Genomic DNA, 57,671 nt, shown 5'->3' on the forward strand with positions numbered 1-57,671 from the left:
TACCACACTCGTCGCAGCGCCCTCACAAACCTATAACGCGGGGTGGAGCAGCCAGGTAGCTCGTCAGGCTCATAACCTGAAGGTCAGAGGTTCAAATCCTCTCCCCGCAACCAAACAATGCCAACGGCTTAGCGCCAAAAGCGCTAGGCCGTTCTTGCGTTTAGGCCTATGCGGCGCACCTTTCAAAAAGCGACGATTTATTCCGCGAAATTTTGTGCCGTCAGGTTTCGGCAAGGTTAGGAAGGCACGATTCAGGTCCGTAGCGGTTTTGGACTAGTCGATTGGTGCTCCTAATATGGTTCCCCGTACATTTAAAAATTGCTCGCGCGGTCTGGGCCGCCTTCTTTGGCTCGCTTTGGCGTTCCTGGGTATCTCGCTCCTGACCCGGATCGGGTTGGCCCTGTTTAGCGGGGAAAGCTATTCCGTCGGAAGTTGGCTCAGGTTTCTTGCCGTCGGAATGCTGTTCGATGCGGCTGTCCTACCGTGGCTTTTGCTCCCCTGGGCGGTTTATGACGCGATCGTTCCAGAGAAGATCGACCGTCCATTCCTCAAGTGTGCCGAGACGATCTGGGCCGGTATTTGGGCCATTGCATATTTTTCATTCTTTTCGGTCGTTGCTTTCGGCGAGTTTGCCTTCTGGGGAGAGTTTTCCAGCCGTTTCGATTTCATCGCGGTCGATTACCTTGTCTATACGCATGAAGTGATCGGCAATATCCAGGAAAGCTATCCCGTCGGCCTTTGGTCCGGGGCGATCGTTCTTTTCAGCGCGGGCGTTTGGGCGCTGACCTGGCCGCGGGACATGGCGCCGCCCGTTGCGGGATGGAAATTGCGGTTCTTGCGCATTCCTGTGCTGGGGCTCGCCGCGTTTGCGGGGGTGAGCGGCTTGACCATGGATACGGCGCTTCGGACCGAGAACGCCTATGTCGGTCAGTTATCGTTGAACGGTCTGTATTCTCTGTTCCACGCCTATCGTCACAACGAATTGGATTACGAACGATATTACCCGATCCTCCCGGCGGAACGGTTGAACGATCGGATTCGATCGCTCGTCGCACAGCCGGGTACATCCTTTATTTCGTCGAGCGGTATCGACAGGAATGTCACCGCCCGCGCCGATGCGGGGCGCCGTGACGTCAATGTCGTCCTCATTTCGGTCGAAAGCCTTTCCGGTGACTATCTCGGCATGTTCGGGAACACGCAAAACCTGACACCGGAACTGGATAAACTCGCCAACGACGGACTTCTCTTCACCAACCTTTATGCGACGGGGACGCGCACCGTGCGGGGGCTGGAGGCCTTGTCCATCGGCACGCCCCCGACCCCGGGGCAAAGCATCGTGCGCCGCCCGCAAAATGGCGGGCTTGAGAATGTCGGTGAAGAGTTGAAGGAGCAGGGTTGGACGCCTTACTGGGTCTATGGCGGCTACGGCTATTTCGACAACATGAATGCTTATTTCTGCGCCAACGAATACAAGGTTGTCGACCGCACCGATTTGGACGCGGAAGGGATCGCGGCGCATTCCGAGAATATCTGGGGGGTCGCGGACGAAGACCTTTATTCGCTGGCAATGCGCCAGTTCGACCGCGAATTCGAGTCGGGGAACCGGTTCTTTGCGCATATTATGACCACGTCCAACCACCGCCCGTATACTTTCCCGGAAGGGCGGGTCAATTTCCCCCAGCACCATCGTGAAGGGGGCGTGGCCTATACCGATTGGGCAATCGGCAATTTCATTCGCCGGGCCTCGGAAAAGCCGTGGTTCAAAAACACCCTTTTCATCATAACCGCCGACCATACGGCCAAGGCAGCCGGGAAGACGGATTTGCCGCCGTCTCGCTATCACATCCCGATGATTTGGTACGCGCCCGGCTTGATCGGGCCCGGGGTCGAAGGCCGCTTGATGAGCCAGGTCGACATCGCGCCGACGCTGATGGGGTGGCTCGGGCTGGACTATACGAGCCGGTTTTTCGGATACGACCTGTTCCGACTGGAACCGGGACGGGAACGCGCCTTTATCAGCACTTATCAGAAGCTGGGATATCTGAAAGGTGGGCGCCTTGTCATCCTGGACGTCAACAAACCGCCGGTCGTGGTCGATGGATTCGACGCGGAAACCGAAACGGCGGGAACGGAAGGCACGGCGGCTATAGCGGGCGACGACGCCCTGATCGAAGAGGCGATCGCCTGGTATCAATCCGCGAGTTCATTGTTTCGCGAGGGGTTGCTGAAAGACATCGCCGATGACGGTGACGAAGAGCAGAAAGCGCCTGCCTGCCGGTGATCTACCTGCGACCCGAATCCAAATCGTCGGGTAGAATCGCGGCTGCGTCGACGTTTCAATCCTACATTTTTGGCCTCCGAACCGGAACGCATCGCCGTTCCGGGACCGGGTATCTGTGCCTCGTTAACCTGTTCTTTCGGTTCATAATTCCCCTGTAAATCCGGCCATTGCAATTTCCTATGGCAATTAAAGGAAATTCGTATTGTGCGGAAATCCGGTAATCACGCGACACTTCGGCTCAATAAATAAGGTCCCTGGACTATCCGGGATTGTTGAGTTGGGGAGGTTGCGTTGTTTGGGAATTCCAAAAAATTCGGTCAGGAACAGATCGTTTTCGCCATCACGGTGGCCATGTTCATCCTGTTCTCCCTTTTCCTGGATAATTTCCTGGCGGCGGACAATATTTTCGCGCTGCTGCGCAGCGTCGCGGTGCTCGGCATTCTCGGTCTGGGGATGCTGATCGTCGTTTTGGGGCGCGGGATCGACCTGTCGCTCGTTGCCAATATGGCGATTTCTGTGGCCTGGACGTTGCAGCTTGTCGGTACGGGAACACCGTTGGGCTGGGCGATTGCCATCGGTTTGGGCTTCGCCCTGGTGATGAGCCTCGTTTCCGGTCTTTTGATCGCCTATGCCGAAATTCCGCCGCTCTTCGCTACCCTGGCCATGGGAACGTTCGTTTACGGCTTCGGGCGGGCGCATCTGATCACCGGTACCGACGTCGTCTATCTACCCGCCGAATTCGGTTGGGCGTCGCATATCGGGCAGGGTCGCCTATACGGGGTGCCGGTCCCGGTCATTCTGGCGATCGCCTTTGCCGCCGTCGTTTACCTGTTCCTGAAATATACGAAGCCGGGCCAGCAGATTTACGCCGTCGGCGACAATATGGCCGCCGCGCGCATCACCGGCATTCCGGTCCGCCCGATCCTGGTTCTGCAATATGCCATCGGCGGTATCGTCGCCTTCGCGGCGGGCCTGATTACCGCGACGGCGGTCCAGTCGATGAACACCCGCATCGTCAATTCGAACATGATCTATGACGTCATCCTGATCGTCGTGCTGGGCGGGGTCAGCCTGTCTGGCGGACGCGGGAATGTGCGCAATGTGATCGTCGGGACGCTGCTGATCGGCGTCTTGGTCAACGGCATGACCATCATGGACATCCAATACACGCTCCAGAACGTCATCAAGAGCTTGATCCTGCTGGCCGCCATCGTCGCGGACAGCTTCATCAACCCGCGTGACGAACAGACGGGGCAGCAGGGCGACATCTGACGGCGCCGCCGCACGAGAGATTACCCCCGGGAATTTATCCCCATCCAAACCAAACAAAAGAATATCAACAGGAGGAAGAAATGGACGTTAAGACAAAATTGAAAGGGGTCGCGGCTGCCGCGCTGACGTGCCTCGCCCTTGGTGCGACCCTGGGGGCGACAGTCGTGTCCGCCCAGGAACCGAACGATCCGTTCCGCGGACCGGCACTCGAAACGCTGGACGGCAAATGGGTCGCCTATTTGCCGATTTCCGCGGGCTTCGATCTCGCCCAGGCCTGGGGCGGCGTGGTGAAGACGGAAGCCGAACGCTACGGCATGAAATTCACGATCCAGGATCCGAACTGGAGCACGGACGCCATGGCGCAGGGCATGACCTCCCTGATCGCCGAAGGTCCGGATGTGATCGTGACGCAGAACCCGGATACGCAGTCCCTGGCGCGTTTGCTGATGCAGGCGAACAAGAAGGGCATCGTGGTCGTCCAGATGAACATGCAGGGCGCGGTGCAGACCGACGCTTTCGTCGGCCCGGACTATATCGCGCTCGGCCGTCAGATCGCGGGCATGATGGTCGACCGCTGCGGCGCGGGCACCGATACCTCGCATAAGGTTTCCATCGTGCAGGGCGTGCTGACCGGCGGCGTCAGCTACTTCCAGGTCCAGGGCATCATGGAAGTTCTGGGCGAGCACCCGGAAATCGAAATCGTGTCCAGCCAGGCCGCGGACTGGGATGCCAGCAAGGCGCGGGCGATTACGGAAACCGTCCTGCAGCAGCATCCGGATCTGTGCGGCGTCATCGACGTCTGGGACGGTCAGGGTATCGGTACCGGCGCCGCGATCAAGCAGGCGGGCCTTTCCGACAAGGTCTATATGGTGACCTCCGGCGGTGGCGCGCAGAGCGCGTGCGATCTTCTCAAGGACGGCACCTTCTCCGCCGTCGTCAACTATGACGCCCCCGGCATGGGCCGCGACGCGTGGAGCGCGATCATGATCGCGCTGCAGAACGGTCAAGGCGGCGGTGCCATCAAGACGATGCTGTATTCCCCGACCTTCGTGATGACGAAGGACGATGTGAAGGACGGCACTTGTTGGGATGCCGGTCAATACGCGGCGATGCTGCGTTAAGGCCGACCGACTGTCCGGACCCGGCGCACCAAGCTGCGCCGGGTCCCTCGTTCCCGCGTAAGATTCATTCACACGTACGTTCCGTCGCCCATTTCCGGCGACGTGCATGAACCCTGGGGAGGGTGGCCGCCGTGTCTGTTGCGAACACGATTACGAAGCTCCGCTATCGGTATCTGCCCGATCACATGATCGGCGAGATTCTGTCGAAGAACTGGATCGACAATGCCATTCCCTTCCTGGTGATGGTCGCTGTCGTCGGCGTCTTTGGGACGCTGCTGCCGAACTTCTTTTCCGGCAGCAACATGGAAATCCTGGGTCGGCAGTATGGGGAGTTCGCACTGGTCGTCATCGCGATGATGGTGGTGATCGTCGTCGGGGGGATCGACCTGTCGGTCGGGTCCAACTTCGCCCTCGGCAACTTCGCCATGCTATATTTCCTCAATCTTGCGGAACTGCCGACCGGGGTGTCGGCCCTGTTGGTGATCCTGATTTGCGGCGGTGTCGGTCTTATCAACGGTTTGCTGATCGGCTATATGCGGCTCCGCGCCTTCCTGACCACGCTGGTAACGCTGATCATCGTGCGGGCCGTGGTCGATATGCTGTTGCTGGAATATGCCCAGCAAATGTCGATGAGTTTCTATTCCTCCCCCCTATGGGACACGATGGGTATGGGCGGCTTCGGGCCCCTGCCGTTCAGCTTCGCCGTTTTGGTTGTCGTGGCGGTGCTTGGGCATATCGCGATCACGCGGTCGCGGCCCGGCTGGCGCGCACTGGCAATCGGCGGGTCGCGCCGGTCCGCATACAATATCGGCCTGCCGGTTCGGCGCATCGTCTGCTCTGCCTATGTTCTGTCCGGCATGTTGGTCGGGGCGGCGGGCGTTCTGTATGCCGCGCGGTTGAGCGGCGCCGGAACCGATACCGGCATGGGTATGGAAATCGCGGCGCTGACGGCGGCGATCCTGGGCGGCAACAGCCTGGGCGGCGGGCGTGGATCGGTGGCGAAGGCCCTGATCGGCGCGGTTACCGTGCTGGTCCTGACGAACGGCGTGCTGCGTCTCGGCTTGAATAGCGGGTCCGGTCCGATGGTCCTGGGCCTCACCCTGCTGGCGGCGGTGTTCATCGACGTCCGCTGGCTTAAGAACCGCGGGAAACTGCTGAGCAAGGTCTACGTTTCCCCGACCTTGATGGAAATGCCGCAGCCCCGGTCGACGGAAGACGGCCCGCTGGCGGTGAACGACCGGTTGAGCGATGTCGAGGTGATCGCCCTGGGCAAGGTCGAAAGTCCCGAAGACGTCATCCTGGATGAAAACGACTACCTCTATAGCGGCAGCCGCCACGGCGACATCATCCGCTATGCCCCACCGAACTATACGGAACATGAGGTTTATGCCCATATCGGCGGATCGCCGCTGGGCATGGCCTTTGACAAGGACGGCAACCTATTGGTCTGCGTCGGCGGCATGGGGCTGTATAGGGTCGACAAGGATCGGAACGTCACCAAGGTGACGGACGAAACCAACCGCTCCACCTTCTCCGTCGTCGATGACAGCCGACTGCGTCTCGCGGACGATTTGGATATCGCCCCGGACGGGAAGATCTATTTCTCCGAAGCGACGATCCGGTACGAAATGCATGACTGGCCGGTCGATGCCCTGGAAAGCCGGGGCAACGGGCGCATCATCTGCCACGACCCGAAGACCGGCAAAACGCATACGGAAATCCGCAACCTCGTCTTCCCGAACGGCGTCTGCACCAGCCATGACGGGCAGTCGATTCTGTTCGCCGAAAGCTGGGGCTGCCGGGTCAACCGCTATTGGATCGCGGGGCCGAACAAGGGCAAGCTGGAGGTGCTGATCGACCGTTTGCCGGGCTATCCCGACAATATCAACCGGGCGTCGGACGGGACCTATTGGGTCGCCATCATGGGGATGCGGTCCCCCGCGCTTGATCTGGCGTTGCGCATGCCGGGCTTCCGTCGCCGCATGGCGCGCCGGATCGCCCCGGATCAGTGGCTGTATCCGAACCTGAATATCGGTTGCGTCGTGCGGTTTAACGACAAGGGGGAGATTCTGGAATCGCTGTGGGACCGCAAGGCGGCCAACCATCCGATGATCACTTCCATGCGCGAACATAAGGGCTGGCTCTATCTGGGCGGCATCACCAACAACCGGATCGGGCGTGTCCGCCTGAAAGGGATGGATGACAGTTGGAGCGGCTGGTCCAGTTATTGGGGTAAGAAGACGGGAGGTCAGGCATGATCGGCGCGATCACGTCCATGCTGGACAACTTCCTGGGGCGCGGCAGCGCGGCGGTAACCGTGCCGCCGATGGACGGCGCCCTGAAGCCCAACAATAGCCTCGAAGGCCTGCCGCCGGGCATCGCCGCAAAGGCACCCGGCAATCTGGTCCAGATCGACGGTGCGCCGGCCTGGTCGGATGGGGCGGATGTCGTCTCGTCCTCCGGGACCGTCGTCCTGACCGTCGGCGCCCCGATCACCGCCCTGGCCGTCCGGAATGACGGTGTGATCGCCGTGGCGGCGCTGAATGGCGTTCTGTCGATTTTCGACAAGGACCGCAACGACATCACCCCAGCCTGGACCCGCAGGCCGGACCATGTCACCGCGATGTCTTTCGGGTCGAAGGGAGAGATCCTGTTCTGTGTCGGGTCGGAAACCAACGATCCGGAAAACTGGCCGAAGGACCTGATGGAAAAGAATGCCAGCGGTTGGGTCGGCGCGGCGTCGGTGGAGACGGGGGACATCTTCGTTCTGGCAACGGATATGGCCTATCCATCCGGGATCGTCCAATTGCCGGATGACACCGTTCTTGTCAGTGAGGCTTGGGTCAGTCATCTGATCGTGCTGGGACCCGGCGCGAAACGGACCATCGTTCTGGATGAAATTCCCGGCTATCCGGGGCATCTGAGCAAATCGAGCGGCGGCGGTTATTGGCTGTCGGTCTTCGCGCCCCGCAATCCGCTGATCGAATTCGTGCTGCGGGAACCGGGCTACCGATCCGCCATGATGCGCGAGGTGCCGCAGGAATTCTGGGTCGCCCCGGCCTATGCCAGCGGTGAGTCCTTCCTGGAACCGTTGCAGGGCGGGGCCTTGAAACAGATGGGCATTCTGAAACCCTGGGCGCCGTCGCGGTCCTACGGGCTTGTCGTCCAACTGGATGGCGATTTCATCCCGATGCGCAGTTTCCACAGCCGGACCGGCGGTCGCCGCCATGGCGTCACGTCTGCCCTGGATATCGGCGGAACGCTTTGGCTGACCAGCCGTGGGGCATCCGAAGTTCTGACCTTCCTGCCGGACGAGAAGGGGGAAAGCCGATGAGCACGCTCGTCGAACTGAAATCCGTCACCAAATCCTTCCACGGCGTGAATGCGGTGAAATCGGTCGATTTCGACCTGCGCGCCGGGGAAATCCATTCGCTTCTGGGCGAAAACGGCGCGGGCAAATCGACCCTGACCAAGATCATCGCGGGCGTGTATGAGCCGAATGAAGGCGAGGTTTTGTTCAAGGGGAAGAAGATCAACTTCTCCAACCCGCATGAAGCGCTGGAAAACGGAATTGCGATGGTGTTCCAGGAAACCAGTCTGGTGCCGTCGCTGACCGTCGCCCAAAACCTGTATCTGGGGCGGGAATCCTTCGTGAACCGGCTGCGCGGAATCTATATCGCCGCGCAGCAGTTCCTGCAGTCGCTGAATTTCGACGTCGACCCGACCATGTTGGTGTCTCAATTGGGGGCGGCGCAAAAGCAGATGGTCGAAATCGCCCGCGCGGTTCATCACAAGGCGGAAATCATCATTTTCGACGAGCCGACGGCGACCCTGACGCCGGAGGAGAAGCACCATTTCTTCGCCCTGGTCCGGCGGCTGAAGAAGGACGGCGTGTCCATCATCTTCATCAGCCACGCGCTGGAAGAGGCCTTGGACATCTCCGACCGGATCACCATCCTGCGGGACGGGCAGCATGTCGTGACCGACGATGCGAATACCTTCGATCGCGATAAAATCGTGGCGGCGATGGTCGGACGCAATCTGACCGACGAAATCTACGGCAGCGCCAGCCGCAACCGGAAGGCCCGTCCCATGGGCCGCCGGATTTTGAGCTGCCAGAACCTGTCCATGGGATCGATGGTCCGCAATACGTCCTTATCGATCTTCAGTGGCCAGATCACCGGGATTTTCGGCTTGATAGGGTCGGGACGGACGGAAACCTTCAAGATCATTTCCGGCGTCGTGAAACGCGATTTCTTCCATGGCGGGGAGGCGCGCCTGGAAGGGAAGCCGGTGCGCTACCGCGTGCCGCGTCCGGCGGTGAAGGACGGCATCGTCTATGTCACCGAAGACCGAAAGCTGGAAGGCTTCTTCGAAACCAAATCCATCGCCGAGAATATCTATTCCGGCCTGCTGGGCGCCGATCTGAACAAGTCGCTTACCGTCAGCTACAAGGAAATGATCGATCTGGCGGATGTCTGGTCGAAACGCCTGAACGTGAAGGCCATCGACAGCAATGCGAAGGTGATCGAACTGTCCGGCGGGAACCAGCAGAAGGTCGTGGTCGCCAAGGCATTGGTGCAGAAGCCGAAACTGATCATCTTCGACGAACCGACACGCGGCGTGGATGTCGGCGCGATCGCTGAAATTCACAAGGTCATCAACGAACTGGCCGATTCCGGCATGGCCGTGGTCGTGATTTCGTCCTATCTCCCGGAAATTCTAAATCTATCGGATCGCATATTGGTCTATCGTCTGGGCCGTGCCGTCGAAGAGTTTTCGATGGAAGAAGCGAGCGAAGAAAAAATCATGTACGCCGCGGTTCACTGATACGCGGGTCAGGGAGGAAAAGATGAAGATCAAAGCCGCCGTTCTGGAAGAGATTGGCCGTCCCGGCCCCTATGCGGAAACCAAACCCGTCACGGTTCAGGAGATCGATCTGGAAGCCCCGCGCAAGGGCGAGGTGCTGGTGAAGATGGTCGCGGCGGGGATTTGCCATTCGGACCTGTCGGTCGTGAACGGCGACCGCCCGCGTCAGACCCCCATGGTTCTGGGCCACGAAGGGGCGGGCGTCGTGCAGGCCGTCGGAGAGGATGTCACGGACCTGCATCCGGGCGATCATGTCGTCAGCGTCTTCGTGCCCAGTTGCGGCCATTGCGGCCCGTGTCAGAGCGGCCGCCCCGCCCTGTGCGAGCCGGGGGCGGCCGCCAATGGGCGCGGTGAATTGCTGTCCGGCGGCACGCGGTTGAGCCGGAACGGGGAACCCGTCTACCACATGACCGGGGTTTCCTGCTTCGCCGATCATGCGACAGTGTCGCGACGGTCCCTGATCAAGATCGATCCGCGCATCCCGCTGCATATCGCCGCCCTGATGGGCTGCGCGGTGCTGACCGGCGCAGGCGCGGTGTTCAATAGCGGCGATGTGAAACCGGGCGGCACCACGGCGGTCGTCGGTCTGGGCGGGGTCGGTCTCGCCGCCGTTATGGGGGCGTTGGTCGCCGGGGCGGAAAAGGTCATCGCCATCGACCGCCTGCCGGAAAAATTGGAACTGGCGTCGGAATTCGGGGCCACGCATACGGTAAATTCCAGCGACGCGGATGCCGTCGCGGCGGTGAAGGACCTGACCGGCGGCGGTGTCGACGTGGCGCTGGATTTCACCGGCAATGTCCATGCCCTGCGTTTCGCCTACGACATCACGCGGCGCGGCGGCACGACGATCACGGCAGGCCTGCCGAACCCGAAGGCGCAGTTGGAGTTGCCGGCGGTCACGCTGACGGCGGAAGAACGGGTTTTGAAAGGCAGCTACCTCGGTTCCGGGGTGCCCAGTCGCGATATCCCCAAATTCCTGGATTTGCACGCTTGCGGCCGCATGCCGGTCGAAAAACTGATGACGCACCGCATCCGGCTGGAAGACATCAACGAAGGGTTCGACCGGCTGCATGACGGGGCGGCGATCCGTCAGGTCATCGACTTCACGCTGTAAAGCACGTTTCAGATCAAGGGCCGTTCGTTATGAAGCGCATTACCGAAAACAAGACCTATCAATGCTATATCGGCGGGGAATGGGTCGATCCGCTGTCGGGCGATTATTTCGAAACCGACGATCCGTTTACGGGCAAGACCTGGGCGCGTATCCCTCGATGCAACGCGGATGACGCCGATCGCGCCGTTGCTGCCGCCAATCAGGCGCTGACCAAGGGCGCCTGGGCGGATATGCACCCGACGCAACGCGGTCAGTTGCTGAACCGTCTGGCGGACCTGCTGGCGCGGGATGCGGATCATCTGGCGGCGATCGAGGTCCAGGACAATGGCAAGCTCTATGCGGAAATGCGCGCGCAAACGGGCTATATCCCCCAATGGTATCGGTATTTCGGCGGTCTGGCGGACAAAATCGAGGGTTCCGTCCTGCCGATCGACAAGCCGAACATGTTCACCTATACGCGGCATGAGCCGGTCGGGGTCGTGGCCGCGATCACGCCCTGGAATTCGCCCCTGCTGCTGGCCACGTGGAAATTGGCCCCGGCCCTGGCGGCGGGATGCACAATCGTCCTGAAGCCGTCGGAATTTACCTCCGCCTCCGCGTTGGAATTCTGCAAACTGGTCGACGAAGCCGGGTTCCCGCCGGGCGTGTTCAACGTCATAACCGGCTTCGGCGCCGAAGTCGGCGAGCCGCTGACGACACACAAGGATGTGCACAAGATCGCCTTCACCGGCGGCGAGACCGGTGGCCGCCATGTTGCGAAAAGCGCGGCGGGCACCTTCAAGCGCCTGACGCTGGAACTGGGCGGTAAGTCCGCGCAACTGGTCTTCCCGGACGTGAACATCCAATCCGCCGTGCGCGGTGTTGTCTCCGGCATTTTTGCCGCGACGGGACAGACCTGCATCGCCGGATCGCGGGTCTTCGTGCATGAAAGCATCCACGACGCCTTCCTGGATCAGTTTCTGGAATTGGCCAAGACCGCGCGCATGGGCGACCCGATGGATTCCGCGACGCAGGTCGGGCCGGTAACGACGAAGCCACAATTCGACCGCATCCTATCCTGTATCGCGATGGCGAAGGACGAAGGGGCGGATTGCGTCCTGGGCGGTATCCCGTCGGAACGACCGGAATGCGGCAATGGCCGCTTCGTCGAACCGACTGTCTTCTCCAATGTCACCAACAGCATGCAGATCGCGCAGCAGGAAGTCTTCGGCCCCGTCCTGTCGGTTATCAAGTTCCGGGAGGAAGAGGACGCTTACGACATGGCGAACGATACGCCTTACGGCCTTGCCGCCGGGGTATGGACGACCGACCAGGGCCGCATGTTCCGGGCGGCGAAACGCCTGCGCGCCGGTAACGTCTGGACCAATTGCTATCGCGCGGTTTCCTACATGGTGCCGTTCGGCGGGTTCAAGGCGTCCGGCCTGGGCCGCGAGAGCGGCCAGGACGCGATATACGACTACCTGGAAACCAAATCCGTCTGGATGGATTACGGGGACGGCCCCGCCAATCCGTTCATCATCGGATAACGACTCCGTCTACTCGTTAGGGGCGCTGGTCGGGGCAAGCTTGCCCGGCGAAGAAGACGCGGTCCAATCCGTCCGGCAGGATCGCCACGCTGGATCGGGTCCGTCTGGATCGGTGTCGGCGTTTCGGGATAGGGCGGGATTTATTGTGGTTTCCGGGGGCAGGCGGTATGAACGGTGCGCCCGCCCTTCAGAATCAGGAAAATCGATATGGAAACGCTGCCGCCCTGCCCGCAATGCCAATCCGCCTTTGTTTATGAGGACGGCGCATTGTTGATCTGTCCCGAATGCGGGCATGAATGGGCCAAGGATGGGGCTGGCGGCTCGGGGGGCGATGCTGGCGATACAGGCCCGGCGGTGCGCGATTCCGTCGGCAACGTCCTGGCGGACGGCGACACGGTAACCGTCATCAAGGATTTGAAGGTCAAGGGATCGTCCTCCATCGTGAAGGTCGGCACCAAGGTCAAGAATATCCGACTGGTCGACGGCGACCACGACATCGACTGCACCATCCCCGGTATCGGGGCGATGGGGCTGAAGTCGGAATTCGTGAAGAAATCCAGCTAATCGGCGGAGTACGCGGGTTTAGGTCGATTGACGTATGCGCGGTTGGTCCGCGTCGACGGCGAGCGGCGTGCCGAACCGTCCGATATTCTCGTCGCCCCAAACCTTCAGCGCCGAGATAATCGGTGCGAGGCTGCGGCCCAATTCAGTCATGCTGTATTCCACCTTCGGCGGGACTTGGGCGTAGACCTTCCGGTGGACAAGGCCGTCATCTTCCAATTCCCTGAGTTGATTGGTCAGCATCCTTTGGGTGACGCTGGGAATGCGCCGGCGGATTTCGTTGAAACGCAGCGTCCCCTCATCGAGCAGATGATACAGGACGACGCATTTCCATTTCCCGTCGATCAACCGGATTGCCGCTTCGACGGAGCAGCCGGGGCTGCAGTCGAATCGTGTGTGTCGGACCTTTGCCATCAACAGTATCCTTTTTGACACTATATGCGATCTTTGTACGTATTAACTTATTCTAAAGGTATCGTAAGTTCAGGGGCGTATCAACGAACCGGAGCATGACAGATGAAAGCCGTTGCCTATAAAACACCGGGGCCGATCGATCGGCCCGATTCTCTGGTCGATACGAGTCTCGATAAGCCGAGCCCAGAAGGCCGGGATCTGTTGGTTGAGGTGAAGGCGGTTTCCGTCAATCCCGTCGACTACAAGGTTCGGCGGTCCGCCGCGCCGGACCCTGGTGAATGGAAGGTGCTGGGATGGGATGCCGTCGGTACCGTCGTTGCCGTGGGGGATGAGGTGCGGTCGTTCAAGCCGGGCGACGATGTCTGGTATGCGGGGTCGATCTCGCGGCCCGGCTCCAACAGCGAATTTCACTTGGTCGACGAACGGATCGTCGGCCCGAAACCGTCGACCGTGTCGGATGCGGAAGCGGCGGCGCTGCCGCTGACGGCGATTACCGCCTGGGAGATGCTGTTCGACCGGTTGGACGTCAGGAAACCGGTCCCCGGGGCGGCCCAGGCCGTCGTGATTATCGGGGCGGCGGGCGGCGTCGGATCGATTGCCATCCAGTTGCTTCGGGAGTTGACCGACGTGACCGTGATCGCGACCGCGTCCCGGCCGGAAACGCAGGCCTGGGCACGGTCGCTGGGCGCGCATTACACGGTCGACCACAGCCGCCCGATCGCCGATCAGATCGCCGCGTTGGGGATCGGCGCCCCGGCCTTTGTCTTCTCGACCAACCAGACGGCCAAACATTTGGAGGAGATCGTCGCCTGCATCGCCCCGCAAGGCCGGTTCGGCCTGATCGACGATCCGGGCGCGCTGGATGTCAGTGCGTTCAAGCGGAAATCGGTCTCGATCCATTGGGAACTGATGTTTACGCGGGCCTTGTTCGAGACGCCGGACATGGAAGAGCAAGGAAAACTCCTGACCGAACTGTCACGGCTCGTCGATGCCGGACGGGTCAAGACCACGGCGACGGAAGTCCTGCATCCGATCAATGCGCAAACCTTGAAAAAAGCCCATGCGATGCTGGAAAGCGGAACGGCGCGTGGGAAAATTGTGGTGGAAGGGTTCTGATCCGCGAGGGCCGATTGAGGCATCCGATGCGGCTAATTGTCATCGGATGATCCGCGCGACCGGCTTGCAATTGCACGGGATCGTCTGAATGCTGACCGCGAACCGCCGCCACTGCCGGTATCGCATTGTATCGGTGGAAGCCACGGCGGCGTAAAGGCGATCCGGTTCGTCCCTGGTTACACGTCCGGTAAACGCCTGTTGGCAAGTGGGATGGCCGGGTGACGATTCATGGGCAATAGCGACAGCGCACCGCCGAAACGCGGAACGCGGCGCAAAGAAATGCAAACGCGGATCGTGGGGCCGGTTGCCCGAACCTTGCGGGCCGCGGGGTTCTTGGCCGTTCTGTCCGCGCTAATCTGGCCGGTTCAGGCTGGCGCAATCGCGCTGGCCATTGACGGTTGGGTCGGGTCCGGCGCGGGGGGCCTGTCCGTTCCGGCCGCCGCCGCGACGGTATTGATCGGTGGGGCGATCCGCGCTTGGCTTGATTTCCGGGCGGGCGGATTGGCTTTCGACGCGGCGGACAGAACCATCGCACGCGAACGGGACGTCCTGTTGCGCCGGGAAGCGCGGGCGCGCAGCGGCGACGGCTCGGCCGCCATTGCGGCCCTGATCGTTCAAAAACTGCCGATGCTGCATCCCTGGATCACCCGGTATTATGTCGCGATGGTGCGGGTGTCGGTCGTGCCGCTGGTCCTGTTGATCGTCGTCTTCAGCATTTCCTGGATTGTCGGCTTGGTCCTGCTGGCCGCCGGGCCGTTGATCCCGATCTTCATGGCCTTGATCGGTATTGCGGCGGAAAAGGCGTCGCGGCGGCAATTGGCGGAAATCGGGACGATGAACGGCATGCTGATGGAACGCCTGTCGGCCTTGTTGGATATCCGATTGTTGGGCGCATCGGACCGCGTGACGCGGGATTTCGAGCGGCGTGCGGATGCCTTGCGCAACCAGACCATGGCGGTGCTGAGGATCGCCTTTCTGTCCTCCACCGTGCTGGAACTGGCTGCCGCGATCGGCGTTGCGATGGTCGCGGTTTTCGTCGGCTTTACCTTGCTGGGGGAAATCACTTACGGCACCTGGGGCGTGCCGCTGACCCTGGGACAGGGGATTTTCCTGCTGCTGTTGGCACCGGATTATTTCAACCCGTTGCGCGATTTGGCGGCGGCCTGGCATGACCGGGCGGCGGGCCTGTCCGTCGTCGCGGAACTGGAGGAGGCGGACCGTGCCGACCGGATCGCCTTCGTTGGGAACGGTGTTCCCGGCCAACCGCTTGACGGTCCGATCCGGGTGCGGGTTTCAGGCGCGACGGTCGACCTGTCCGGGCGGGTCTTGGCCTTGCCGGATTTCGATGTGTCGGCGGGAGAGGCCGTGGCGTTGCGCGGCCCCAGCGGTGCCGGGAAATCCACGACCCTGGCGGCGATTCTGGGGTTGGTGCCGCTCTCCGCTGGACAGATCGATGTTTGCGGCAGACGCCTTGATGCCGATACGGCGGACGATTGGCGGTCGCGGCTTTCCGTCGTACCGCAGAAACCGCATTTCGCCGACCGCAGTTTGCGGGACTATCTGACGCCGCGCCCGGATGCGGATGTCTCGATTGCGGACGCCCTCACCCTGGCCCAGGCCTGTCCTATCGTCGATCGCCTGCCGGATGGGCTGGAGACCCGGTTGTCGGAAAGCGGCGGCGGTGTGTCCGGCGGGGAGGCGCGGCGCTTGATGATCGCGCGTGCCGTCCGCATGGATGGCGATCTGCTGCTGGCCGACGAGCCGACGGCGGATCTGGATCCCCAAACCGCCGCGATGGTGATCGACGCCCTGAAAGGCTTGAAGGCGGCGGGCAAGACGATGCTGATCGCCACCCACGACCCGGCACTGATCGCGGCGATGGATCGTGTCGTCACGGTTTCCCCTCAAAACATGGATGGGGAGACCGGCGCATGACCGCGCTTCTGCGTATCCTGCGCCTGCTGATCGTGGCCTCTCCCTGGTCCATGGCGCGCGGCGCTATGCTGGCCGTCCTGGTGCTGCTGATGGGCGCGGCCCTGCTGGGCCTGTCCGGGTGGTTCATTACGGCGACCGGCCTGGCCGGTCTTGCGGGGATCGGGATCGCTTTCGACGTGTTTCGTCCGTCCGCCGGGGTGCGGTTGTTGGCGCTGGGCCGGGCGGCGGCGCGCTATGGCGAACGGCTGTTGACCCACGATGCCACCTTGCGCGCACTGGCGGCCCTGCGCGTGGACCTGTTGAAACGCGTCGCGCGCCGCGATGGGCGGCAATTGCAAAATCTGCGCGGCGAAGCGGCCCTGACCCGGATCGTCGCTGATGTGGATGCGCTGGACGGCGTGATCCTGCGCCTGTTTCTGCCGGTGCTGGCGGCGGTGGTGACCCATGCCGTCGCCTTCGCGGCCCTATGGTGGTTGGCCGGGGCGCCGGTCGCTCTGTCCGTTCTGGTCGGCTACGTCCCGGCCGGGCTGATCATCTTGATCGCGTTGGGATGGCGCAGCCTGTCGCCGTCCCGAACCGCGGAGGACGAGGCGCAACGGCTGCGGCGCGGCGTGATCGACCTGATTCGCGACCGGGAGGCGTCCATCCTGACCGGCAGTTTGGCGGCGGGGGAGGAAGCCCTGCTGCAAACCGACCGGACAGCCCGCGCCGCGATCCGGCGGCTGGATGTTCAGGAACGCCGCGCGGGATTGATCCTGGCGGTGGCCGGTTCGGTCGCGCTGGCCCTGGCCCTGTTGGCCGGGGATTGGGTCCTGTCGCGGGGCAGTGTCGACGCGGCAAGCGCGGCGATCGGTGTGTTCGTCGCCCTGGCGCTGGGGGAGGCGTTCATCCCCCTGCGGCGCGGCGTGACGGAAATCGGCCGCATTATCCCGGCGGCGGAACGGGTGTTGTCGGAGGCGGAACCGGCACCTGTCCCGTCCAAAGAGGGTCGGTGCGAAGACGCGACTGTCCTGTCCCTGCGCGTCGGGGACAAGCACCTCTCCCTTAACACGGGGCAGGCGGCTGTCCTGACCGGGGCCAGCGGGATCGGCAAGACGACCCTGTTGTTGCGCATTGCGGGGCTATCGACCCTGTCGGACGCCCGGATATCGATCCTGGGCCGCGACCCTTCCCATTGGGCGGAGGCCGATTTGCGCGATGCCGTCACCATGGTGCCACAGCGCAGCGTCCTGATCGCCGGAACCGTCCGCGACAATTTGGCGCTTACCGGGATCACGGACGAGCGGGCGATGTGGGCGGCGCTGGACGCGGTCGCCCTGGCCGAAACGATCCGGCACCGCGACGGGCTGGATACCCTGTTGGGGGAAGGCGGCTCCGGACTTTCGGGCGGGGAAACCCGCCGTATGGCGCTGGCCCGGGCGGTTCTGCGCCGTCCGAAACTGTTGTTGCTGGACGAACCGACGGAAGGGTTGGACACGGAAACCGCGGCTAAGGTCCTGGCCGGTATTCGCGCCGCGCTGCCGGACACGGCGATCCTGGCCGCGCTGCATCGCGATGTCGCACATCCCTTGTTCGGCGCTAGGGTGTCTCTAGAACTGTGATTAAGTCACAGACGCGGTCGAAAAACCCTCATACGGATGCGGCACTCTCGCGGCCTTAAGCGTCGCCGCTCATTTCCCGCCCGATACCGGGACTGCCCATTATTGGGACTGGAGGTATTCAAATGGAACTTGATGTCGTCGAACTGTCTCGCCTGCAATTCGCGATGACGGCCCTCTACCATTTCCTGTTCGTGCCGCTGACGCTGGGCCTGTCGGTCATCGTCGCGATCATGGAAACCGTCTATGTCATGACGGCCCGTCCGATCTGGCGGCAGATGACGAAATTCTGGGGCACACTATTCGGAATCAACTTCGTCCTGGGCGTCGCCACCGGCATCACGATGGAATTCCAGTTCGGCATGAACTGGTCCTATTACAGCCATTATGTCGGCGATATTTTCGGCGCGCCGCTGGCTATCGAAGGCCTCATGGCCTTCTTCCTGGAAGCGACCTTCGTCGGGTTGTTCTTCTTCGGCTGGGATAAGCTGACGCGGGTTCAACACTTGGTCGTCGCCTGGCTGGTCGCCATCGGCTCCAACTTCTCCGCCCTGTGGATTTTGATCGCGAATGGCTGGATGCAGAATCCGGTCGGCGCGGAATTCAATCCCGACACGATGCGCATGGAAATGACCTCCTTCTTCGAGGTCATGTTCAACGAGGTCGCCCAGGCGAAATTCGTCCACACGGTTTCCGCCGGATATGTCACGGCGGCGGTTTTCGTGTTGGGTGTGTCGGCTTGGTATATGCTGAAGGGGCGCCATATGGAATTGGCACGCCGGTCGGCGACGGTGGCGGCGTCCTTCGGTCTCGCCGCCGCCTTGTCGGTCGTGGTTCTGGGCGATGAATCCGGTTATTCGGCCAGCCATACCCAAAAGATGAAACTCGCGGCGATCGAGGCGATGTGGGAAACCCACGACGCCCCGGCCCCTTTCACGGCCATCGGCTTTCCGGATCAGGAAGCGCGCGAAACCCATTACGCCGTCGAAATCCCCTGGGTGATGGGGCTGATCGGCACGCGGTCGCTGACCCGTGAAATCCCCGGTATCAACGATCTTGTCGCGACGGCGGAAGACCGCATCCGGTCCGGCATCCAGGCTTATGACGCGCTGATGATGATCCGCGCGCTGCGCGATGCAACGCCGACCCCGGTTCGGGAGAAATTCGAAACCCACAGCGGCGATCTGGGCTTCGCCTTCCTGCTGAAACGCTATGTCGACGATCCGCGCAACGCGACGGAAGAACAGATCGAACAGACGGCCTGGGATACGGTGCCGACGGTCTGGCCGTTGTTCTGGGCCTTCCGGATCATGGTCGGTCTGGGCTTCGCCTTCATCGCGGTGATGGCCTATTTCTTCTGGCGGTCCAGCTTCCGGGGGCAGACCTATCCGCGCTGGGCATTGCGTCTGGCGGTAATGATTATCCCGGCGCCGTGGATCGCGGCGGAACTGGGCTGGTTCGTCGCCGAATACGGGCGCCAGCCCTGGACGGTGGACGGCGTGTTGCCGACGGTCCTGTCGGTCAGTCACCTGTCGGTGCAAGATCTGCTGCTGACCATCGCCGGGTTCGCCGCCTTCTATTCCACCCTGTTCGTCATCGAGATGGGCCTGATGTTGAAATACATCCGGAAAGGCCCGTTCCAGGATGTGGAAGAAACCGAAAAATGGAATGCGCGGCATGAACAGCGCCTGCGCGCCTCTATCGGCACCGGTAACGGCAATGGCTTTGCCGCCGCCGCGCCGCCTGCGGAGTAACGGATATGATCCTGCACGAACTGATCGACTATGAAATCCTGCGCGTGATCTGGTGGGCCTTGTTGGGCGTGCTGCTGATCGGGTTTGCCATGACGGACGGGTTCGATATGGGCGTCGGGGCGCTGCTGCCCTTCGTCGCCAAATCGGACACGGAACGTCGGGTCGCGATCAATACGGTGGGGCCGGTCTGGGAAGGAAACCAGGTCTGGTTCATCCTGGGCGGTGGGGCGATCTTCGCCGCATGGCCGCCGCTTTATGCCGTCAGCTTCTCCGGCTTCTATTTGGCGATGTTCGCCGTTCTGGCGGCGCTGATCCTGCGGCCCGTGGCGTTCAAGTATCGGTCCAAGCGAGACTCCGCCGCATGGCGCAGCGGCTGGGATTGGGCCTTGTTCGTCGGCGGCGCGGTACCGGCCCTGATCTTCGGCGTGGCGGTTGGCAATGTGCTGCAAGGCGTGCCGTTTCAGTTGAGCCCGGATCTGTTCTCCCGCTACGAAGGATCCTATTACGGTAAATTCGTCGGCCTGCTGAACCCGTTCGCGCTGTTGGTCGGTGTCGTTTCGCTGTCCATGCTGCTGACGCATGGGGCGGCCTGGCTGTCCCTGAAGACCGAGGGAATCGTCGCGAAACGGGCGCGAGCCATCGGCACGGTGACAGGCCTGCTGACGATCTTGGGATATGCGCTGGCCGGTGCCTGGCTGGCCTATGGCATCGACGGTTATGCGCTGTCGGGAGAGGTCGTCACGAACGGTCCGTCCAACCCGCTCTATTCCGAAGTCGCGCGGACCGGCAGCTGGTTGTCGGCCTATACCGACCGACCGTGGATCGCCATCGCGCCGGTGCTGGCCTTCATCGGCATGGCGCTGGCGGTGCTGGGCCTGCGGGCCGGGCGGGAAGTCTCGACGCTGCTGTGGTCCAAGCTCGGCATCTTCGGGGCGATTTCCTCCGTCGGCTTGACGATGTTCCCGTTCATCCTGCCGTCCTCCCTCGACCCGCGCAGTTCCCTGACCGTATGGGACAGTTCATCCTCGCATCAGACGCTTTTCGTGATGCTGGTCGTCACCGTGATCTTCATGCCGATCATCCTGGCCTATACCGCCTGGGTCTACAAAGTGCTTTGGGGCAAGGTCACGGAAAAGGACGTTACCGGTAATTCGGACACCGTCTACTAATCGGGAAAGGATAAGACGATGTGGTATTTCGCATGGCTTCTGGGCCTTCCCCTGGCCGCCATCTTCGCCGTTGCCAACGCCATGTGGCTTGAAATGCAACGCGACCGTCGTCTGACGGAAGAGAATGGCGCGGACAGCGCCGTCGCCGACTAACGGACGGATAACCGACGGAAGGGCTATCGATATGCATACCGAAAATCTGGCCGAAAATCTGGATGCAGGCGTGTTGGAGCATTGGACGGCGGATGAGGTCTATGCCGCCATGCTGGATCACAAGATCGTGGTAATCGATGTGCGCACACCGCAGGAATATTCCTTCGAACATGTCGAGGGAACGCTGTTGGCCCCGCTGGCAACCTTCGATCCGGCGATGATGCCGACCCAGGACGGCAAGCGGATCGTGTTCCATTGCGGGTCCGGGGTGCGGTCCCGCAAGGTGGCGGAAGCCTGCGCCGCGGCGGGCATGACGCCTGTCGCCCATATGGAGGGCGGGTTCGCGGCCTGGAAGACGGCGGGTCTACCCTATATCGCGACCGATCCGGCGACAGGCGGTATCCGCCATGTGGCGAAGGCCAGCTAGGGACCGTTTGCCGGGATGGCCCGCAACACAATCGGCCTCAGGCCATGCTGCCGATCGTGTTGCGGAACCGGATTTGGGCGAAGGCGAATAGGATCGACCCGATCCCGGCCAGTGCGACTAGTTGCGGCCAGACGACGTCCAGCCCTGCCCCGCGGAACAGCACGGCCTGCGCCAGCATGACGAAATGCGTGTTCGGTGCACCCAGCATGATGAACTGGACGAATTCCGGCATGCTTTCGCGGGGCGTCTGTCCGCCGGACAGCATTTCCAGGGGTAACAGCACCAGGATCACCAGCAGCCCGAATTGCGGCATGGACCGCGCTACGGTGCCCAGGAAAATTCCCATCGACGTCATGGCGAATAGCTGCAGGGCTGTGCCGACCAGGAACAGGCCGACGGACCCGGCGATAGGCACGTCGAGTATCTGCTGAACGACGACGGTCAGGGCGAAAGTCGACGCCGCAAGCACGACCAGTCCCATAGACCAAACCTTGCTGAGCATGATTTCAAACGGGGTTACCGGCATGACCAGAAGATGTTCGACGGTCCCGTGTTCCCGTTCGCGGATCAGCGCTGCGCCGGTCAGGACGATCGAAAGCATGGTGATGTTGCTGATCACTTCCATGATCGACCCGAACCAGGATTTGTTCAGTTCCGGATTGAACCGCGCCCGCAAGGTCAGTTCCACCGGCTGGGTCGGTTCCGCCCGATAGCGGCGGACGAAGGCGGCGACCTCCTGATCGATGATGGACTGGATATAGCCGCCGCCGGTGAAGGCTTGGCTCATCCGCGTCGCGTCGACATTCAATTGGATCATGGGGCGCCGGCCGGCCAGGACGTCGCGCTGGAAATCCGGCGGGATGTCGATGGCAAACGTATCCAACCCGGCATCCATCCGATCATCCATTTCCGACCGCTCTATGATCGCGGGCGGTATGAAGTAAGGGGGGTAGAAGGCCTCCTGGATACGCAGGGACAGGGGGGATCGATCCTCGTCGACGATGGCGATGGTCGATTTGTTCAGGGTTTCCGGCATCGCCGTCGACGCGGCATAGATGGCGAGCGAGAAGGCGTAAATGATCAGCCCCAACATGACCGGGTCACGCCCCAAGCTGCGGAATTCCTTGATACCGAGAGTCAGGATGTTCGATAGGCGCATGGTCTCACGCCTCCTGTTTCTTCAACAGAAGGACGGATAGGAAGATCAGGACGGGAACCGTCAACGCCAGTGCCAGGAAGGGGGCCGACAGGTCCGAAAATCCCAATGCCTTGGAAAACGTTCCGCGTGCGATGGTCAGGAAATGGGTGGTCGGATAGACCTCCCCGATTACTCGGCCCAGCCCGCTTAACGACGGCACCGGATCGGTCAGTCCGGAAAAACTGACGGCGGGCAACATCGTCATGATCGTGGTGCCGAACAGCGCGGCGATCTGACTGCGCATGAAGCTGGAGATCAACAGGCCGATTGCCGTCGTAGCGCTGATATAAAGAAGCGCGCCCAGGATCAACGCGAAGACGCTGCCCTTCATCGGCACCTCGAACAGGAACACCGCAAACAGGGTCAGAATCAAAAAACTGACCATGGACAAGGCGATATAGGGCACTTGTTTTCCCAACAGGAATTCGAGCTTCGTCGTCGGGGTCACATAGAAATTTGTGATGGACCCCAACTCCTTTTCCCGAACGACGCTCAACGACGCCAACATGGCCGGGATCATGACCAAAAGGATCGGAATGATCGCGGGGACCATGGCGATCAGGCTTTTTACATCGGGGTTGTAGCGGTAGCGGATCTCTATTCCCGATGGGGCGGTGAGGAGGTCCGCACGACCTGACTCGCGTGCCTTTACCGACAGCCATTGGGCGTGGATCGCCTGGACGTAGCCGACGATGGTATCCGCCCGCATCGGCATGGCCCCGTCGATCCAGGCGGCGACCTCAACCATGCGGCCACGGGCGATATCGCGGGCGAAGCCCGGCGGGATTTCCACCGCCAGCGATATGTCGCCGTCCCGCATGCGTCGGTCGAGATCCGCATGGCTGGCAAGGGGAGGTTGTTCCTCGAAGTACCGAGACCCGGCAAGGTTCAGGGTATAATCCCGGCTGACCGTTGTCTGATCCCGGTCCAACACCGCATAGGTCAGTCCTTCGACATCCATGGAGACCCCGTATCCCATAACGAATAGCAGGATCGTGCTACCCAGTATCGCCATGGTCAGCCGGATCGGATCGCGGATCAGTTCCAGCGTTTCGCGCCGGGCGTAGCTGAACATCCGCCGCGGATTGAAATGGCGTCGCCATCCGTCCAATCCATTTGCGGATTTTGTCGGGGGGGCTGCCGTTTCCGTCGAATGTGGAAGCGGTTGCGTGTCATCCGACAGGTCGCTTGTCGCCTCTTCCAGATACCCGATGAACGCGTCTTCCAATGTCTCCGCGCCGCGATCCGCCACCAGCGTCTTGGGCGGCGCGGTCGCCAGCACCCGCCCCGCATGCATCAGGGATATACGGTCGCAGCGTTCGGCCTCGTTCATAAAATGGGTGGAAATAAAGATCGTCACCCCATCCCGGCGGGACAGGTCGGCAATGATCCGCCAGAACGCGTCCCGTGCGACCGGGTCCACACCGGATGTCGGTTCATCCAGGATCAGGATTTCCGGCTTGTGGATCATCGCGACGGCCAAAGACAGGCGTTGACGATGGCCCAATGGCAGCTTGTCCGGCAGCGCGTCCAGATGGTCGGCCAGCCCGAACTGATCGACGACTTCCGCGACCCGATGTGCGATCTCTTCCGGCGGTACATGGAACAGTTTTGCATGCAGTTCCAGGTTCTGACGCACCGTCAATTCGGTATAGAGCGAAAAGAACTGCGACATGTATCCGACACGGCGCCGGGTCGCGATATCGGTCGGTTCAACAATTTGGCCGAACAGCTGTGCATCGCCCTCACTGGGTTCCAGCAACCCCGTCAGCATCTTCATTGTCGTCGTCTTGCCGCAGCCGTTGGACCCCAGGAAGCCGAAAATCTCCCCTCGGCGGATACGGAAACTGACCCGATCGACCGCCGTGAAATCGCCGAAGCGCATGGTCAGGCCGTCCGCCTCGATGGCGATGTCGCGGTCGGTGACTTTATCGGGTTGGGGCGGAATGGTCAGGGGGGCGTATTCGCGGCGCAAATCTTCTGGCAGCAACCGGACAAAGGCGGTTTCCAGCGATGTCGTGTCGGTCTTGGACAGCAGGGCTTGCGGCGTGTCGCTGTCCAGCACGCGCCCGGCATGCAGGGCGATCAACCGGTCGAAGCGCATGGCCTCTTCCATATAGGCGGTGGCGACGAGGATGCTCATCTCCGGCCGGTCGGCGCGGATGCCGTCGATCAAGTCCCAGAACTGTCGCCGGGCCAGCGGGTCCACCCCGGTCGTCGGTTCGTCGAGGATCAGCAAATCCGGGTCGTGAATCAGGGCGCAGCATAGGCCCAGTTTCTGCTTCATCCCGCCGGACAGTTTGCCCGCTGGGCGGTCCATGAAGGCGCTCAGCCCGGTGGCGCGGGCCAGCATCTGGATGCGTTGTTTCCGGTCCGCCGCGCCATAGCCGAAGAGGCGCCCGAAGAAATCGATGTTTTCGAACACCGATAGTGTCGCATAAAGGTTTCGGCCCAAACCCTGCGGCATATAGGCGATTTTCGGGCAAACCGCGCGACGGTGCGCGGCATCGGACATATCGCCGCCCAGGACCTCGATCCGGCCTGCCTGAATGGCGCGCGCCCCTGCGATCAGGGACAGCAGGCTGGACTTGCCCACGCCGTCCGGGCCGATCAGCCCCACGATCTGCCCTGTCGGAATATCCAGCGCGACATCAATCAGCGCATCCGTCTTCTTATACCGCAGGGATACGCCTTGCAGGCGGACGGCGGGTAGAAGGGGGGTGTCGGTCATTGCGGCAGGGTCGTCTGCAGGTCTTTCGGCCACTCGACGGAGGAATCCAGCCGGACATAGGCGACGCCGGGAAGCCCGGTTTTGACGTGTTGCAGGAAGCGTTGCAGAAGGTCGCGATCGACCTGCGCCTTGATGCGGAACATCAGCTTCTGGCGTTCGTCCGCCGTTTCGACGGTTTTCGGCGTGAATTGCGCGACATCGGCGACATAGGAAATGCTGGCCGGGAAGACGTATTCCGGGGCGGCGTCCAAAACGATCCGTGCTTCGGCGTCCAGCGCGATCCGGCCGGCCTGTTCGGTCGGCAGGAAGAAGGTCATATAGACGTCGGTCAGGTCCACGATGTTCAGCACGGTGCCGCCTGCGGCAACGACCTCGCCCGGCTGCGCGACTCGGTACTGGACCCGACCATCGCGCGGGGATTTCAGGGTGCTGTCGTCGATTTCGGCCTGGATGCGTTCGATGGCGGCGTGCAAGGCTTCGACCTGCGCTTCGGCGGATACGACCTGGGACCGGGCATAGCCACCGGCGGCTCGTGCCGCCGCGACCTGGGCTTGGGCGGCGCTGACGGCGGCTTTCGCACTTTCGAAACCGGCCCGGTCCTCGTCCAACTGGCTTTGGCTCGCATTGCCTTTCTTGGCCAATTCGTCCGTCCGTGCCAGTTGCTTGCGGGCCAGATCCAGTTCGGCGTTCCGTTGCAGCACGATCGCACGGGCGGCGTTCAATTCCTCGTCCCGCTGGTCGACCAGACTGCGGGTCGTGTCGATATCGATTTCCGCGCGCTTCAATTCCGCCTGCGCCTGGCGCAGTTCCGCTGACAGGACGGCAATGTCGATCTGCGCCAAATCCTGCCCGGCTGTGATGAAATCGCCTTCATCGACAAGCACGTCGGAAACGCGGCCTGCGGTCTTTGCGGCAATGTCGATTTCGACGGCTTCGATGCGGCCGTTGCTCTTGGCGAATCCGTCCGGAACGTCCGGTTCCTGGAGGCTGCTCCAATACAGGAAAGCAGCCCCGACAAAGGCCAGGAGGACCACAAATCGAACGGTGCGCCCGGCCAGCAGCTTCTTCATCATATCACCTGTTTTGGCATTGGCCCCACCAGCCGCTGCAACATTGGTGCGAACTGTCGCACAAGCACTTGAACGGGTCCACCGCGACCGATAGCCGCTGGTCGCGTTCCCATCCGTTATTGAACGATCCTGTGGGAATGGCTGAAGACCTCGAACCCGTCATCGCGGGCGAGGGCGACCAGGGTGATTCCGGCGGCGTCCGCCGTGCGGACGGCCAGCGCCGTCGGGGCCGACACCGCGACGATCGCGGCAGCGCCCAGAACCGCCGATTTCTGAACCATTTCCACCGATACGCGGCTGGTCAGCAACACGACGCCCCCTGCACCGCTTTCCCCGGCCCGGGCGGTCGCGCCGACCAGCTTGTCCAGGGCGTTGTGGCGGCCCACATCCTCCCGCACCCGGACGAGGCCCTGGTCCGGCCGCCACAGGCCCGCCGCATGGACGGCACGGGTTTCCGCATTCAGTTTCTGATGGTTGTACATGGCATGTTGCGCGGCGGTCAGGGCGGATGCCTGGAAGCGGCTGTCGTCTTCCGTGCGCCCTGTCGGCCGGTTCGCCTCGGTCAGGCTTTCGATCCCGCACAGGCCGCATCCGGTGGGACCGGCAATCCGCCGCCGTCGGTCGCGCAACATGGTTTCCGTTGCCTCGTCGACCCATAGGCGGATGTCGATGCCTTCGTCGAAAACCGCGATATCGATTTCCTGAATTTGGTCGACGGTCGACACTTGGCCTTCCGATAGGCTGAATCCGACGCCGTAATCTTCCAAGTCCAGGGGGGTCGCCATCATCACCGCCTGGGTGGTGCCGTTATAGCTCAAGGCGATCGCGACTTCTTCCGGGATGCGTCGCGAACCGGGGCCGGTGTTCCGGCCGTCGCGCCAAAGGGTCGTAGAGGTTTCGCGGGTCGCGTTGGGCATGGGGCGGTTTCCTTTCCGGCGGGAAGATAGGCCGCCGACCCGCATCCGTCGATAGGGGGCTTCCGATCCTGGCGCGAACCCGGCATTGTGCGGGGCGAATGCCGAACGAGGAAAACGGGAACACTCTCCATGGTCCAGGATCAGACAGCCGCGCCCCGCCTGCGGGTTCGGGTCACCTTCGCCGACGGTAGCTTCTTCGGTCCCGGCAAGGCGGACCTGTTGGACCTGATCGCGGAAACGGGGTCCATCGCGGCGGCGGGCCGTCGCATGAAGATGAGCTATAAGCGCGCCTGGTCCCTGGTCGAAACCATGAATGCCATGTTCGAGGAACCGTTGGTCGAAAGCAGTCGTGGCGGCGAACAGGGAGGCGGGGCTCGCCTAACGGAGCTTGGGCGGCGGGTGTTGGATCACTATCGCGGTTTCCTGGCGCGGGCTGCGGCGGCCGGGGCGGACGACCTTGCGGCGATAGACCGGTTGCGGCGAACGGAACCCTAATCGATATGTTTCACGGAAAATAACGCTTGCCACGCCGTTACGGGATTTGCGATATGTCGAATCGAACATATCGATATGCGGAGTTTGTGAAATGAAGGGCATTCTGAAGCAATGGACGTCGGCGGCCCGGACGACTGTAGGCGGCCTGTCGGTTGCGGTCGGCCTGCTGATGGGCATGGCGGCAATGTCGCCTGTTCTGGCGGACGACATCACCGTCTTCGCCGCCGCCAGCATGAAGAACGCGATGGATGAGGTCGCGGAAAGTTGGCAGGCGGAAACCGGACACACAGCAACGGTGTCCCTGGCCGGATCGTCGGCCTTGGCGCGGCAAATTCAACAGGGTGCGCCTGCGGATATCTTCATTTCCGCCAATGTGGGATGGATGGATATGCTGCAGAAAGAAGGACAGATCGACCCAGCGTCGCGGTTTGATCTGTTGAGCAACGCCCTCGTCCTGATCGCATATGGGGCGGATGCAAAACCGGTGACCATCGAATCCGGTTTTGATCTGGCGGGGATGTTGGGCGATGGCCGTCTCGCCATGGCTCTCGTCGATGCGGTTCCGGCGGGCAAGTACGGCAAGGCGGCGCTGGAAGCGCTCGGCATCTGGGACGCCGTCGCGCCGAAAGTGGCGCAGGCCGACAATGTGCGCGCCGCCCTGGCCTTGGTCGCGACGGGGGAGGCGCCGTTGGGCGTCGTCTATGCAACCGATGCCGTCGCCGCCGGGGACAGTGTGACCGTGATCGGCACATTTCCGGGCGACAGCCATCCGCCGATCGTCTATCCTGCGGCCCGTGTCGTGGCCAGCGAGAACCCCTTGGCCGGTGACTTTCTGACCTTCCTGAAAAGCGAAAAGGCGCGTGCCGCTTTTGAGCGACAGGGCTTCACCACCCTCGCGGATTGAGGATGATCTTGGACTGGCTGACACCGGAGGAATGGCAGGCCGTAGCCCTGTCGCTGCGGGTATCCTTCTGGGCCACGGTGTTCAGCCTGCCGCCCGGGATCGCCGTCGCCTATCTGCTGGCGCGTTGCGAGTTTCCGGGGAAGCAAATCCTGAACGGGATCGTGCATTTGCCGCTGATCCTGCCGCCCGTCGTCACCGGCTATCTGTTGCTGCTGACCATGGGGACGCAGGGGCCGGTCGGCGGTGTGTTGAAGGACCTGTTCGGGCTGGTCTTCGCCTTCCGGTGGACTGGGGCCGCCCTGGCGGCGGCGGTCATGGCCTTCCCGTTGATGGTTCGGGCGATCCGTCTGTCGATCGAATTGGTCGATCCGAAGCTTGAATTGGCCGGGGCCACCCTTGGGGCGGGCAGGTTGTGGGTATTCGCGACGGTGACGCTGCCCCTGATCCTGCCCGGCATTCTGGTCGGTGCGATCCTGGCCTTTGCCAAGGCGATGGGGGAATTCGGCGCGACCATCACCTTCGTTTCCAACATCCCGGGGCAGACCCAAACCCTGCCGTCCGCGATATATGCCTTTCTGCAAGTACCGGGTGGGGAAGGATCGGCCCTGCGGCTGGTCGCCGTATCGGTCGGGATCGCCATGGGCGCGTTGCTGCTGTCGGAAATCGCCGCGCGCTCTGTCAGCAAAAGGATCGGCCGGGCATGAGCATCGACATCGCCGTCCGGCACCGCTTCCCCGGAATAGAAATCGACGTGGCGTTCACCGCGCCGCAGGGTGTTACGGCCCTGTTCGGGCGGTCCGGCGCGGGCAAGACGACGGTGGTGAATGCCGTCGCAGGCTTGCTGCGACCTTCTTTCGGGCGCGCGGTGATCGACGGGCGCATCCTGTTCGATACCGAAAGCCGAACATGGTTGCCGCCGCATAAACGCCGGATCGGGTATGTTTTTCAGGACGGGCGTCTATTCCCGCATATGACGGTGCGCCAGAACCTCCTGTACGGACGGTGGTTTGCCAAATTGCCGAAGGACGAGGCGGGGTTACGGCATATCGTGGATCTTTTGGGGCTCGGGGAACTGCTGTCCCGTCGACCCGGCGCGTTGTCCGGCGGGGAAAAGCAACGTGTCGCCATCGGCCGGGCGCTCTTGTCCGGGCCCAGCCTGCTGCTCATGGACGAACCGCTGGCCGCCCTGGACGAAACCCGGAAGGAGGAAATCCTGCCCTATCTGGAGCGTATCCGGGACGAGGCGCAGGTGCCGATCCTTTATGTCAGCCATTCCATGCCGGAAATCGCGCGGCTGGCGACGACGCTGGTCGCCCTGCGGGACGGGCGGGTTGTGCGGTCCGGTCCGGTGGAGACGGTGACCGCCGACCCGGATGCGGTGACGGATCTGGGGGTACGCGATGCCGGGTCGGTGCTGACCGGGATCGTCTCGGCGCATCATCCGGACGCGCTGTCCGAAATCCGTCTTTCCAAAGGGTCGCTGTTTCTGCCCCGCATTCAGGCCCCGGTCGGAACATCGGTCCGTATCCGGATCGAGGCGCAGGACGTGATGCTGGCGCTGGACAAGCCGGACCGCATATCCGCGCTGAATATCCTGCCGGTCGATGTCGTCGCCGTTCGCCAGGGCGCGGGACCGGGTGTGATGGTGCAGCTTGCGCTGGGGGACGATCGCATCCTGGCGCGGGTCACGCGCCGGTCGGCGGACGGGTTGGGGCTGCGGTCGGGCCTCGCATGCTATGCCGTCGTGAAGTCGGTTTCCGTCGCGCGCGGCAATGTCGGGCCCAGTCCCGCAGTGTAAGAACGGAGTGTCGTCCAGGCGTTCCGGTTTCCTTTTCCTTTAAAACCATTCTAGTCTACCGGAGATATGCGGCGGCAGATCGCGTGCACGATATAGTCAGGGTAGGCCCAAAGTATGGACATTCGCCAGTTGCAGTATCTGGTCGCGCTGGCCCGCGAACGGCATTTCACCCGTGCGGCGGAGGCCTGTAGCGTCACGCAGCCGACCTTGTCGGGCCGGTTGCGGCAGTTGGAACAGGAACTGGGCGTTTCCATCGTTAAGCGCGGCCAACGGTTCGAGGGATTCACGCCCGAAGGCGATCGTATCCTGAAATGGGCGCATGCGATTCTGGAAGACCAGTCGTCTCTGATCCAGGATCTGGCGGCGATGAAGGGCGAACTGTCCGGTCGAGTCGTGCTTGGCGTGATTCCGTCGGCCTTGCCGTCGATTTCGGTGCTGACCCAGGCTGTGCGCCGCCGGTTTCCGGGGATTACCTTCCATATTCTGTCGCAGACGTCGCGCGAAATCCTGCGCAATATCGACGATTTCTCCATCGATGCCGGGGTCAGTTATATCGACAACGAACCCGTCGGCCATGTCCGCGTCGCGCCGCTGTATAAGGAACGGTATCGCCTGTTCATGCGCGACGACCATCCGCTTGCGCAGCGGGAGACGGTATCCTGGGGGGAGGCCGCGTCGCATCCCCTGGGCCTGCTGACGCCGAATATGCAAAACCGCCGCATCGTCGACGGTGTGTTCGAATCCCTGAACCGCAAGGTCGAACCGGAAGTCGAATCGAATTCCGTGATCAGCCTGGTATCGCATGTCCGCATCCACGGGCTGGCCTGCATCGTGCCAGAGCATATGCTGGTCGTGATGGGCGCGGCGGACGGCGTGCGGGCCGTGCCGCTGGTGGAACCCTTCGTAGAGCACGCGATCGGTCTGATCGTATACGACCGCGACCCGCCGCCGCCGGTCCTGGCGTCCCTTCTGGATGTGGCGGGCGAATTTGAGCTGCCTGCGGGACTGATTTGATCGTCGCGGTTTGGTGCGATGCACTATCTATGCTGCGCCGCCGTCATCAGGAATATCGATCACCCTATCGATACTATCGATTTGAACCGCAGCCCCTGTCGCCGGACAATGCAACGGTCGATGTCCTGCCTGCGTTGAGAACGGGCGGGCGGGTCGACTGTACCTGTATCGGAAGGGAGCATGATGAACGAGGAACGAGCCTCCGCGTCGGAAATCGAAGGCGCGGTCGAAACGGTTTGCGGGCGGCACGGCAATACGCCGTCGGAACTGATCGAAATTCTGCACGATTTGCAGGATATGCTGGGCTATGTGCCGGAATCGGCGCTTCCCGTTCTGGCAAAGAAGCTCAACCTGTCGCGGGCCGAAGTCCACGGCGTTGTTAGCTTCTATCACGACTTCCGACACAATCCGGCAGGCCGCGTAACGGTGAAGATCTGTAGCGCCGAAGCCTGTCAATCGATGGGGGCGCTGCCCCTGATCGAGGAATTCTGTCGCCGCAACGGCGTGACCATGGGCGAAACCAAAGGCGATGGCAGCCTGACGGTCGAACCAGTCTACTGTTTGGGCAACTGCGCCCTGTCGCCCGCTGCCGAGGTAAACGGCCGTCCGATGGCGCGGGTCGATGCCGCGAAACTGGACGCCGCCGTGAAGGAGGCGCTGGTATGACGACGACACTCTACATTCCCTGCGATTATGCTGCCCTTTCCCTTGGGGCGGACGATGTCGTTGCGGCGATCCGGGCCGAAGCGGATAAGCGAGGCGCGGATATCAAAATCATTCGCAATGGCACGCGCGGTATGCTGTGGCTGGAGCCGCTGGTCGAAGTCGATGTCGACGGTGTGCGCCACGGCTACGGTCCGGTCTCCGCTTCGGATGTGGCTGGGCTGTTCGATGCCGATTTTCTGACGGCCGGATCCCACGCCCTGTCCATCGGCGTGACGGAAGAACATGACTGGCTGGTCAATCAGGAACGCCTGACCTTCGCCCGTGTCGGCGTGATCGATCCGCTCGACCTGAAAGCCTATGACAAATTGGGCGGCTGGGACGGTCTGTATCGCGCGGCGAAGATGTCCCCGGCGGAAATCGTCTCCGAAGTGACGGAGTCCGGTCTGCGCGGCCGCGGTGGCGCGGGCTTCCCGGCGGGGATCAAATGGAAAACGGTGTCCGAACTGCCCGGCGACCAGAAATACATCTGTTGCAACGCCGACGAAGGCGACAGCGGCACCTTCGCCGACCGTATGCTGATGGAAGGCGACCCGTTCTGCCTGTTGGAAGGCATGGCGATCGCCGGTCTCGCTACCGGGGCGACCGAAGGCTACATCTATATTCGATCGGAATATCCGCATTCCATCGAAACGGTGGGCAAGGCCATTGCGGCGATGGAGGAAGCGGGCTTCCTGGGCGACAATGTCGCCGGGTCGGGCAAGGCCTTCCGCATCTTCATCCGGCGCGGTGCCGGTGCCTATATCTGCGGCGAGGAAAGCTCCATGCTGGAAAGCATGGAAGGCAAGCGCGGCACGGTCCGTTCCAAACCGCCGATCCCGGCGGTGAAGGGCCTGTTCGGCAAGCCGACCGTGGTGAACAACGTTCTGTCGCTGGCCACGGTTCCGGTGATCCTGGCCAAGGGCGCGGAATTCTATAAGTCCTTCGGCATGGGCCGATCCCATGGTACCCTGCCGTTCCAGATCGCCGGCAACGTGAAGCGCGGCGGTTTGGTCGAAAAGGCCTTCGGCGTCAGCATCCGCGACCTGATCGAAGGCTTCGGCGGCGGGACGGCGACGGGCCGTCCGTTCAAGGCCGCGCAGATCGGCGGACCGCTGGGTGCCTATGTCAACGAAGGGCAACTCGACCTGCCGATGGATTATGAGACCCTGGCCGCCGACGGCGCGATGGTCGGTCACGGCGGGATCGTCGTGTTCGACGATACGGCCGATATGGCCGGGATGGCGCGTTTCGCCTTCGAATTCTGCGCCATCGAAAGCTGCGGCAAGTGCACGCCGTGCCGGATCGGCGCGGTGCGCGGTAAGGAAGCCGTGGACAAGATCATGAACGGCGTGGATGTCGCGGCCAATATCGCCCTGGTCGAAGACCTCTGCGAGGTGATGACCGACGGGTCGCTATGCGCCATGGGCGGCTTGACGCCGATGCCGGTGCGCAGCGCGCTGCGGCATTTCCCGGAAGATTTTGACCGCGCGCCTGCCGCTGCGGCCGCTGAATAAAGGAAGGGATGGGAAAGATGGCTTCGCTTAAGGAAAAGGATTTCGGAACCCCGGCGCGGGAATCCGACAAGATGGTCACGCTGTTGATCGACGGCGTTGAAGTGACCGTTCCGGAAGGCACCTCGATCATGGCGGCCGCCGCCAAGATCGACCGTCAGATTCCGAAACTCTGTGCCACGGACAGCGTGGAACCCTGGGGTTCGTGCCGCATGTGTCTGGTGGAAATCGACGGTGTGAAGGGCACGCCCTCCTCCTGCACCACGCCGGTGCGCGACGGTCTGTCGGTCCATACCCAGACCGAACGCCTGGAACGAATCCGGCGCGGGGTGATGGAACTTTACATCTCCGACCACCCGCTGGACTGCCTGACCTGCGCCGCCAACGGCGATTGCGAATTGCAGGATGTCGCCGGTCAGGTCGGTCTGCGAGACGTTCGCTACGGGTTCGACGGCGAACGCCATTTCGGCGACAAGGCCGTGGCGAAGGACGTGTCCAACCCGTATTTCAGCTACGATCCGGCAAAATGCATCGTGTGTTCCCGCTGCGTGCGCGCCTGTGAGGAAGTGCAGGGCACCTTCGCCTTGACGATCCAGGGTCGCGGCTTCGATTCCCGCGTTTCCGCCGGGATCGGCAGCGACGATTTCTTCGGGTCCGATTGCGTTTCCTGCGGCGCCTGCGTTCAGGCCTGCCCGACCGCGACGCTGACGGAAAAGTCGGTTGAACAGCACGGCACCCCGACCCGCGCGGTGTCCACGACCTGCGCCTATTGCGGGGTCGGTTGTTCCTTCCGCGCCGAATTGCAGGGCGATCAGGTCGTGCGCATGGTGCCGGAAAAGACCGGCGGCGCGAATGAGGGCCATTCCTGCGTCAAGGGCCGCTTCGCCTGGGGCTATGCCACGCATAAGGACCGGATCACGACGCCGATGGTGCGGGAAAAGACCACCGATCCGTGGCGTAAGGTCGATTGGGACGAGGCGATCAATTTCGCCGCCGACCGTTTCAAGAAGATCCAGGAAAAATATGGCCAGAACGCCATCGGCGGGATCACGTCGTCGCGCTGCACGAACGAGGAAGTCTATGTCGTGCAGAAGATGATCCGCGCGGCCTTCCGCAACAACAACGTGGATACCTGCGCGCGCGTCTGCCACTCCCCGACGGGCTATGGATTGAAGAACACGTTCGGCACCTCCGCCGGGACGCAGAACTTCAAATCGGTCGAAAAGTCGGATGTCATCCTGGTCATCGGGGCGAACCCGACCGACGCGCATCCGGTCTTCGGGTCGCGCATGAAAAAGCGTCTGCGTCAGGGGGCGAAACTGATTGTCGCCGATCCGCGCCGCATCGAGCTGGTTGAAACGCCGCATATCAAGGCGTCGCATCACCTGCAACTGCGCCCCGGCACCAACGTGGCGCTGATGAACGCCCTGTCTCATGTCGTCGTGACCGAAGGCTTGGTCAACGAGGCGTTCGTCGCCGAACGCTGCGATCCGGTCGAATTCGACCGTTGGCGGACCTTCGTCGCGGAAGAACGCAACTCCCCGGAAGCGATGGCCGACAAGATCGGCGTCGACCCGCAAGAAATCCGCAAGGCTGCGCGCCTGTTCGCGACCGGCGGCAATGCCGCGATCTATTACGGTCTGGGCGTGACGGAACACAGCCAAGGGTCGACCATGGTGATGTGCCTTGCGAACCTGGCCATGGCGACCGGCAATATCGGGCGTGAAGGCGTCGGCGTGAACCCGCTGCGCGGTCAGAACAACGTGCAGGGTTCCTGCGATATGGGGTCCTTCCCGCACGAATTGCCGGGTTACCGCCATGTGTCCGACGATGCGGTGCGCGGCAGCTTTGAAGACGATTGGGGCGTGTCTCTGTCGTCCGATCCGGGCTTCCGTATCCCGAACATGTTCGCGGCGGCGGTCGACGGCACCTTCAAGGGCATGTTCGTCCAAGGTGAGGATATCGCCCAGTCCGATCCGAACACCCACCATGTGACGGCGGCGCTGGAAGCGTTGGAATGCCTTGTCGTGCAGGACTTGTTCCTGAACGAAACGGCGGCCTTCGCCCATGTTTTCCTGCCGGGCACGTCCTTCCTGGAAAAGGACGGCACCTTCACGAACGCGGAACGGCGTATCAACCGCGTCCGTCCGGTGATGGAAGAACGCAACGGTCTGTCGGAATGGGAGGCGGTGTGCCGTCTGGCCCAGGCCATGGGGTATGACATGACCTACAACGCGCCGTCGGAAATCATGGACGAAATCGCGCGCCTGACCCCGGCCTTCGCGGGCGTCAGCTTCGATCGCCTGGACCGGGAAGGGTCCCTGCAATGGCCGGTCAACGACAAGGCCCCGAACGGCACGCCGACCATGCATGTCGATGGCTTCGTGCGCGGCAAGGGCCGGTTCATGATCACCGAATATGTTCCGACGGACGAACGCACCAACCGCAGTTTCCCGCTGATCCTGACCACGGGCCGTATCCTCAGCCAGTACAATGTCGGGGCACAGACGCGGCGGACGGAAAATTCGCGCTGGCATGATCAGGACGTGTTGGAAATCCACCCCTTCGATGCGGAGGAACGGGGCATCGCCGACGGCGATATGGTGTCGATCCAAAGCCGCATGGGGGCGGTGACCCTGCCGGTGATGATTTCCGAACGGATGCCGCAGGGCGTGGTCTACACGACCTTCCACCATCCGGTATCGGGTGCGAATGTCATCACCACGGAATTCTCCGACTGGGCGACGAACTGCCCGGAATACAAGGTCACGGCGGTGCAGGTGGCGCGGTCCAACCAGCCGTCCGACTGGCAGAAGCAACATGGTGAAATGCGCCGGACCCATTACCTGCGCACGGTGGAGGCCGCAGAATGAGCGACGATACCAAAGACCTTGTCCGGATGGCGAACCAGATCGGCGCGTTTTTCGGGGCCTATCCGGAAGACGAGGCGAAAGCCGGGATCGCCGGTCATATCAAGGAATTCTGGACCGCCGCCATGCGGGCCAAATTCGACGCCCATATCGCGGCGGGCGGTGAGGGGGTGAGCCCCCTCGTCCTCGCGGCGCTCGCGGAGTCCAAGCAGGCGGCATAATCCGCTCGCGACGATGATCGGTATCGGCAAGTAATCGGGCGGCGCTCGCGAAAACGGGCGCCGCCCGTTCGTTTCCGGCTCCGGGACGCCCTGCGGCATGGTTTCGCAGGGCGGTGCCTAATCTGTTACAATGGCCGGAAGACCGCTGTTCTTCAGGCGTTACAGGCGACAGGCTTGCCTGTAACAGGTTGCCGCACCGTCATTGATGCGAACCGAGGCATACCTTAGGGTCCGGCGCTCTTTCGGGAAGCCGTTTCCATTGCCATGCAGAGTGTCGGAAGGAAGATATATGTTGAAGAAAGTCGGCGTTGCGCTGGTCGTGGCGGGGGGACTGGCGGCGGGACTGTTCGGGATGCTGGCGGCGCCGGTCGCAGCCCAGGCCCAGGACGTCACGCTGAAGCTTCACCAATTTCTACCCTTGCAGGCGACCATTCCGTCGGGCTTCCTGCAGCCTTGGATCGAAAAGGTGCAGGCGGAATCCGGTGGGCGGATTAAGATCGAACACTATCCGTCGATGCAACTGGGCGGCGCGCCCCCACAATTGATCCAGCAAGCGACGGACGGCGCGGTCGATATGATCTGGACCGTGCTGGGCTACACGCCGGGCCGATTCCCGCGGGCCGAGGCGTTTGAGCTGCCCTTCGTCCCGGCGGACGCGGTCGGGACGTCCGTCGCGTTCCAGGAATATGCCGAAAAGTATATGGCGGATGATTTTCCGGGTTTGAAGATTATTGCGGTGCACACCCATGGACCGGGGCTGATCCATTCTACGAAGCCGATCAACAAGCTGGAAGACATCAAGGGCGTGAAGCTGCGCGGGCCGACGCGCGTGACGGCGCAGACGCTGGAAACCCTCGGCGCGACGGCGATCAGCATGCCGGTTCCGTCGGTGCCGGAGGCCCTGTCGAAAGGCATTATCGACGGCGCGGTCATTCCCTGGGAAGTGACACTGCCGCGGGAGATGAGCGAACTGGCCGAAAGCCATACCGGCTTTTCCGGCAAGCATGGCCTTTATACCGCCACCTTTGTCTTCACCATGAACCAGACCCGCTATGACAATCTGCCGGACGATCTGAAAAAGGTGATCGACGACAATTCCGGCGTCATGGCCGCTGCCTGGGCGGGACGGGTGATGGAGGAAGGAGACGCCGCGGGCCTTAAGGCGGCGCGGGATGCGGGCAACACCATCATAACCCTGGACGAGGCGGAAACGCAGCGTTGGATCGATGCCTCCGCGCCTGTCATCGATGCGTGGATCGACGCAATGGATGATCGCGATATTGACGGTCAGGCGCTTGTGGACGCGGCACAGTCACTGATCGCCAAAAACACGGAATAAGGCGGTTCGGCGGATGCTCAAAAGCGGGTCCCGCTTGTCGCCGTCGCGACCGCGGGATCCTCTTCGAAATTCAAGGTTTTTCTCCCAGTCTCGTCGACAGACGGGGCCAGACCAACCGGTCCAGTGAGAGGGCCCCGGGCCCGCGCGCGATCAGATACAGCAACAAGGCCGCCCAGGTTCCATGCACTGCATAGGCGCCGGGATAGACGAAAACCTGGATGACCAGCGTCATTCCAAGCAACCCCAATGCCGACGCGCGCGTCGCCAATCCGACCAGCAACAGGATCGGCAGGACGTGTTCCGCCGTCGCCGCCATATACGCCGCCGGTTCCGCGGGGATCAGCGGCAGTTTGTATTCTTCCTCGAACAGGAAAACGGTCGACGGGCCCAAGCTGGGCCAGCCGAATTCGTACCGCCCGTCGATGATGTTTACTGCAAAGCCGGTGATCTTGGTCTGACCTGACAGCCAGAATGTGGCGGCCAGTGAAAACCGCGCCAGCAGGGCGATAAGGGATTCCGGAAAACTGCTGCAAAGCCCCCGCAGTTTTTCCAGGTTTGATACCAATGCCGCGTTCATGGTGTTTCCTCCGCTACTCTTCTTTTTCGACGATTCCGCCCCGAACAAGGCGCCCCAGTACGATTTCCAGGTCAGGCTCCCGCCCGGTTTCAACGGTGCGGGCAAAGGCTTCGTTCAGCGTCGCCCCTTCGGTCAGTGCGGACAGCACCAGATAGGTTGCCGGGTCCAGTGACTGAATGGAAACGTCCTGATCCGGTCGCGTGACCATTCCGAATTCCGGCCCGTCCGGTGAAACGCCGGACATGCCGTTTCCGTCGCGATGCGATTGCCAAATGCGGATCGCGGCGTACCGGAAGGACAGGAGTCGGCAGGATTGAACGAACCGAAATGTTCGGGCACCGAGACTGTCGCCCATCCTTGCGAAATCGTCAGGCGAAAGGACCGCTTCATCCGCTGCATGCAGGACCTGATGATAGGTCGATTCCAACCGCGCGACCTCGTGCAGATAGGGCACTTGATGCGCCGGTGGGAAGTGTTCCAGGAAATCGGGGAAAGTGTTGCCATATTCCGCGACGATGGGGGATAGGGGCGGTTCTTCGTCGATATAGGCATGTGCCGTCGCGTTGAAGAAATCGTCGCCGACCAATTGCCGGACGGTTGGAAATCGATCCGCCAGTGCCTGGCGCAGACCGACCACGAAATTGTTCCGATAAACGGCGAAGCGCTGCGGCAGCGTGCGGCAGTTTCCGGGGGCAAGGCTGGCCGGTATCGGCTGCGCCGCGTCCCGGATCGCGGCCGCGACGGGGCGGTGGTCCAGGTCCCGGGTCATGCCGCCGCTCCAGGATTGGCGCGCCGGGCGGACCGAACCGTTGCGGCACGCCTGCGGGCATCGTCCACTTCATGCAGAAGAATTTCCAGCGGCGGCGGGTCGGTATCCCATTCGATCAGGACCGGCACATCGGGACAGCGGGCAAGCGCGCGTTCATACAAGGACCACACGGCCTCGTCGACCGGGGCCCCATGGGTGTCTATCAGCAGGGGCGAGCCGTCGGGCAGTGTCTCCCGCGAAAAACCTGCTAAATGGATTTCGCCGGTGCTCTCCAGCGGCAGGCTGTCCAACAACCGTGCCGCGTCCAGCCCAAGATTGACGGCGCTGACAAAGACGTTGTTCACATCCAGCAGCAGCCCGCATCCGGTTTGCCGGACCAGGGCGGATAGGAAGTCGCCTTCCGAAATCGTGTTTTCCGCGTGGGTCAGATAGACGGACGGATTTTCGATCAGGACCGGTCGGCCGATATGATCCTGGAATTGGGAAACCCGGTCCGCGATATGGCGCAGGGATGCCATCGTATAGGGGACGGGCAGCAAGTCGTTCAGATAAATGCCGTCCTGCCGCGACCAGGCGAGATGTTCCGAAAACAGGGCGGGACGATAGGTTTCTTCCAACCGCTTTAATCGATCCAGATGGTCGATGTCGAGTGGATCGCCCCCGCCCAGGGAGAGGCCGACGCCATGGATGGACAGGTCGGTTCGATCCCCCAGGGCACGCAGCATGGCAGGCATGGAGCCGCCGTCGACCATGTAATTTTCGGCATGGACTTCCACGAAATCCAGCCGGTCCAGATGGTCGAAGACCGCCGGAAAATAGTGTGGCTTGAAACCGATTCCGGCCCGCAGCGATCCATCGGGTCGGGACGGGATCGTGCGGGCCGGTTTCGATACTGCCGTGGCCGGTCCGGTAGTGGGGCCCTGCACCATGGCGTCAGTCTCCTAGTCGGACTGGGGTCAGCTCTTCTCTTCGAAGGCTTCCAACTGGCCATGGCCGGTGGGGGAGGTCGGCGATTCCGTTTCCGTGCAGGTACCGGCGGGGACCAGTTTCCAGGCGTTGCCCTGATAGTCGCGCACGGCGGTTCCGGCGCAGGTTGTGCCCGGACCGGCGGCGCAATCGTTCGCCCCCTTCATGGAAACGCCGAAGCATTTTTCTTTATCGGCGGCGGCGGCCGGTGCGGCGACGCCCGCTGCCAGGACGGACCCCAAGGCCGTAGCGAGCGCGAGGGAGGTGACGAGGCCGGAACGGGTTTTTACAGACGCGGACATGGGATACTCCATCATTCGTTTTTCGATGTGGATTATCTAGCAACGAAAACTGTTTTTCGCAGTTCAAGTCGGTTCACGACTTCGCGACGGGTCTGTGACCGGAATTGTGATTGGGATCACGCGTCCTGCCCCGCCGCCCATCCGCTGGACCACGCCCATTGGAAATTGTAGCCGCCCAACCAGCCGGTGACATCCACGGCCTCCCCCACGGCATACAGACCGGGCACCGATTTCGCCGCCATGGTCTTGGACGACAGGGCGCCCGTATCGATGCCGCCGACCGTGACTTCCGCCTTGGCATAGCCTTCGTTGCCCGTCGGCACGATACGCCATGCGTTCAACGTGTTGCCCAGGACGGTCAGCGCCTTGTCGGCAACTTCACCCACGGGACGTTTCGGGACGAAGCGTTCGGCAAAGCCGGTCGCCAAACGGGCCGGTAGAAGTTCCGACAAAACCGTCTGGGTTTCGGCTTTCGCGCGTTCCCGCTTCCGTTCCAACAAAAAGTCCGCTGCGTCGCGATCGGGCAGCAGGTTCACCGAAATCGCGGCCCCGTCCGGCAGGTAGGACGATACTTGCAGGATCGCCGGGCCCGACAATCCGCGATGGGTGAACAGCACGGCCTCCCGAAACTGCGTCTTTCCGGTCGATACAACCGCGTCGAAGGACAGGCCGCTCAATCCCCGCATGAAATCCAGGTCCGCCTCGCTGAAGGTCAGCGGGACGAGACCCGCCCGCGTCTGCGCGATCGGTAAGCCGAAGCGGCGCGCTATGTCATAGGCGAAGCCGGTCGCCCCCATCTTGGGGATCGACAAGCCGCCGGTCGCGAGGACGAGCGAGTCCGATGTGAACGGTCCTTTCTGCGTCGAGACGGTAAAGCGATCCGGCTTTTCGATGGCGGTGACCGTATGGCCCAGGCGCAGGTCGACCCCGGCGTCGCGGCATTCGCCGACCAGCATATCGACGATCTGGCGCGCCGACCCGTCGCAGAACAACTGCCCCAGGGTCTTTTCGTGCCAGGCGATGCCGTGGCGGTTCACCAGATCGATGAAATCGTTCTGGGTATATCGGGCCAGGGCGGATTTACAGAAATGCGGATTGGCGGACAGGAAATTTCGCGGTGCCGCCGTCAGATTGGTGAAGTTACAGCGTCCGCCGCCGGAAATCAGGATTTTCTTTCCCGGTTCGTCGGCATGGTCGATCAACAGGACTCGCCGCCCCCGCAGACCCGCCTGCCAGGCACACATCATGCCCGCCGCGCCCGCGCCGATCACGATGACGTCGAATTCGCTTTCGCTATTTGGCGTGTCCGGCATGGGTCCCTTCCCGGCCCGTTGCGACCGGGATGGGGTTTACAGGCATGCCGGTGCCCCGGCAATCCCGACGGTCAGTGCAGGTATCGTAACCCCGACCAATAAAGCATCCCTGTTTCTTGGGAGCGCCAGAAGGCTTTCCCGCGACAGCAACTCCGGTTAGCGTCGTTTTCGAAAATGAATACAGTTTTTTGGGAGGTGCTTCACCATGGAATTCGATTACGTCATCGTCGGGGGCGGGTCCGCCGGATGCGTGCTGGCCAATCGGTTGAGTGCGGACGGCAAGACCACGGTATGCCTGATCGAGGCAGGTGGCGAAGACCGTAATCCCTGGATTCATATTCCCGCTGGTTACATCAAGACGATGGTCGATCCGTCGGTGAACTGGCTGTTCGAAACCGCACCCAACCCGAATACGGACAACCGGCCGCTGCCCGTGCCGCGCGGCAAGGTCCTGGGCGGGTCCAGTGCGATCAATGCCATGCTGTATGTGCGCGGGCAGGCGCGCGATTACGACGATTGGGCGCAGCGCGGCTGCACCGGCTGGTCCTATGACGACGTGCTGCCCTATTTCAAGAAATCGGAAAACCGGGAACAGGGCGGCGATGAATATCGGGGATCCGGCGGTCCGTTGAATGTCACGATGCCGACGGAAACCTATGATGTGCTGGACCGCGTGATCGATGCGGCGGGGGAATTGGGCTATCCGATGCGCCACGATTACAACGGCGCGTCGCAGACCGGGTTTTCCTACTTTCAAGTGACGCAGAAGGACGGGCGCCGCTTCAGTTCGAAAAAGGCCTATCTGGAACCCGCACGGTCGCGCCCGAACCTGACCGTTCTGACGAAGACGCGCGCGCTGAAGGTCCTGTTTGACGGCAAGCGGGCGACGGGTCTTTCGGTCCGTCGCAACGGTCGGGTCGAAACCGTCGCCGCGCGGGGGGAGGTAATCCTGTCGGCCGGTGGGGTTCAGTCGCCGCAACTGCTGGAGCTGTCGGGTGTCGGCGATGGCGAGCGGCTGCGTGGCCTGGGTATCGATACGGTCCATCATCTGCCCGATGTCGGGGAGAACCTGCAGGATCATTATGTCGCGCGGTTGGCCTATAAACTGACCGGCGTGGAAAGCCTGAACCGGATGACGCGCGGCCTTCCGCTGATGAAGGAATTGGTGCGGTTCCTGGTATCGCGGCGCGGGGCGTTGACCATGCCGGCGGGAATCGTCGTCGGCTTCGCGAAAAGCAGCCCCGACCTGGAAGAAGCGGATATCCAATATCACATCGCCAATGCGACCTTTGCCGATCCCAAGAAACGGGTATTCCATCCCTTCCCGGGTTTGACGTTGGCTCCGTGCCAGTTGCGGCCCGAAAGCAAGGGGCATGTTCATGCCTTGTCGCCCGATATCGGCAAGGCCCCGGAAATCCAACCGAATTTCCTGAGCACCCCGAAAGATCGCGAAATCCTGCTGGCCGGTATCCGGCTGGCGCGGAAACTGACCGGCATGCCCGCCTTGGCGCCGCATATCGTGTCGGAAATTGCTCCCGGCGCGGATATCGGCAGTGACGAAGCCTTGCTGGACTACGCCGCGAAGACGGGCGCGACCCTGTATCACCCGGTCAGCACCTGCCGCATGGGAGGGGACGAGGCCTCCGTCGTCGACCCGCGTCTGAAGGTGCGCGGCGTGGAAGGATTGCGGGTCGTCGATGCGTCGATCATGCCGTTCCTGATCAGCGGCAATACGAACGCGCCGACGATGATGATCGCGGAAAAGGCATCGGATATGATCCTGGAGGATGCACGGAATGCAGGTCAGCGCGCTGCATGACGATTTCGGGGTCGCCGTATCGGGCGTCGATCTGAACGACGTGACGGCGGATCGCCTGTATCCGGAAATAAGGGCGCTTTTCGAAACGCACTCGTTGCTGCTGTTCCGAAACCAAAGCCTGTCCGATGCGGCGCATCTGGCATTGGGCGAATTGTTCGGGCCGCTGGAAGACCGGCTGGACCGACCGAAGCCGGAAATTGCCCCGGTCGCGAATGTCGGAGAGGACGGCAGCATCATCGCCACCGAACGCGACATGCGCCTGTTGAACCTGAAGGCCAATTTCCTCTGGCATACGGATAGTACATTTCTGCCGGTTCCGGCGCTGGCCAATATCCTGCGGGCGCGGAGCCTGCCGGACCGGGACGGGAATACGGAATTCGCGTCCAGCCGGGCCGGGTTCGCGCGGCTGCCGAAATCCGTGCAGGGGCGGTTGCGCCGCACGGTCTTCAAACACCGCTATTCCCATTCCCGTCGAAAAATCGACCCGGAATTGGCACAGGGCGCTCAGTTCCACAAATGGCCGGATCAAGTCTGGCGCGCCGTATGGCGAAACCCGGTGACCGGTGCGGAATCTCTTTATGTCGCGTCCCATGTCTGCGCGGTCGATGGGGTGGAGGATGCGGCGGCGCAGGCATTCGTCGACGATCTCGTTACCGGTATGACCGGGCCCGACCATGTCTATTCCCATCAATGGAAACTGGGCGATGTCTTGATCTGGGACGAGCGCGCGATCCTGCATCGCGGGACGCCCTGGCCCTACGAACAGAAGCGGGACCTCGCCAGTATTTGCGTGTCCCTGCGCAATGTCGACGGTTTGGCGGAAATGCGGGCCTGACGATGCTTCCTGATTTCCGAACGGTACGTCTGTCGCTGCGCCCTCGGACCATGGCGGACTACGACGCCTGCCTAGAAATGGATCGCGATCCGGAGGTTCTGCGTTACGTCCATCCGCCGTGGACGAACGAGGCGGAGCATAAGCGTTTCTTGAAAGACCGGTTGTCGGTTTCGCTGGGAGAGGGTCTCGGCTATTGGTCGATCTTTCCCAACGACAATCCGGACCGTTTCCTGGGGTGGGTCATGTTGGTTCCCTATGACGGGGTCGGGCCGGACATCGAAATCGGGTGGCGGCTGAACCAAAATGCCTGGGGGAAGGGCTACGCGACGGAGGCCGCGCATCCTGTCGCGGTTTATGCGTTTCGGACTTTGGGGCTGCCGCGTTTGGTGACCAATATCGACACGGGCAATCTGGGTTCCCTGCGCGTCGCGGAAAAGATCGGCATGAAGGCGGGCGATACTTTTCCTTTCGACGGCGCGGTCTTTCGCCGATTCACGATGGTGGAAGACGACCTTACCTAACCGACCACAGGCGTGCCCAGCAGGTCGGCGACACGGGGGACTTGCTCCAGGGCCCATTTCAATTCCTGGCGCTCAATGCCCGACAAATCGCCGGGGGTGACCCTATTGGACAAGGCGACGCCTTGATCCAAGTCGCGCAATTGTTGCCGCAGGATGCGGTTCAACAGGATGCCATGGGCTTCGATCAGATTATCGATGGTCCGGTCCTTCGCGAGGCCCAGATCGCGTGCCGCCGACAGCCGTTCGGGGGTCCCGCGCAGGTCCAGTCCGTGTTGAAGCGCGACGACGCGCGCGGTGGAGATGATTGGCAGGATGCCGTTCAGCTTCAAATCGATGCGGCCGTCTTCGGTCTTCAGGCGGCCGAACCAGCCGATCTGACTGTTGAACCGCCCCGCGTTGAGCGCCAGGAAGCGTTGGAAGGGGCGCGCCGATCGGGCGGCGGAAAGGGCGTCCTTCCGTACCGCCTCCGACAGTGCTGAATTGCCGTGAACCGGCAGGGCGTCGAAAAAGATGTCGCAGTTCAAAAGGTCTTCCGGGCGGGATTTTCCGATCCAGCTTCCGATCGTTGCTCGCCATCCCGCGACGTCCTTGCGCCATGCCGCATTCATCGCCATGACGCCGCCCTTGCAATAAACGACGCCGACATCGTTCAGGATATCCGCGACCCGTTTGCCCAGGCTTTCGAACCACTCGTCGTGGGGTCGGTCGTTAGGGTCGTCGGCATAGACGACGGCGTTGTCCTGGTCCATGGCCAGCAGGCTTTCGCCGCGCCCGCCGGAGCCGAGGACCATCATCGCATAGGGAACCGGCGGGCCGCCGTGTCCCGATTTCCGCAATTCCGCTTCCGCTATTTCGCAGGCGCGCTGGGTCAGGGCGCGCAGTTCCCGTGAGATCAGCGTCGCAATCGACCGTGCATCGACATCCTCATAGACCAGGGCGGCGGCGACGGCGGTCAGTTTCGACCAGACCTGGGCGAGGTCATCGGGCGTATCCGCGCTTTCGATTCCGTCGTCGAGGGAGATCGCCTCGTCCGCCCGCTGCTGCAGCAGGTCACGAACGCTCAACACGCCGACCAGCGTGCCGTCCGAGGCCTCCACTCCCAAATGGCGGAAGCCCCCCGCGTTCATCCTGGCCATGGCGCGGTAGACGAATTCCCCCTGATGAATGGCGGCAAGCGGAAAGGTGCCGATTTCCCCGATCTGTCGGTCCAACAGTGATGGGCCCGATCCGTGCAGAGCTTTTAAAACGTCGCGTTCGGTGACGATGCCGTTTGTGTCGTGCCGCCCTGCCGGTGTCAGGATCACGGAACTGATCCCCCGTTCCACCATCAAGGAAAGAGCCGTCGTTAGGTCGGCGGATTCCGGCAAGGCGATGGGGGGCGATCGCATAAGGTCGCCCGCCGTGTGCCGATAAGGGAAGCTGTCGATGCGTGCGAAATCCGCAATGCTGCGCGACCGTCCGTCTGTTTCCGGATCGGGGCCCAGCCATCCGGCCTGGGCTTCCGCGTCCAATCGATTGCCCAGCGACCGGCAGGCCCGTTCCGCCTGCGCCAGGGTCAGGATTCCGTGATCCCGCAGCTTCGGTATCAGGGCATGGAACAGGCGTGCCGTGACCATCGCGTCGCCCAGGGCACGGTGGCGGTTGGTGACGTCGACCCCCAACCATTCCGCGGTGGTTTCGATCGACGGGTTGGGCAGATTCGGTGCCAGGACTTGAACCAGATGCCGGACGTCGAGGCTGCGCGGCGCGCGCCAGGGCAGGCCGTGCCGGTCGTGTTCCGCTTTCAGGATCGCGATATCGAAACCGATGGAATATCCGACGATGATCGACGGTCCCGCCCAATCGGTGAAGGCGCGCATCGCATCGCCGAAACCAAGTTCCCCTGCTGTGTCTTTGTCGGTGATGCCGTGGATGCGGGTCGATGCTTCGGGGATGGCAATACCGGGATCGACCAAGGCTGCGAAGACATCGTCTTCCGTCGCCGATTTTCCCGGTGTCGGACGGTAGGCTCCGATTTCGATCACCCGGTCCTTTACCGTGTCCAGCCCGGTCGTTTCGGTATCCAGAACGACGACCGGCAAGGCGGCCAGCAGCGTTCCGGATAACCTGTCGGGGGCGCGCGGAAAGGTCATGGCATCCTCGTCTGTCCCATCCCGGCAGGGGGCCCTAGCCCCGATCAAGCCACGCGCGGTACAAGGCGTCGGCATCCAGCCGCTTGTCCAATTGTTCGCGGGCGTCGCGCCAGCGCAGTCGGATCGAATTGCCCATGATTTCCCGATCGAGTTCCTTGAATTCGTCGGCGACCGGCGCATGCGCGATCAGGGCGGCTTCACTCGATGTGAATGCCGAACTGCCGCTTGCCATCGCAGTCCAATCCGTCCCTTCCAGCCGTTCGCCGAATGCCGACAAGGCGGTCGCCGGAATCATGTCGGCGGGTGTGTCTTCCAGTCCCGACTGCGCCGCGCGTTCGAAACACAGCATCGCCAGACGGGCCGCGTCCTCATCGGATAAGTTGTGGCCCTTCCGGACGCGCGCGACGGCGTAAACGGTCAGATCGCCCAGTCCGGCCAGGAAGATTTTTACCGCCGCGGCGCGAATGGTCTGGGAAAACACCGGGTCTTCGAACAATTGCCGATACCGAGTCCCCATCCGGGTTTTCAGATACCCGTAAAGAGCCGTCTGAGAGATATAGGACGATCGAGTGTGGACGAAGTCGGAAAGGCGGTCGATAGAATTGATGGGTGCACTGTCAAATCGAACGGTAAGACCTTTCAAAGGTCCCGGCAGCAATTCGGAAATACGCTGTAGTGAGAACATGTTCGTCACTTTTTGGGTCTCGAGTCGTCGCCAAGTCGCCGGGATTGGTTGCTTGACATAAATCGCGAATACTCTGTAACGTTTTATGTTAATCCGTCCATTACAAAGTCACTAAGGCAAAAGAAGACGGCAACAGAAACACATTAGTGGGGGAATGAAATGTCTCAAGATAAATCGGAGGCGCGTGCCCGCCATTGGGTGAAGACCAGGAACCTGACTTATGTTGTGTTGGTCCTGTGGTTCATCTTCTCCTTTGTGGTGCATTGGTTCGCGAAAGGTCTCAATGAAATGAATTTCATGGGCTTCCCGCTCGGCTACTACATGGCCGCGCAGGGGTCTCTCATCGTCTTCGTCGTCATCATCTTCGTGCAGAACTGGCTGCAGGATCGGATCGACGACGAATGCGGCTTTGGCGAGAATTAAGGGGAGGATGGAAAGATGAAAGGCGGTTTTATCGACAACCTTCCCAAAATCTACGGCATGTATACGGGCGGGTTCCTGTTATTCGTCGGCCTGATGGCCATTCTGGAACAATTCGGCGTGGATGCGGATACGATCGGCATTCTGTTCGTGGCCTTCACGATCTTCATCTATGCGGCCATCGGTTGGCTGTCGCGGACGATGCAGGTGGATGCCTATTACGTCGCCGGGCGTGAAGTGCCCCCGGTTTTCAACGGCATGGCAACGGCGGCGGACTGGATGTCCGGCGCGTCCTTTGTCGCCATGGCGGGCGGTATCTATTTCGGCGGTCACGGTTACCTGGCTTTCGTCGTCGGTTGGACCGGCGGCTATATCCTGGTGAACGCGCTGATGGCGCCTTACCTGCGGAAGTTCGGTTGCTATACGGTGCCGGATTTCATCGGGACCCGATACGGTGGTAACTTCGCCCGTCTGGCCGCGGTTGTCGTGCTGGTCGTTGCGTCCTTTACCTATGTGACGGCGCAGATCAATGCGACGGGGACGATCGCGGCGCGCGCGCTGCAAATCCCGTTTGAAGTCGGCGTCTGGTTCGGTCTCCTCGGTATTCTGCTCTGCTCCATGCTCGGCGGGATGCGAGCGGTGACATGGACGCAGGTCGCACAGTATATCGTGCTGATCATCGCCTATGTCGTGCCGGTTATCTGGATGTCCAACGCGCAGGGCTTCGGTGCGATTCCGCACTTCTCCTACGGGGATGCGCTGCACCGCATCGCGGAACTGGAACCGATGTTGGGTGTCGGAACGCCGGCGGCGGAAAAGATCGCGGGCGTCAGTGTGCTGACCAACCTGCACAATGCCCCCGGCGAAGGCATGGCGGCGTGGAAGTTCGTCACGCTGGTGGCTTGCATGATGTGCGGAACGGCCTCGCTGCCGCATATCCTGATGCGGTATTTCACCACGCCGACCGTTCGGGCGGCGCGGAAATCAGTGTCCTGGTCGTTGATGTTCATCTTCCTGCTGTACTTCACGGCACCGGCACTTGCCACGCTGACGAAACTGCAGCTTTTGGACCCGAACCTCGCGACCAGCATTATCGGCAGATCGATTGAGGAGGTGAACGCCCTGGCGTGGATCCAAAAATGGGGTTCCGTCGGGATGGTCGCCATTTCGGACAGCAACGGGGACGGCCTGTTGCAGATCAACGAATTCTTCCTGCGTCCGGACATCATCGTCCTGGCCACGCCGGAAATCGCGGGTCTGCCCTATGTCGTGTCCGGCCTTGTCGCCGCGGGCGGCATGGCGGCGGCGATGTCCACGGCGGACGGTCTGCTGCTGGCGATCGCCAACGCGCTCAGCCACGATCTGTATTACAAGATCATCGATCCGAAGGCGGATACCCGCCATCGCCTGATCGTCGCCCGCGTCCTGTTGATCGGGATCGGGGCGGCCGGTGCGGCGGTTGCGAGTTTGAAGCTGACGGGGATCTTGGGGGCCGTGGCCTGGGCGTTCTGCTTCGCTTGTTCGGGTCTATTCTTCCCCTTGGTTCTGGGCGTCTGGTGGAAACGGGCGAACCGGGCCGGGGCGCTTGCCGGTATGATCTGCGGGTTCGGTGCGGGTAGCCTCTACCTGTATTGGACCTACACGACCGGGCAAACCTGGATGGGCATTGATCACCTGCGCTTCGGCATCATCGGTATGCCGGTCAGTCTGGTGGCGATGGTCGTCGTCTCTCTCCTGACGCCCGCGCCCGACGCGGAAATTCAGGCGATGGTCGACGAAACCCGCGATCCAAGCGGCGGTACCGTTCTGGACGCGACCCACTAGGTCGATTTTCGGAACTTCGTTCGGGGCGGACTTCGGTCCGCCCCATTTTTTTCCCGGTATTCCGCAGACCGCGATTATGCTATGGCGCGCCGGTGTCAGTTTTGGAGCAGTTCATGTTGGAGTCCATGCCGCTTATCCTGATTATTTTCGATTACATCCTGGGCCTGATGATGTGGACCCTGATCGGTCGGACGGCGATGAACGTCTTCCTGCCGTCGGATTCGGATTTCTTCTTCATGAAGGCCTTCGTGAAGATGACCGACCCGGTCCTGCGGGTGTTCAAGCCGATCACGCCCGGCTTCCTGCTGGAACCGATCGTGCCGCTCTACGTCGCCTGGTTCTTCTTTCTGTTCCGATTCTATGTCATGCCGTGGCTGCTGGGCTACGATGCGATGGGCATGCTGTCCTTTCCGCTGGAAAGCGACATTTCCCATGCGCTGTACCAAATCTTCGGCGGGATGTTCTGATCGACCTTAGTAGGGCAGACCGACATAGTTCTCCGCCAGCACGGTCTGCGCCGCGCGGGAGGATAGAAGGTATTCGATTTCCGCCAATTGCATCTGTTCCTCGAAGGCCCGGTCGCCGCCCGGAAACTTGTGCAGCAGGCTGGTCATCCACCAGGAGAACCGCTCCGCCTTCCAGACGCGGGCGACGGCGGCGTCCGAATAGCGGGCCAGAGGTTCCGCGTCGTCCCTGTTGAAATAGGCGATCAGCCCTTCCGACAGATAATGGATGTCGGAGGCCGCGAGGTTCAACCCTTTCGCGCCCGTCGGCGGCACGATATGCGCGGCGTCGCCTGCTAGGAACAGGGCCCCGTGGCGCATCGGTTCCGCGACGAAACTGCGCATCGGCGTGATGCTTTTTTCGAAAACCGGGCCTTCCTTCACCAGATCGCCGCCGTCGGGACCCAGGCGTAGCGACAATTCTTCCCAGACCCGATCGTCCGACCAATTCGCAATATCTTCGTCCGGGCTGACCTGAACATAGTTTCGCGAGATTTTGTTGGATCGCATGCTGAACAACGCGAATCCGCGGTCGTGATGGGCATAGATCAATTCATCCGCCACCGGTGCGACACGGGCGAGGATTCCCAGCCAGGCGAAGGGGTAGACCTTTTCATACACATTGATCGCGCCTTGCGGCAGGCTGGCCCGGCAGACGCCGTGAAACCCGTCGCAGCCCGCGATATAGCGACAGTCCAACCGCTGGTCGACACCGTCCTTACGATAGGTCAGATACGGGGCGTCGGTATCGATGGCATGCGGGGTGACGCCGTCCGCGTCGAAGACGATTTCGCCGCCGGCGGCCAGACGGGCCGCGATCAGGTCTTTGGTGACCTCCGTCTGACCATAGACGGTGACGACCTTGCCGCCGGTCAGTTCGTCCATCGGAATACGCTGGCGCTTGCCGTTCCCGGCGATTTCGATGCCGCCATGGACCAGGCCTTCCCGGTCCAACCGGTCCGACACACCGGCCCGGCGCATCAGGTCGACCATGCCCTGCTCCAACACGCCCGCGCGGATGCGGCCTTCGACATAGGCGCGGTCCTTGCGCTCCAGGATCACGGAATCGATGCCGTTGACGTGAAGCAGTTGCGACAGCAGCAGACCGGAAGGGCCGCCGCCGACAATGGCGACTTGTGTTGAATGCCGCGTTTCCATCCCGAAACCTCTAACGTTTGTTGATCGGCGCCATCATAAATCCGTCGGTCCGGCGGCCCTATAGATCATGCCTCTTTTCGATCGAAAATTTTTGGGTCATACTAATTATCGAACATATGTTCGTATATCGAACAAGCTGGGAGATATGGGATGATCAGCGAAGAGATGAACCGCACCCTGACGCGCACCGGACCGGGCACAGAAGCCGGGGCTGTTTTGCGCCGCTACTGGCAACCCGTTGCCTTGACGGACGAATTCGACGGCGACCGCCCGGTGCGTCCGGTCACCCTGTTGGGGGAACGGCTGGTCGCCTTCCGCGACGAACAGGGGCGTTACGGCCTGATCGACCGGCATTGCCCGCATCGCGGCGCCGATCTCTGTTTCGGGCGGTTGGAAGACGGCGGGCTGCGCTGTCCCTTCCATGGCTGGAACTTCGACGTGTCCGGCCAATGTCTGGAAACCCCGGCGGAACCGGAAGACAGCACCTTCTTCCAGAAGATCAAAACGACGGCCTATCCCTGTGTCGAACGGAACGGCATCGTCTTCGCCTATATGGGCCCGCTGGAAGACGGTGAGGAACCGCCGGCCTTCCCGTCATTGGATTGCTTCGTTGCGCCGGACGCCTACACCTTTGCCTTCAAGGGGTTGATCGAATGTAACTGGCTACAGGCATTGGAGGTCGGCATCGACCCGGCACATGCGTCCTTCCTGCACCGCTATCTGGAAGACGACGATCCGAACCAGGGCTATGGCAAACAGTTCCGCGATTTCGTCGGCGGAACGGACATTCCGATGACGCGCATCCTGCGAGAATTCCCACGTCCGAAGATTCAGGTGGAAAACACCGATTTCGGCCTGCGCATCAAATCGCTGCGCGACCTGAACGGGGAAGCGATGCATGTTCGCGTCACCAACCAGATTTTCCCGCAGGCGATCACCATCCCGATGTCGCAGGAGATGACCATCACCCAATGGCATGTCCCGGTCGATGACGAGACCTGTTACTGGTATGCGATCTTCACGAGCTTCGGAAAGCCGGTGGACAAGGCCCTAATGAAAGCGCAGCGCCTCGACCTGTATGAAATGCCGGATTACATCCCGAAGATCGGGAAGCGGAACAACTACGCCTACGACCCGGCGCAACAGCAGTCGCGCACCTATACCGGCATGGGCGACGATATCAACGTGCATGACCAATGGGCGGTGGAATCCCTGGGCCCGATCCAGGATCGGACGAAGGAGCATCTGGCGACCAGCGATATCGCCATCGGCGCCTATCGCCGCCTGTTGCTGCGCGCGATCAAGACGATCAAGACCGGCGAGGGCAAGCTGCCGATCAACAGCGCGGAAGGCGGCCCGGCCAGCGTCTTCGGGCCGATCGCCGTCGATACGGTTGCGCCGCCCGACAATTGGACCGACAGTTGGATCGCGACGGACAAGGCCCGCCGGGACGCGGCGCCCTGGTCCAACGAAGCTGTGACGAGCGCCGCCGCCGAATAGGCGCGGACGAACAAGGGTTGGTAGATGCAATTGTCCGATAAGGTCGAGGCCGTCCTCGACCAGGCGGCACGGTCCGGTATTGAGATCGTGCGCCTGTCCTTTGCCGATCAGCATGGATTGCTGCGCGGCAAGACCTTACCCCTGTCCGGTTTGCGGGCGGTTTTCGAATCCGGCTGTCCGATGCCGTCCACCTTGTTGTTGAAGGACACGTCGCACAGAACGGTCTTTCCGGTTTGGACGAAATCCGGCGGTTACGATCTGCCCGGCCTGAAAGGGGCGGGGGATATCGTCATGTGGCCGGACCCGGATACGTTCCAGGTCCTGCCTTGGGCGGACAAGACCGGCTGGATGCTGTGCGATCTGACGCTGAAGGACGGAGGCGAAATTCCCTTCTGCACACGGTCCCAGTTGCGGCGCGCGACGAAGGCGCTGGCCGATGCAGGATACGAACACCGCAGCGGGCTGGAACTGGAATTCACGGTGCTGAAACTGGAAGACCCGCGTCTGGCGCATACGGATGCGGGCTTTCCGCCGGTACCGCCGGATACCAGCCTGACCACGCGTGGCTATCAATTCCTGACGGAAGCCCGCGAGGATGAGCTGGAACCCATCTTCACCATCGTTCGGCAGGTCTGCGACGGGCTGTCCCTGCCGCTGCGCAGTCTGGAGGTCGAATTCGGCCCCAGCCAGATCGAAGCGACCTTCGATCCGCAGGACAGCATGGCGACGGCGGATATGGCCGTCCTGTTTCGCAGCGGGGTCAAACAGGCCCTGCGTCGTGCCGGATACCATGCGACCTTCATGTGCCGCCCGGCCCTGCCGGAGATGTTTTCCAACGGCTGGCATGTGCATCAGTCGATGATCGACACGAAGACCGGCAAGAATGCGTTCAGCACGCCCGATGCGCCGCTGTCGGATGTCGGCCGGTATTTCGTTGCGGGCCTGTTGGACCATGCCTTGGAAAGCTGTCTTCTGACGACGCCGACGATCAACGGCTACAAACGCTATCGGCCTTTCGTTCTGGCGCCCGACCGTATCCTGTGGGGATTGGACAATAAGGGCGCGATGCTGCGCGTTGTCGGCGATCCGGGCGGCCCCGCCGTGCGCATCGAAAACCGCGCGCCGGAACCGGCGGCAAACCCGTATCTGTGTCTGGCGTCGCAAATCCTGTCCGGTCTGGACGGGATGCAGCGGAAACTGGAACCGCCGCCGCCGACGGAAGAACCCTATGGCGAAGGGGCCTTACTGCCGCGCACGATTCTGGACGCCATCGACGCCTTCTCCGGCAGCGCCTTTTATCGGAAAGTGTGGGGCGATGCTTTCGTCGATTATCTTGCTCAGCTAAAGAAAGCCGAACTGTCCCGTTTCTTTGCCGAAGTGACGGATTGGGAGCAACGCGAGTATTTCGAGATATTCTGATATGGCCGACGACGCGGACCCCGCCGAAAAGGATACGGAGATTGTCCAGACCTTAGCGAAGGGGCTGGCCCTGATCGCCAGTTTCGGGCCCGATGCCCGTAGCATGACCATCGCGGACGCCGCCAATCGGACGGGATACAGCCGCGCCGCCGCGCGCCGTATTCTGCGTACGTTGGAGGCCCTGGATTATGCCCGACAGGAAGGCGGGCGCTACAGTCTGACGCCGAAGGTGCTGACGCTCGGTTTCTCCTTCCTGCGGTCCAGCGAGATCGGGGAAAGGGTGAATCCGATCCTGCGCCGGGCCAGCGACGCAATCCGGGAGACCTGTTCCCTGGGCCTGCCCAGCGGGACGAACATGGTCTATGTCGCCCATGCAATCTGCGAGGACCGTTTGTTTTCGACGCGGTTCACCATCGGGGCGCGCCTGCCCATGGTCGCCACGGCGATCGGGCGGGCCTATCTGGCCCATCTGGACCCCGCGGCGCGGGAGGTGATGATGGCCGAAATCGCGCCGAAATCCGAAACGCCGCATACGGTGATCGACCGGGGTGCGCTGCGCGTGCTTCTGAACAAGGTCGCCGCCCAGGGTTATGCCGCGACCGAGGAAGAATACGAATTGGGGGCACTGTCCGTCGCCGTCCCGGTTCCGGGCGCGTCCGGCTTTGCCATCGGGGCCATCAATGTCGTGGTCAACAAGGGCCGCGTCACTGTGAAGGACATGGCGGAAGACTTCGTCCCCGTCTTGAACGAGGCCGCCCGCGATATCGGCATGGCGCTCGGTTGACGATCAGGGCCGTTGGCCCGTATTTAGAATTCCAATATATTGAACTTCGATACAGTAATCGGAGCCGTCCCATGAAAGAAACGCTTTTGCCGCCGCCGCGGCTGGGGGAAATGGTGCGCGATGCGCGTAAGGCGCACCGGCTGACACTGGAACAGGTCTCCGAGCGGAGCGGTGTGTCGAAATCGATGCTGAGTCAGGTGGAGCGTGGGACAGTCAACCCAACCTTTTCCGTGGTCTGGAATATCATGCAGGCGCTTGGCCTCGAGATGGCCGATCTGGTCGACGAGACATCGGATGCCGCCGTTCCGGTCGTCGAACATACGCATGCCTATTCGACCCCAACCCGCAAAAGCCAGGACGGATTGGTGACCCTTTCGATGTTGAGCCCCTACCGTACCGTGCTGCCGATGGAATGGTACGAGATGCGGCTCGAACCGGGGGGGGAACTGGTGTCGGAGGCCCATGCCACGGGAACCTACGAACATCTGACCTGTCTGGATGGATCCGTGTCGATCACGGTCGGCGACACACGGGTCGAGGGCCGCGCCGGCGATACGTTGCGGTATCGCGCCGACTGGCCGCACACCATCGCCAACACCGCCGAGGCACCGTCACGCGCGATTCTGGTCGTTGCCCTGCCGCAGCAATACGCATCGCCGCGAGAGCGGTCATGATCTCCAGGGCGCGCTATGCTAAACTGCTCTTGACTTAAAAATTCGATATATCATACATGATCCTGGATATTGGAATGGAGGGTTTTGATGAGTGGAACCATTGCCGATGTGGCCGCCGCGGCCCTGGATCAGATCGAAGCGGAAGGCCTGACCAAACGGGAGCGGACGATTACCGGTCCGCAGGCCAGCGAAATCGATACGCTGGATGCCGGTACCGCTCATCATGTCCTTAATCTCTGCGCCAATAATTATCTCGGCCTCGCGGATGACTCCCGCCTGATCGCCGCCGCGAAAGACGCGATGGATACGCATGGATTCGGCATGGCCTCCGTCCGTTTCATTTGCGGGACGCAAGACCTCCACCGGGATTTGGAAACGCGGCTGGCGGCCTTTCTGAAGACCGAGGACGCGATCCTGTTTTCGTCCTGCTTCGACGCCAATGGCGGTGTATTCGAAGCGCTGTTGGGACCTGAGGATGCGGTGATTTCCGATGCCCTGAACCATGCGTCGATCATCGACGGGGTAAGGCTGTGCAAGGCGCGCCGCTTGCGATACGCCAATAACGATATGGCGGAATTGGAAAACCGGCTGAAGGAAGCGTCGGACGCGCGGCTGCGTCTGATCGTCACCGACGGTGTCTTTTCCATGGACGGGATCGTCGCCGACCTGCCCGCGATCTGCGATCTGGCGGAACGCTATGATGCGTCGGTCATGGTGGATGACAGCCACGCCGTCGGGTTCATGGGGACGCGCGGGGCGGGAACGCCTGATTATTACGGCGTCGAAGGACGCGTGCAAATCCTCAGCGGCACGTTCGGCAAGGCGCTGGGCGGCGCGTCCGGCGGTTACATCGCGGGACCGAAGCCGATTGTCGATCTGTTGCGGCAGAAAGCGCGCCCGTATCTGTTTTCCAATGCGCTGGCGCCCGCGATTTGTGCCGCGACCCTCTGCGCCCTGGATCTCGCCGAACGGGGATCGGACTTGCGCGATCAATTGACCGCCAATGCGGAACGGTTCCGCGCCGGTATGGCGGCGGCGGGGTTCACCTTGGTGCCGGGCGATCATCCGATCATTCCGGTTATGACGGGCGACGCCGTTCTGGCGACGAAACTCGCCGCCGGTTTGATGGATGAAGGCATTTACGTCACCGCATTCTCCTATCCTGTCGTACCGAAAGGGCAGGCGCGCATCCGAACCCAGATGTCGGCCGCGCATACGGCGGACCAGTTGGACCGGGCGGTCGCGGCCTTTACCAAGGTCGGGCGCGGATTGGGACTGGTCTAAGGAGGCGACGATGCGGGCACTCTATAAATCGAAGCGCGAAAAAGGCCTGTGGATGGGGGAGGCGGAAAAGCCGACCTACGGCCCGCGCGACGTCCTGATCAAG

At 62.0% G+C, this 57,671-nt stretch carries 51 protein-coding genes and 1 tRNA gene (1 of these 52 running past the window's edge); 39 read left to right on the top strand and 13 right to left on the bottom strand.

All coding sequences use genetic code 11. From position 1 onward, the window contains the following. Positions 1–36 precede the first annotated feature (36 nt). From HH303_RS19320 to HH303_RS19365, 10 genes are all read left to right on the top strand, one after another. A tRNA-Met gene (locus tag HH303_RS19320) sits at positions 37–113 on the top strand. Between the two features lie 182 nt (positions 114–295). Further along, a complete protein-coding gene (locus HH303_RS19325) occupies positions 296–2,281 on the top strand; it encodes an LTA synthase family protein (protein WP_169627048.1) in 1,986 nt (661 codons plus the stop codon). Positions 2,282–2,572: 291 nt separating this feature from the next. Further along, a complete protein-coding gene (locus HH303_RS19330) occupies positions 2,573–3,553 on the top strand; it encodes an ABC transporter permease (RefSeq protein ID WP_227421953.1) in 981 nt (326 codons plus the stop codon). An 80-nt stretch (positions 3,554–3,633) separates the two neighbouring features. Further along, entirely contained in the window at positions 3,634–4,674 is a 1,041-nt protein-coding gene (locus tag HH303_RS19335) for a sugar ABC transporter substrate-binding protein (RefSeq protein ID WP_169627049.1), read from the top strand. A gap of 131 nt (positions 4,675–4,805) precedes the next feature. Next, a complete protein-coding gene (locus HH303_RS19340; protein ID WP_169627050.1) occupies positions 4,806–6,932 on the top strand; it encodes an ABC transporter permease in 2,127 nt (708 codons plus the stop codon). After that, entirely contained in the window at positions 6,929–8,008 is a 1,080-nt protein-coding gene (locus tag HH303_RS19345; protein ID WP_169627051.1) for a strictosidine synthase, read from the top strand. Before HH303_RS19340 ends, HH303_RS19345 begins: the two co-directional genes overlap by 4 nt. Beyond that, positions 8,005–9,504 (top strand): sugar ABC transporter ATP-binding protein, encoded by a 1,500-nt coding sequence (locus HH303_RS19350; RefSeq protein ID WP_169627052.1) that lies wholly within the window; start codon positions 8,005–8,007, stop codon positions 9,502–9,504. Before HH303_RS19345 ends, HH303_RS19350 begins: the two co-directional genes overlap by 4 nt. A gap of 22 nt (positions 9,505–9,526) precedes the next feature. Next, complete coding sequence (locus HH303_RS19355) at positions 9,527–10,657, top strand: zinc-dependent alcohol dehydrogenase family protein (protein WP_169627053.1); 1,131 nt, start codon at positions 9,527–9,529, stop codon at positions 10,655–10,657. A 29-nt stretch (positions 10,658–10,686) separates the two neighbouring features. Beyond that, positions 10,687–12,183 (top strand): aldehyde dehydrogenase, encoded by a 1,497-nt coding sequence (locus HH303_RS19360; protein WP_169627054.1) that lies wholly within the window; start codon positions 10,687–10,689, stop codon positions 12,181–12,183. 207 nt (positions 12,184–12,390) lie between these two features. Beyond that, positions 12,391–12,747: a zinc ribbon domain-containing protein YjdM gene (locus HH303_RS19365; RefSeq protein WP_169627055.1), complete on the top strand. Its 357-nt coding sequence runs from the start codon at positions 12,391–12,393 to the stop codon at positions 12,745–12,747. Positions 12,748–12,765: 18 nt separating this feature from the next. Here the strand turns inward: HH303_RS19365 and HH303_RS19370 are convergent, their stop codons facing one another. Continuing rightward, complete coding sequence (locus HH303_RS19370; RefSeq protein WP_169627056.1) at positions 12,766–13,158, bottom strand: winged helix-turn-helix transcriptional regulator; 393 nt, start codon at positions 13,156–13,158, stop codon at positions 12,766–12,768. 102 nt (positions 13,159–13,260) lie between these two features. Here HH303_RS19370 and HH303_RS19375 point away from each other — a divergent pair, with 102 nt between their 5' ends. The 7 genes from HH303_RS19375 to HH303_RS19405 all read left to right on the top strand — a co-directional run bounded on the left by HH303_RS19375 (position 13,261) and on the right by HH303_RS19405 (position 21,310). Further along, entirely contained in the window at positions 13,261–14,274 is a 1,014-nt protein-coding gene (locus HH303_RS19375; RefSeq protein ID WP_169627057.1) for a zinc-binding alcohol dehydrogenase family protein, read from the top strand. 228 nt (positions 14,275–14,502) lie between these two features. Then, complete coding sequence (locus tag HH303_RS19380) at positions 14,503–16,209, top strand: ABC transporter ATP-binding protein/permease (protein WP_227421954.1); 1,707 nt, start codon at positions 14,503–14,505, stop codon at positions 16,207–16,209. After that, complete coding sequence (locus HH303_RS19385) at positions 16,206–17,810, top strand: amino acid ABC transporter ATP-binding/permease protein (RefSeq protein ID WP_169627058.1); 1,605 nt, start codon at positions 16,206–16,208, stop codon at positions 17,808–17,810. Before HH303_RS19380 ends, HH303_RS19385 begins: the two co-directional genes overlap by 4 nt. A gap of 122 nt (positions 17,811–17,932) precedes the next feature. Continuing rightward, positions 17,933–19,561: a cytochrome ubiquinol oxidase subunit I gene (locus tag HH303_RS19390; protein WP_169627059.1), complete on the top strand. Its 1,629-nt coding sequence runs from the start codon at positions 17,933–17,935 to the stop codon at positions 19,559–19,561. A gap of 5 nt (positions 19,562–19,566) precedes the next feature. Continuing rightward, positions 19,567–20,730 (top strand): cytochrome d ubiquinol oxidase subunit II, encoded by a 1,164-nt coding sequence (gene cydB, locus HH303_RS19395; RefSeq protein WP_169627060.1) that lies wholly within the window; start codon positions 19,567–19,569, stop codon positions 20,728–20,730. Positions 20,731–20,748: 18 nt separating this feature from the next. Further along, a complete protein-coding gene (cydX, locus tag HH303_RS19400) occupies positions 20,749–20,883 on the top strand; it encodes a cytochrome bd-I oxidase subunit CydX (RefSeq protein WP_169627061.1) in 135 nt (44 codons plus the stop codon). 31 nt (positions 20,884–20,914) lie between these two features. Further along, positions 20,915–21,310 (top strand): rhodanese-like domain-containing protein, encoded by a 396-nt coding sequence (locus HH303_RS19405; protein ID WP_169627062.1) that lies wholly within the window; start codon positions 20,915–20,917, stop codon positions 21,308–21,310. 37 nt (positions 21,311–21,347) lie between these two features. Here the strand turns inward: HH303_RS19405 and HH303_RS19410 are convergent, their stop codons facing one another. From HH303_RS19410 to fdhD, 4 genes are all read right to left on the bottom strand, one after another. Continuing rightward, the gene (locus tag HH303_RS19410) at positions 21,348–22,469 is read right to left on the bottom strand and encodes an ABC transporter permease (RefSeq protein ID WP_169627063.1); all 1,122 of its coding nucleotides are present in this window, start codon (positions 22,467–22,469) and stop codon (positions 21,348–21,350) included. Between the two features lie 4 nt (positions 22,470–22,473). Beyond that, positions 22,474–25,239: a ribosome-associated ATPase/putative transporter RbbA gene (rbbA, locus tag HH303_RS19415; RefSeq protein WP_169627064.1), complete on the bottom strand. Its 2,766-nt coding sequence runs from the start codon at positions 25,237–25,239 to the stop codon at positions 22,474–22,476. Continuing rightward, positions 25,236–26,312 (bottom strand): HlyD family secretion protein, encoded by a 1,077-nt coding sequence (locus HH303_RS19420; RefSeq protein ID WP_227421955.1) that lies wholly within the window; start codon positions 26,310–26,312, stop codon positions 25,236–25,238. Before HH303_RS19420 ends, rbbA begins: the two co-directional genes overlap by 4 nt. A 113-nt stretch (positions 26,313–26,425) precedes the next feature. Next, positions 26,426–27,226 carry a formate dehydrogenase accessory sulfurtransferase FdhD gene (gene fdhD, locus HH303_RS19425; protein WP_169627065.1) on the bottom strand — a complete coding sequence of 267 codons (801 nt, stop codon included), beginning with the start codon at positions 27,224–27,226 and terminating at the stop codon, positions 26,426–26,428. Positions 27,227–27,355: 129 nt separating this feature from the next. Here fdhD and HH303_RS19430 point away from each other — a divergent pair, with 129 nt between their 5' ends. From HH303_RS19430 to HH303_RS19475, 10 genes are all read left to right on the top strand, one after another. After that, on the top strand, positions 27,356–27,721 hold the full coding sequence (locus tag HH303_RS19430) for a winged helix-turn-helix domain-containing protein (RefSeq protein WP_169627066.1): 366 nt from the start codon (positions 27,356–27,358) through the stop codon (positions 27,719–27,721). Between the two features lie 91 nt (positions 27,722–27,812). Continuing rightward, positions 27,813–28,625 (top strand): molybdate ABC transporter substrate-binding protein, encoded by an 813-nt coding sequence (modA, locus tag HH303_RS19435; protein ID WP_169627067.1) that lies wholly within the window; start codon positions 27,813–27,815, stop codon positions 28,623–28,625. Between the two features lie 2 nt (positions 28,626–28,627). Next, positions 28,628–29,329 (top strand): molybdate ABC transporter permease subunit, encoded by a 702-nt coding sequence (gene modB / locus HH303_RS19440; RefSeq protein ID WP_227421956.1) that lies wholly within the window; start codon positions 28,628–28,630, stop codon positions 29,327–29,329. Beyond that, positions 29,326–30,423: a molybdenum ABC transporter ATP-binding protein gene (modC, locus tag HH303_RS19445; protein WP_169627068.1), complete on the top strand. Its 1,098-nt coding sequence runs from the start codon at positions 29,326–29,328 to the stop codon at positions 30,421–30,423. The genes modB and modC overlap by 4 nt, the downstream gene beginning before the upstream one ends. Positions 30,424–30,537: 114 nt before the next feature. Continuing rightward, on the top strand, positions 30,538–31,437 hold the full coding sequence (locus HH303_RS19450; RefSeq protein ID WP_169627069.1) for a LysR family transcriptional regulator: 900 nt from the start codon (positions 30,538–30,540) through the stop codon (positions 31,435–31,437). A 180-nt stretch (positions 31,438–31,617) separates the two neighbouring features. Next, positions 31,618–32,103, top strand: a complete 486-nt coding sequence (locus HH303_RS19455; RefSeq protein WP_227421957.1) for an NAD(P)H-dependent oxidoreductase subunit E — start codon at positions 31,618–31,620, stop codon at positions 32,101–32,103. Then, positions 32,100–33,656 carry a formate dehydrogenase beta subunit gene (locus tag HH303_RS19460; protein ID WP_169627070.1) on the top strand — a complete coding sequence of 519 codons (1,557 nt, stop codon included), beginning with the start codon at positions 32,100–32,102 and terminating at the stop codon, positions 33,654–33,656. The genes HH303_RS19455 and HH303_RS19460 overlap by 4 nt, the downstream gene beginning before the upstream one ends. Positions 33,657–33,673: 17 nt before the next feature. Continuing rightward, positions 33,674–36,526, top strand: a complete 2,853-nt coding sequence (gene fdhF, locus HH303_RS19465) for a formate dehydrogenase subunit alpha (RefSeq protein ID WP_169627071.1) — start codon at positions 33,674–33,676, stop codon at positions 36,524–36,526. Continuing rightward, complete coding sequence (locus HH303_RS19470; RefSeq protein WP_169627072.1) at positions 36,523–36,744, top strand: formate dehydrogenase subunit delta; 222 nt, start codon at positions 36,523–36,525, stop codon at positions 36,742–36,744. Before fdhF ends, HH303_RS19470 begins: the two co-directional genes overlap by 4 nt. A gap of 289 nt (positions 36,745–37,033) precedes the next feature. After that, positions 37,034–38,083 (top strand): TRAP transporter substrate-binding protein, encoded by a 1,050-nt coding sequence (locus tag HH303_RS19475; RefSeq protein WP_169627073.1) that lies wholly within the window; start codon positions 37,034–37,036, stop codon positions 38,081–38,083. A 70-nt stretch (positions 38,084–38,153) separates the two neighbouring features. Here HH303_RS19475 and HH303_RS19480 read toward each other — a convergent pair whose 3' ends face one another. The 5 genes from HH303_RS19480 to HH303_RS19500 form a co-directional block, all read right to left on the bottom strand. Then, positions 38,154–38,660, bottom strand: a complete 507-nt coding sequence (locus HH303_RS19480) for a DoxX family protein (protein WP_169627074.1) — start codon at positions 38,658–38,660, stop codon at positions 38,154–38,156. 13 nt (positions 38,661–38,673) lie between these two features. After that, a complete protein-coding gene (locus HH303_RS19485) occupies positions 38,674–39,429 on the bottom strand; it encodes an HvfC/BufC N-terminal domain-containing protein (RefSeq protein WP_169627075.1) in 756 nt (251 codons plus the stop codon). After that, positions 39,426–40,358, bottom strand: coding sequence for an MNIO family bufferin maturase (gene bufB / locus HH303_RS19490; protein WP_169627076.1), 933 nt, complete (start codon positions 40,356–40,358; stop codon positions 39,426–39,428). Before bufB ends, HH303_RS19485 begins: the two co-directional genes overlap by 4 nt. Positions 40,359–40,385: 27 nt before the next feature. Continuing rightward, a complete protein-coding gene (locus HH303_RS19495) occupies positions 40,386–40,697 on the bottom strand; it encodes a BufA1 family periplasmic bufferin-type metallophore (protein ID WP_169627077.1) in 312 nt (103 codons plus the stop codon). Positions 40,698–40,813: 116 nt separating this feature from the next. Beyond that, positions 40,814–42,010, bottom strand: coding sequence for a BaiN/RdsA family NAD(P)/FAD-dependent oxidoreductase (locus HH303_RS19500; protein ID WP_169627078.1), 1,197 nt, complete (start codon positions 42,008–42,010; stop codon positions 40,814–40,816). A gap of 205 nt (positions 42,011–42,215) precedes the next feature. Between HH303_RS19500 and HH303_RS19505 the strand changes: the two genes are divergently transcribed. Genes HH303_RS19505 through HH303_RS19515 form a run of 3 tightly spaced genes read left to right on the top strand, consistent with a single transcriptional unit; the run spans position 42,216 to position 45,185 of the window. Continuing rightward, the gene (locus HH303_RS19505) at positions 42,216–43,829 is read left to right on the top strand and encodes a GMC family oxidoreductase (protein ID WP_169627079.1); all 1,614 of its coding nucleotides are present in this window, start codon (positions 42,216–42,218) and stop codon (positions 43,827–43,829) included. Then, a complete protein-coding gene (locus tag HH303_RS19510; protein WP_227421958.1) occupies positions 43,807–44,664 on the top strand; it encodes a TauD/TfdA dioxygenase family protein in 858 nt (285 codons plus the stop codon). Before HH303_RS19505 ends, HH303_RS19510 begins: the two co-directional genes overlap by 23 nt. Before the next feature lie 2 nt (positions 44,665–44,666). Continuing rightward, complete coding sequence (locus HH303_RS19515; protein ID WP_169627081.1) at positions 44,667–45,185, top strand: GNAT family N-acetyltransferase; 519 nt, start codon at positions 44,667–44,669, stop codon at positions 45,183–45,185. Here the strand turns inward: HH303_RS19515 and HH303_RS19520 are convergent. Together HH303_RS19520 and HH303_RS19525 are read right to left on the bottom strand one after the other, a co-directional pair. Continuing rightward, positions 45,182–47,317 carry a DUF294 nucleotidyltransferase-like domain-containing protein gene (locus HH303_RS19520; protein ID WP_169627082.1) on the bottom strand — a complete coding sequence of 712 codons (2,136 nt, stop codon included), beginning with the start codon at positions 47,315–47,317 and terminating at the stop codon, positions 45,182–45,184. The genes HH303_RS19515 and HH303_RS19520 overlap by 4 nt on opposite strands. Positions 47,318–47,351: 34 nt before the next feature. Next, on the bottom strand, positions 47,352–48,002 hold the full coding sequence (locus tag HH303_RS19525; RefSeq protein ID WP_169627083.1) for a hypothetical protein: 651 nt from the start codon (positions 48,000–48,002) through the stop codon (positions 47,352–47,354). Positions 48,003–48,161: 159 nt separating this feature from the next. Here HH303_RS19525 and HH303_RS19530 point away from each other — a divergent pair, with 159 nt between their 5' ends. The 3 genes from HH303_RS19530 (at position 48,162) to HH303_RS19540 (ending at position 50,713) form a co-directional block, all read left to right on the top strand. After that, entirely contained in the window at positions 48,162–48,425 is a 264-nt protein-coding gene (locus HH303_RS19530; RefSeq protein WP_169627084.1) for a DUF4212 domain-containing protein, read from the top strand. Positions 48,426–48,440: 15 nt separating this feature from the next. Beyond that, the gene (locus HH303_RS19535) at positions 48,441–50,246 is read left to right on the top strand and encodes a sodium:solute symporter family protein (RefSeq protein WP_169627085.1); all 1,806 of its coding nucleotides are present in this window, start codon (positions 48,441–48,443) and stop codon (positions 50,244–50,246) included. A gap of 113 nt (positions 50,247–50,359) precedes the next feature. Further along, complete coding sequence (locus HH303_RS19540) at positions 50,360–50,713, top strand: YggT family protein (protein ID WP_169627086.1); 354 nt, start codon at positions 50,360–50,362, stop codon at positions 50,711–50,713. Positions 50,714–50,719: 6 nt separating this feature from the next. Here HH303_RS19540 and pobA read toward each other — a convergent pair whose 3' ends face one another. After that, positions 50,720–51,907, bottom strand: coding sequence for a 4-hydroxybenzoate 3-monooxygenase (gene pobA, locus HH303_RS19545; protein WP_169627087.1), 1,188 nt, complete (start codon positions 51,905–51,907; stop codon positions 50,720–50,722). 150 nt (positions 51,908–52,057) lie between these two features. On the opposite strand from pobA, the gene HH303_RS19550 reads away from it, so the two are divergent. From HH303_RS19550 to tdh, 6 genes are all read left to right on the top strand, one after another. Beyond that, a complete protein-coding gene (locus HH303_RS19550) occupies positions 52,058–53,407 on the top strand; it encodes an aromatic ring-hydroxylating dioxygenase subunit alpha (protein WP_169627088.1) in 1,350 nt (449 codons plus the stop codon). Between the two features lie 24 nt (positions 53,408–53,431). Continuing rightward, complete coding sequence (locus HH303_RS19555) at positions 53,432–54,826, top strand: glutamine synthetase family protein (protein WP_169627089.1); 1,395 nt, start codon at positions 53,432–53,434, stop codon at positions 54,824–54,826. 1 nt (position 54,827) lies between these two features. Then, a complete protein-coding gene (locus HH303_RS19560; protein ID WP_169627090.1) occupies positions 54,828–55,610 on the top strand; it encodes an IclR family transcriptional regulator domain-containing protein in 783 nt (260 codons plus the stop codon). A 71-nt stretch (positions 55,611–55,681) separates the two neighbouring features. Beyond that, positions 55,682–56,284 carry a helix-turn-helix domain-containing protein gene (locus tag HH303_RS19565; protein ID WP_169627091.1) on the top strand — a complete coding sequence of 201 codons (603 nt, stop codon included), beginning with the start codon at positions 55,682–55,684 and terminating at the stop codon, positions 56,282–56,284. 87 nt (positions 56,285–56,371) lie between these two features. Next, complete coding sequence (locus HH303_RS19570; RefSeq protein ID WP_169627092.1) at positions 56,372–57,568, top strand: glycine C-acetyltransferase; 1,197 nt, start codon at positions 56,372–56,374, stop codon at positions 57,566–57,568. 10 nt (positions 57,569–57,578) lie between these two features. Next, positions 57,579–57,671, top strand: the 5' portion of a protein-coding gene (tdh, locus tag HH303_RS19575; RefSeq protein WP_169627093.1) for an L-threonine 3-dehydrogenase. The gene runs 930 nt beyond the window's last position; 93 of the gene's 1,023 nt are visible here — the first part of the coding sequence; its start codon is at positions 57,579–57,581; its stop codon lies off the right edge, out of view.

This window comes from Pacificispira spongiicola, assembly GCF_012926505.1.
Taxonomy (GTDB): domain Bacteria; phylum Pseudomonadota; class Alphaproteobacteria; order UBA8366; family Aestuariispiraceae; genus Pacificispira; species Pacificispira spongiicola.

Excerpts from the sequence above, each read along its gene's own strand:
- fdhF (WP_169627071.1), top strand. The coding sequence starts at position 33,674 with ATGGCTTCGCTTAAGGAAAAGGATTTCGGAACCCCGGCGCGGGAATCC.
- HH303_RS19450 (WP_169627069.1), top strand. The coding sequence starts at position 30,538 with ATGGACATTCGCCAGTTGCAGTATCTGGTCGCGCTGGCCCGCGAACGG.
- HH303_RS19370 (WP_169627056.1), bottom strand. The coding sequence starts at position 13,158 with ATGGCAAAGGTCCGACACACACGATTCGACTGCAGCCCCGGCTGCTCC.
- HH303_RS19470 (WP_169627072.1), top strand. The coding sequence starts at position 36,523 with ATGAGCGACGATACCAAAGACCTTGTCCGGATGGCGAACCAGATCGGC.
- HH303_RS19495 (WP_169627077.1), bottom strand. The coding sequence starts at position 40,697 with ATGTCCGCGTCTGTAAAAACCCGTTCCGGCCTCGTCACCTCCCTCGCG.
- HH303_RS19540 (WP_169627086.1), top strand. The coding sequence starts at position 50,360 with ATGTTGGAGTCCATGCCGCTTATCCTGATTATTTTCGATTACATCCTG.
- HH303_RS19365 (WP_169627055.1), top strand. The coding sequence starts at position 12,391 with ATGGAAACGCTGCCGCCCTGCCCGCAATGCCAATCCGCCTTTGTTTAT.
- HH303_RS19510 (WP_227421958.1), top strand. The coding sequence starts at position 43,807 with ATGCAGGTCAGCGCGCTGCATGACGATTTCGGGGTCGCCGTATCGGGC.
- HH303_RS19520 (WP_169627082.1), bottom strand. The coding sequence starts at position 47,317 with ATGACCTTTCCGCGCGCCCCCGACAGGTTATCCGGAACGCTGCTGGCC.
- HH303_RS19460 (WP_169627070.1), top strand. The coding sequence starts at position 32,100 with ATGACGACGACACTCTACATTCCCTGCGATTATGCTGCCCTTTCCCTT.
- HH303_RS19360 (WP_169627054.1), top strand. The coding sequence starts at position 10,687 with ATGAAGCGCATTACCGAAAACAAGACCTATCAATGCTATATCGGCGGG.
- HH303_RS19555 (WP_169627089.1), top strand. The coding sequence starts at position 53,432 with ATGCAATTGTCCGATAAGGTCGAGGCCGTCCTCGACCAGGCGGCACGG.
- bufB (WP_169627076.1), bottom strand. The coding sequence starts at position 40,358 with ATGGTGCAGGGCCCCACTACCGGACCGGCCACGGCAGTATCGAAACCG.
- HH303_RS19515 (WP_169627081.1), top strand. The coding sequence starts at position 44,667 with ATGCTTCCTGATTTCCGAACGGTACGTCTGTCGCTGCGCCCTCGGACC.
- rbbA (WP_169627064.1), bottom strand. The coding sequence starts at position 25,239 with ATGACCGACACCCCCCTTCTACCCGCCGTCCGCCTGCAAGGCGTATCC.
- HH303_RS19530 (WP_169627084.1), top strand. The coding sequence starts at position 48,162 with ATGTCTCAAGATAAATCGGAGGCGCGTGCCCGCCATTGGGTGAAGACC.
- modA (WP_169627067.1), top strand. The coding sequence starts at position 27,813 with ATGAAGGGCATTCTGAAGCAATGGACGTCGGCGGCCCGGACGACTGTA.
- fdhD (WP_169627065.1), bottom strand. The coding sequence starts at position 27,226 with ATGCCCAACGCGACCCGCGAAACCTCTACGACCCTTTGGCGCGACGGC.
- HH303_RS19560 (WP_169627090.1), top strand. The coding sequence starts at position 54,828 with ATGGCCGACGACGCGGACCCCGCCGAAAAGGATACGGAGATTGTCCAG.
- HH303_RS19455 (WP_227421957.1), top strand. The coding sequence starts at position 31,618 with ATGATGAACGAGGAACGAGCCTCCGCGTCGGAAATCGAAGGCGCGGTC.
- HH303_RS19480 (WP_169627074.1), bottom strand. The coding sequence starts at position 38,660 with ATGAACGCGGCATTGGTATCAAACCTGGAAAAACTGCGGGGGCTTTGC.
- HH303_RS19355 (WP_169627053.1), top strand. The coding sequence starts at position 9,527 with ATGAAGATCAAAGCCGCCGTTCTGGAAGAGATTGGCCGTCCCGGCCCC.
- HH303_RS19345 (WP_169627051.1), top strand. The coding sequence starts at position 6,929 with ATGATCGGCGCGATCACGTCCATGCTGGACAACTTCCTGGGGCGCGGC.
- cydB (WP_169627060.1), top strand. The coding sequence starts at position 19,567 with ATGATCCTGCACGAACTGATCGACTATGAAATCCTGCGCGTGATCTGG.
- HH303_RS19405 (WP_169627062.1), top strand. The coding sequence starts at position 20,915 with ATGCATACCGAAAATCTGGCCGAAAATCTGGATGCAGGCGTGTTGGAG.
- HH303_RS19565 (WP_169627091.1), top strand. The coding sequence starts at position 55,682 with ATGAAAGAAACGCTTTTGCCGCCGCCGCGGCTGGGGGAAATGGTGCGC.
- HH303_RS19485 (WP_169627075.1), bottom strand. The coding sequence starts at position 39,429 with ATGACCCGGGACCTGGACCACCGCCCCGTCGCGGCCGCGATCCGGGAC.
- HH303_RS19570 (WP_169627092.1), top strand. The coding sequence starts at position 56,372 with ATGAGTGGAACCATTGCCGATGTGGCCGCCGCGGCCCTGGATCAGATC.
- HH303_RS19335 (WP_169627049.1), top strand. The coding sequence starts at position 3,634 with ATGGACGTTAAGACAAAATTGAAAGGGGTCGCGGCTGCCGCGCTGACG.
- HH303_RS19390 (WP_169627059.1), top strand. The coding sequence starts at position 17,933 with ATGGAACTTGATGTCGTCGAACTGTCTCGCCTGCAATTCGCGATGACG.
- HH303_RS19385 (WP_169627058.1), top strand. The coding sequence starts at position 16,206 with ATGACCGCGCTTCTGCGTATCCTGCGCCTGCTGATCGTGGCCTCTCCC.
- HH303_RS19550 (WP_169627088.1), top strand. The coding sequence starts at position 52,058 with ATGATCAGCGAAGAGATGAACCGCACCCTGACGCGCACCGGACCGGGC.
- HH303_RS19375 (WP_169627057.1), top strand. The coding sequence starts at position 13,261 with ATGAAAGCCGTTGCCTATAAAACACCGGGGCCGATCGATCGGCCCGAT.
- HH303_RS19475 (WP_169627073.1), top strand. The coding sequence starts at position 37,034 with ATGTTGAAGAAAGTCGGCGTTGCGCTGGTCGTGGCGGGGGGACTGGCG.
- HH303_RS19420 (WP_227421955.1), bottom strand. The coding sequence starts at position 26,312 with ATGATGAAGAAGCTGCTGGCCGGGCGCACCGTTCGATTTGTGGTCCTC.
- HH303_RS19430 (WP_169627066.1), top strand. The coding sequence starts at position 27,356 with ATGGTCCAGGATCAGACAGCCGCGCCCCGCCTGCGGGTTCGGGTCACC.
- pobA (WP_169627087.1), bottom strand. The coding sequence starts at position 51,907 with ATGGAAACGCGGCATTCAACACAAGTCGCCATTGTCGGCGGCGGCCCT.
- HH303_RS19380 (WP_227421954.1), top strand. The coding sequence starts at position 14,503 with ATGGGCAATAGCGACAGCGCACCGCCGAAACGCGGAACGCGGCGCAAA.
- HH303_RS19505 (WP_169627079.1), top strand. The coding sequence starts at position 42,216 with ATGGAATTCGATTACGTCATCGTCGGGGGCGGGTCCGCCGGATGCGTG.
- cydX (WP_169627061.1), top strand. The coding sequence starts at position 20,749 with ATGTGGTATTTCGCATGGCTTCTGGGCCTTCCCCTGGCCGCCATCTTC.
- HH303_RS19350 (WP_169627052.1), top strand. The coding sequence starts at position 8,005 with ATGAGCACGCTCGTCGAACTGAAATCCGTCACCAAATCCTTCCACGGC.
- HH303_RS19410 (WP_169627063.1), bottom strand. The coding sequence starts at position 22,469 with ATGCGCCTATCGAACATCCTGACTCTCGGTATCAAGGAATTCCGCAGC.
- HH303_RS19500 (WP_169627078.1), bottom strand. The coding sequence starts at position 42,010 with ATGCCGGACACGCCAAATAGCGAAAGCGAATTCGACGTCATCGTGATC.
- modB (WP_227421956.1), top strand. The coding sequence starts at position 28,628 with ATGATCTTGGACTGGCTGACACCGGAGGAATGGCAGGCCGTAGCCCTG.
- modC (WP_169627068.1), top strand. The coding sequence starts at position 29,326 with ATGAGCATCGACATCGCCGTCCGGCACCGCTTCCCCGGAATAGAAATC.
- HH303_RS19525 (WP_169627083.1), bottom strand. The coding sequence starts at position 48,002 with ATGTTCTCACTACAGCGTATTTCCGAATTGCTGCCGGGACCTTTGAAA.
- HH303_RS19535 (WP_169627085.1), top strand. The coding sequence starts at position 48,441 with ATGAAAGGCGGTTTTATCGACAACCTTCCCAAAATCTACGGCATGTAT.
- HH303_RS19325 (WP_169627048.1), top strand. The coding sequence starts at position 296 with ATGGTTCCCCGTACATTTAAAAATTGCTCGCGCGGTCTGGGCCGCCTT.